This window comes from Sphingobium sp. (genome assembly GCF_048594625.1).
Lineage (GTDB): Bacteria > Pseudomonadota > Alphaproteobacteria > Sphingomonadales > Sphingomonadaceae > Sphingobium.
This window is the reverse complement of record NZ_JBMDWL010000106.1, coordinates 56070-112636: the sequence shown is the minus strand read 5'-3', so window position 1 is coordinate 112636 and position 56567 is coordinate 56070. Positions and strand designations below refer to the sequence as shown.

Genomic DNA, 56567 nt, shown 5'->3' with positions numbered 1-56567 from the left:
GTGCCGGTGGAGGCGCTGCCGCTGTTGCTGGCGGTGGAAACGGTGCCCGACATCTTCCGCACCGTCGGCAATGTCACCGCCGACGTGGCGACCGCGCGGATCGTGGATCAGGCGGGGAGCACCGAAGCCTGATCGGGGCCACCCGCCCCAAATCCGACGCCCAATCCGGCAGGTTCAGCGCGAACGGTGGCGGATTATATCAGGGCGCCCGCCGCGCCGTGACGATCTTGACCGGCTTTTCCAGCATCTGCCCCTTCATCACACCCTCCCCCGCCGTGGGGGATTTGGGCGCGGCGAGGATCGCCTTCACCACGTCCATCCCCTCCACCACATGGGCGAAGACGGCAAAACCCTGATTGTCGCCGCTCGCCTGTTGCGGCTGCGCGTCCATGCCGGGCATCTTGCCCAACACGATGAAGAAATCCCCAGTCGCGCTGCCCGGTGCATAGCGGGCCATGGACAGCGCGCCGTCATCATGGGTCAGGCCCGTCTGGGTCGTGGGTTCATGTTTGATCGGCGGCAGGATGCGCTTGGGATCATTCTGCGCCCCGCCCTGTACGAAGCCATAATCGGCCGCGCCCACGCCGCGATAGAAGGCCGTGCCGTCCAGCCGTTTCTGATCGACATATTTCAGGAAATTGGCGGCGGTGACCGGCGCCTTGTCCGGGTGGACCGCAATGATGATCAGCCCGGCGTCGGTGGTCAGCGTGACGCGGACATCCTGGGATGCCGGTGGTGGCGCGGGGGGTGGCGGCGCGGCTGGTGACGGCATTGGTGTTTGCGCCGCGACGGGCGACAATGCCAGGAAGGCGGCGGCGAGGAGAGCAAGCTGGCGAATCATGACGCCAGCCTAGCTGCTCCGCGCGTGGAAGCCAGAGCGGAAGATCAGCCTTCCAGCAGGCGCTGAAGCGCGCGGACGTCGGCGTCCATGTCCGGATTGCTTTCGCGCAGCGCCTCGATCGTGCGGACGGCGTGGATCACCGTGCTGTGATCGCGGCCGCCAAAGATGCGGCCGATTTCGGGCAGCGAACGCGGCGTCATCTTCTTGGCCAGATACATCGCCACCTGACGCGGACGGGCCACGGCGCGGGCGCGACGCTTGGACCGCATTTCCGACGGATCGATCTTGAAATGCGCGGCGCAGGCCTTCTGGATTTCATCGACGGTAATGCGACGCGCATTGGCGCGCACCGCGTCGGCCAGCATCTGCTGGGCGAAATCAAGGTCGATCGAACGGCCGGTCAGCTGGCCATAGGCAAGCAGCTTGTTGAACGCGCCTTCCAGTTCGCGCACGTTCGAACGGATCGAACGGGCCAGGAAATCGATGACCGCATCGGGCACCGGCGGATCGCCCGCTACCGCGCGCTTCGCTTCCAGAATCGCAAGGCGCAGGTCGAGGCCAGCGGGCTGAATATCGGCGACAAGGCCACCCGCCAGACGCGACAGGATGCGCGGATCGATCGATTCGAGCAGCTGCGGCGCCCGGTCGGCGGTCACGACGATGCGCGCGCCCGTATCGATCAGGTCGTTGATCGTGTGAAGAAATTCTTCCTGCGTCGACCCCTTGCCCGCGATGAACTGGATGTCGTCGATCAGCAGCAGACGCGCGGCGCGCAGGCGGCCCTTGAACGCCATGGTTTCATTGGCGCGCATGGCGTTGACGAATTCCACCATGAAGCGTTCGGCCGACATGTAGAGAACCGGGGCCGATGGCGAATGGGCGGAAAAGGCGCGCGCGATGCTGTGCAGCAGGTGCGTCTTGCCCTGTCCCGTGCCGCCATGGATGAACAGCGGGCTGAAACGGGGCGTGGCTTCGCCCGCCATCGCCTGCGCCGCGGAACAGGCGAGCCGGTTGGTGTCGCCCACCACAAATTCTTCGAACGCATGGCGCGGCTGGAAATTGGATGCGACGGCAACGGGCGTTTCGACGGCGGCGGGCGCCGCCTGTTCGACATGCACGACCTCCAGCAGGCGCGGGCCGGTCGCGTCGGGCGCCCGGCGCAGGCGAACATCGCGCACCCCGACCCCGGCGCTGCGCCACGCCATGCGCAGGCGGTCGCCAAACTGGCCGGACACGAAATTCGCGCTGAAATCGCTGGCGACCAGCAGGTCCAGCGTCTGCGATTCGGCGCAATAGTCGCCCAGACGCACGGGCTTCAGCCACTGGTCGAACATGCGTGCGCCGACATCGCGGCGAAGACCGGCCCGAATGCCGGTCCAGGCAGCTTCCAGACCAGAATCGGCCTGGCCGACCTCTCCGTCCTGCCAACCAACCACGCGCACCACATCCTTCATAGACTTAGTCGACCCCAACCAATCATGCCCCCTGAATCGGGCAGGACAAAAAGACGCAAAGATAGTTACCCCGGAAACGCCCCCGTTTCCGGCTTCTCCACGACACAATCTTTCATGACGGCCGCCGCAAGGTGATTCGACAGCAGCCGGATTTCAAAATTAGACGGGCCTGCTTCATGGGATCAAGGGCGGTCCGGTTCAAAAAAGTGAAATAAAGCCGTTGACTCAGCAAAGCCCCGGAAATCGGGGCGATTTCAAATTATACCTATATTTCAACGGATTATTTGACGCATTTCTTGGTGCAGCGCGTCGAATCGCCGGAAATTCGCGGATCGCGAAAAATGACGAAACTGTTAAGCACGACGAAAGGCCCGCCCCATTGCTGGAGCGGGCCTTGATTACCGTCAATACCCAGTCGGGTTTTACGCGAGCGCGCTGACAGCCTTGGTCAGGCGGCCGAACTTGCGCGAAGCGGTGTTCTTGTGCAGCACGCCGCGGGCAACGCCACGGGCCAGTTCGGGCTGAACGGTCTGCAGCGCCGTGGTGGCGGCGGCCTTGTCACCAGCGGTGATGGCGGCTTCCACCTTCTTCACCAGGGTGCGGATCCGGCTGATGCGGGCGCCATTGATTGCGGCGCGACGCTCGTTGCGGCGGATGCGCTTCTTGGCTTGCGGCGTATTGGCCATTCTATTCCTCGGTTCTCGTCAAATCTCGGGAAGAGGCCCGCCGAACTGCCGACATGCCTCGTGAAGGAGCGCCCCTTACAGAGTATCCGGGCACCCGTCAACGGATTCGGCCCTTTCAAATTGCGATCGGCGCTATTTCTGGCACGCCGCGCAAAAGAAGGTGGAGCGCCCGCCATCGACGCGGCGCCGCACCGTGCCGCCGCACAGGCAAGCGGCCCCTTCGCGCCCATAGACCCGCCATTGGTTGGAAAAATAGCCCAGTTCCCCGTCGGGCCGCGCATAGTCGCGCAGGGTCGATCCGCCCGCGATGATCGCGGCGGACAGCACGTCGCGAATCGCCTCCACCAGCAGGGCGAGTCGCGGGCGGCTGATCTTGCCCGCCGCCCGCGTGGGCGCGATGCCCGCCATGTTCAGCGCTTCGCACACATAGATATTGCCCAGCCCCGCGACGATCCGCTGGTCGAGCAGCGCCGCCTTGATCGACGTCCCCTTCCCCTTGAGCGCCAGCGCGAGCCGGGTCGCATCGAAATCCGGCCCCAGCGGCTCCGGACCCATGCGGGTAAAGGGGCTGTAGGCGGCCCATGCATCGGCCCGCACCAGATCGACCGATCCGAAACGGCGCGGATCGTTGAGCGAGAGAAGGTGACCGCTGCCGGTTTCCAGCAGCAGATGATCGTGCGTGCCGATTTCCGCCGGATCGATTCGCCAGCGCCCCGACATGCCAAGATGGAATATCATCATGTCGCCGCGATCGGTTTCGATCAGGCCATATTTGGCCCGGCGCGACAGGCCGGTCACTCGTGCCCCCGTCATCCGCTGGCGCAGGTCCACGGGAATGGGAAAGCGCAGGTCCGCGCGGCGCGGCTCCACCCGCGTCAGCACGCTGTCCTGAAGGATGGAGCGCAGGCCCGCAACGGTGGTTTCGACTTCTGGAAGCTCAGGCATGGAATGTCATGTAGGATCGATTGCCCCGCCATGACAGAGGGGAGGCATTAGGGGGGACGCATTTGGGAGAAGGTATCAGGGCAATATATCGGGGTGCAGCATCAAAGCGTGTCGCCCCCGCCTTCGTGCTGGCATGGCGCAGGAACAGCCGCTAGAGCGAACGCCATGAGCGAAACAGCATCCTTCGGCTATCGCGACGTCGATGCCACTGAAAAACAGGGCATGGTCCGCGAAGTCTTTTCCAATGTCGCGGCCAAATATGACCTGATGAACGACGCCATGTCGGGCGGCGCGCATCGATTGTGGAAGGATCAGTTCGTGCGCCGGGTGAAACCGCGCGCCGGCGAACAGATTCTCGACATGGCAGGCGGCACCGGCGACATCGCGTTCCGGATGCACAAACATGGCGCGCATGTGACCGTGTCGGACATCAACCCGGAAATGCTGGCCGTGGGCGTCGAACGCGCCCAGAAAAAGGGCTATGAGAGCCTGATCTGGTCGGAGCAGAATGCCGAAACGCTGACCTTTGGCGACCGGGAATTCGACGCCTACACGATCGCCTTCGGCATCCGCAACGTCACCCATATCGACAAGGCGCTGCGCGAAGCGAACCGGGTGCTGAAGTTCGGCGGCCGTTTCTTCTGCCTGGAATTTTCCACCACGACATGGCCGGGCTTTTCGGACGTCTATGACGTCTATTCGCACAAGCTGGTGCCGCAACTGGGCAAGCTGTTTGCGAACGACGCCGACAGCTATCGCTATCTGATCGAATCGATCCGCCGTTTCCCGCCCATGCCGAAATTCGAATCCATGATCCGCGAAGCGGGCTTCGTGAATACGAAGGTGGAACCGATTTTGGGCGGGCTTGTCGCGATCCATTCGGGCTGGAAGATCTGACGCCATAATGACCGCGCATATCACGCATCTCTGGCGCCTCGTGAAATGGGGCCGCACGCTGGCGCGGCATGGCGCGCTGACCGGTATCGAGCGCGATCCGCTGACGCCTGCGCCCGTCCGTCGCCTCGTCCGCATCGCCCGTTTCGGCGCGCGTGTGCCCAAACAGCCCCGCTATGCCGACGCGTTCCAGTCGATCGGCCCGGCTGCGATCAAGCTGGGCCAGACGCTGGCGACCCGGCCCGATCTGGTCGGCGATCATGCGGCGAACGACCTGCTGCGCCTTCAGGACGCACTGCCGCCCGTGCCGTTCGACACGATCCGCGCCCAGATCGAACAGAGCTTCGGCCGCCCGATAGAGGCGCTTTACAGCCGGTTCGACGAAGAGCCGGTAGGCGCGGCCTCCATCGCGCAGGTGCATCGCGCCGTGACGACCGACGGGCGCGACGTCGCGGTCAAGGTGATCCGCCCCGGCGTGATCGACAAGTTCAACCGCGACATCCAGACCTATGAATGGGCCGCCGCCCATGTGGAGATGCTGGGCGGCGAAATCGCGCGCCTGCGCCCGCGCCTCGTCATCGCGAACATGAAGCGCTGGACGGCGCGCGAACTCGACCTGCGCCGCGAAGCCGCCTCCGCATCCGAACTGGCCGAAGCGATGGAGGCTATGCCGGGATACCGCATCCCCGCCATCGACTGGGACCGCACGACCGGCAAGGTCATGACGATGGAGTGGATCGACGGGATCAAGATTTCCGATCGCGCCGCGCTGATCGCCGCCGGGCATGATGTGAAGGAACTGGCCGCCCGGCTGGTCAACGCCTTCCTGCGGCAGGCGATTGCGGAGGGCTTTTTCCACGCCGACATGCATCAGGGCAATCTGTTCGTGACGCCGTCGGGCGACATCGTCGCGATCGATTTTGGCATCATGGGGCGTATCGACCGGCGCGCGCGCATGTGGCTCGCTGAAATCCTCTATGGCCTCATCACCGGCAATTATAAGCGCGTCGCCGAAATCCATTTCGAGGCGCAATATGTGCCCGGCCATCATGATGTGGCGGAGTTTGCGACGGCCCTGCGCGCCGTGGGCGAGCCGATGCGCGGCAAGGCGGCGAGCGAATTGTCGGTCGGCGGCATGCTGGACGGCCTGTTCGCCATCACCCGCGATTTCGACATGCAGACCCAGCCGCACCTGTTGTTGCTGCAAAAGACGATGGTGATGGTGGAGGGCGTGGCACACACGCTCGATCCCGACATCAATATGTGGGAAACCAGCGGTCCCTATGTGAAGGGGTGGCTGCGCGACGAACTGGGGCCGGAGGCGAAGGCGGCGGACGCGCTCATCGAAAACTGGCGCATCCTGCAACGGCTGCCCGCGCTGGTGAAGCGGGTCGAGGATGCCTTCCCCGAAAAGGGCGGCGCCCCGCCCCCGCCCCCGCTGACGGAAGTGAAGCTGATCCGCGTGGGCGGCGGCTGGCGCTATGCCGCCGTGGCGGCGATCGCGGCGCTGGCTGGCATAGTCGGCTCGGCGGTCCTACATATCCAGATATGACGAAACGCGTTCTCCTGATCGTGTCCGGCGGGATTGCCGCCTATAAATCGCTGGAACTGGTGCGCGCGCTGCGCAGGCGCGGCGTGGCCGTGCGCGCGGTGCTGACGGGCAGCGCGCAGCAGTTCGTGACGCCGCTGTCGCTGGGCGTGCTGACGGAGGATCATGTCTATGGCGACATGTTCGACCTGAAGGAAGAACGGGAAATCGGCCATATCCAGCTGTCGCGGCAGGCCGATCTGGTCGTCGTCGCGCCCGCGACCGCCAATATCCTGGCCAAGATGGCGAACGGCATCGCCGACGATCTGGCCACCACCCTGCTGCTGGCGACCGACAAGCCGGTGCTGGCCGTGCCCGCCATGAATGTGCGCATGTGGCACCACTGCGCGACGCAGCGCAATCTGGCCCAGCTGCGCGCCGACGGCGTGCATGTGATGGAGCCGGACAGCGGCGAAATGGCCTGCGGCGAATATGGCAAGGGGCGCCTGCCCGAACCCGAAGCCATCGCGGACGAGATAGAGCGGCTGCTCCAAACGCCGTTCGCTTCGAGCGAAGTCGGGAAGCCTGTTCGCCAGCCGGTTCTCGACACGCGCGAACCCAACGGAGCGTTGGCCGGTCGCCACGTCCTCATCACCGCCGGTCCCACGCATGAGCCGATCGACCCGGTGCGCTATATCGCCAACCGCTCGTCGGGGAAGCAGGGCTTCGCCATCGCCGCCGCCGCCGCGCGGGCCGGTGCGCGGGTCACTCTGGTCGCAGGACCGGTGCACCTGCCCACCCCGCCCGGCGTCGATCGCGTGGACGTGGAAACCGCACGGCAGATGCTGGCGGCGGTCGAAGGCGCCCTGCCCGCCGACGCCGCCATCATGGTCGCCGCCGTTGCCGACTGGCGCACGGCCGACGCCGCCGACCAGAAGCTGAAGAAAGACGGATCGGGGCAGCCCGCGCCGCTGGCTCTGGTCGAAAATCCGGACATTCTCGCGACACTCGGCCATCATGCGCAGCGCCCCGCCTTATTGGTGGGCTTTGCCGCGGAAACCCAGAAGATCGCCGAACATGCGCAGGCCAAGCTGGCGCGCAAGGGCGCGGACTGGATCGTCGCCAATGACGTGTCCGGCGGCGTGATGGGCGGCGATGACAACAGCGTGCAGATCGTCAGCGCCCAAGGCATCGACGTCTGGCCCGCCATGCCCAAGGATCAGGTTGCCGACCGGCTGATCGACAGGATCGCCAGCGCCCTGTCCGGCAGGGGCTGACGCCCGGACGACCGGTATTACGGCCGTCCGGCGCATCGGTGATGGACTATTGCCCCGCCGGGGACAGTTCGCCCGCCAGCTGCGGCAGGCCGTCCGGTCCCGCCATCGCCCAGTCCACCAGCACGGTCGGGTCGAGACCGCCGTCGCGCATGGCCTTGGCGAATTCGGCCACATCCTTGCGGTTGAGGCCTGCGATATGATCCGCGATGGCGGGCGTCACCGCCTTGCCGATCGCCTGCAGGATGAAGCTGCCGCCGCTGCTTTCCTTCAGCGCCTGTTGCAGCGCGGGCAGGTCCACGCCCGCCGCCCTGGCAAGGGCAAAGGCTTCCACCACATTGCGCATGTTGGACACGGTCAGGATGTTGTTCAGCAGCTTCGTCATCTGCCCCGCCCCCGCCGCGCCCATCAGGGGCATGTTGCGGCTGTGGCAGGCGATGATCGCGCGGCACCGTTCCAGCGTCTGCGCATCTCCACCCACGAAACAGGTCATGGTCCGCGCGACCGCACCGGGGCGGCCGCCGCTGACCGGCGCGTCGAGATAGGCGATGTCCAGCTTCGCCAGCCGTGCGGCGATATGCCGCGCCGCGTCCGGATCGCCGGTGGCATGGTTGATGACCACGCTGCCCGGCTTCAGTGCCGCCGCGACATTCTGCGCGAACAGCAGATCTTCCAGTTCCGCGTCACCGGGCAGGCACAGGCACAGAAAATCAACCATGCCGGCAAGCGCGCCCGGCCCGTCCGCCCGTTCGAACGAGACATCACCCAGACCGGCATAGGACCGGTCGTTGCGCGCCCAGACGTGCAGATCATGCGCCTCCGCAATGGCGATGGCCATCGGCGCGCCCTGATCACCAAGGCCGATGAAGCCGACGCGCCCGGTCATGCCGCACCCCCGACCATGGCTTCGGCCATATCCCACAGGCGATCGGCATTGACCGGGTCCAGCGCATAGGGCGCCACGCCCGCGACGCGCCCGTCCGGCCGCGCGGTGACGACCGGCGCTTCGTTGCAATCCTCGAAATACCGGCCGCTCACGCCATCCAGCAGCGGCGATCCCGCCAGCAGCACGGACGTTGCGGCACCCTGTTCCGCCGTCTTGCGCCAGATTTCGGGCGTCTGAAGGCCGCCGGTGTGGCGTTGAAGATTGGTTGCGATCGCGCCGGGGTGCACGGCGTTGCTGGTGATGCCGCTATCCTTCCACCGCTGCGTGATCGCGACGGAAAGGAGGATGCAGGCCGTCTTCGACTGGGCATAGGCGAGCAGCGGATCGTAGCGGGCGAAGCGGAAATCGGGATCGTCCCACAGCACCGGGCCGTACAGGCTGCCCGTCGATGCAACGGACACGACCCGCCCCTTCGCCTGTTTCAGCGCGTCGTACAGTCCGCAGGTCAGCACGAAATGGCCAAGGAAATTCGTCGCGAACTGCATTTCCCGTCCTTCGGCGGTGCGTTCGATCGACGGCAGCGCCATGATCCCGGCATTGTTGACCAGCGCGTCGACAGGGCCGCTCCACTGATCGACGAAGCGACGGACCGACGCCATGTCGGAAAGGTCCATCTGCGCCACGTCGATCCGGCCAGCAGGCGCGGCGGCGCGCAGTTCATCGACCACGGGCGCAGCCGTTTCGGGATTGCGCGCGGTCAGCGTGACATGGGCGCCAGCGGCGGCCAGCGCGCGGACGACTTCCTTGCCGACGCCGCCATTGCCGCCGGTGACGATCATGGTCTTTCCGGAAAGGTCGACGCCCTCCAACACCTGGGCGGCCGTGGTCGCAAATTCGAACGGGGTCTGGATCATGACTGCAATATCTCCTTCACAACTGTTGCGGGGGAGATGGTGCGCAATCATCGTCTGGGCTAGTGGGACATAATGACACAGCCCGATGAGTTATTTCGAACAGTCTCCCGGCTTGCGCCATCCGAACTGGCGGCCTTCGAAGCGGTGGCCCGGCATGGCGGATTTCGCGCGGCGGCGCGGGCGACCGGTGCCAGCGCATCGGCGCTCAGCCATGCGGTGGCGGGGCTGGAACGGCGGGTCGGCGCGCAACTGCTGCTGCGCAGCAGCCGGAACGTGTCGCTGACGCAGGCGGGGCAGGCACTGCTGTCGGTCCTGCGCCCCGCGGTGCAGCAGATTGCGGAGGCTGTGCAACAGATCAACGCCCGCGATGCGCAGCCATCCGGCCTGATCCGCCTCAACGCCTCCACCGCGTCGATCGAACAGGTGATGGAATCGCTGCTCATCCCCTTCCTGCGGTCCGCGCCGCTGGTCAGGATCGAAATTCAGGGCGACGCGGCGCTGGTGGATATAGCGGAAGGACGGTTCGATTGTGGCATCCGCCTGCTGGATCAGGCGCCCGCCGACATGATCGCGATCCCGGTCGGCGCGCCGACGCAGCAGCATATCGTCGTGGGTGCGCCCGCCTATCTGGAAAAGGCGCCGTCGCTTTCCATGCCGTCGGATCTGGCCATGCATCAATGCATCCAGCTGCGCCTGTCGCCCGGCACCGTCTATCGCTGGGAATTTACCCATGACGACAAGAGCTTCACCGTGCGCACCCACGGGCCGCTGATCGTCGATTCATCGCGGCTGGCGTTGCAGGCGGCGGTAGGCGGGCTGGGCCTGGCCTACGTCACCCGCTGGCTGGCGGCCGATGCGCTGAACGCCGGGCATGTGGTGCAGCTGCTGGACGAATGGACGCCACCCTATCCCGGCCTTGGCCTTTATTATCCGCGCAACCGCCACATCAATCCGGCGATGCGCGCCTTCGTCGACTATCTGCGCGCCCGATATGTGGAAAAGGGTGCGGATCGGTAGGCCCCGGTCCGGTCGAATCAGTCGATCAGCCCGGCGACCTCGCCAACGGCGTCGATCAACGCGGCGCGCAACGGTTCCAGAACATCGCCGGTCACCTGATGTTCGAAGCCGATCAAAGCAATGCCGCGATGCACGCCATCGGGCGAATAGGGCAGCGCCGCCGCCGCGATGGCCAGCCCCCGCACATAATGGCCATGATCGACCGCCGTCTTTTCGATGCGGGCCTGCTGCACCTGATCATACCAGTCGTCGAATGTCGGAGCCTGATCCCAGCGCAGCGCGTCGAATTTCTTCCTGAGTGCGGCCTTGTCCAGCCCCGACTGGGCGGCAAAGCAACGCCCGGATGCGCTGAGCAGCGCGGGAAACCGGTTGCCGACATCGACATGCAGGCTGATCGCGCCACCGGGGCGGGAAATCGCCACGACGATCATCCTTTCCTTCCCGTCCACTTCCAGCGCGACCGCCGTGACCGGGAACCGGTCAACCAGCCGATCCAGCACCGGCTGCACCGCGCGCGGGAAACTGCTGTTCGCCAGCGCCGCCCGCACCAGCGTGATCAGGCCCGCCGCGGTGCGATAGGTTTTGCGATGGTCGTCGAAATTGACGAACCCTTCCTCCACCAGCGCCCGAAGGACGTGCAGACAGGTGCTGGGCACCAGTTCGGCCCGGCGCGCAATCTCGCTGACCCCCAATCCTCTGGGTTCGGCGGACAACAGGCGCAGGATGGTGGCCGCCCGTGCGACCGCAGGCGCGCGGCTGCGCGGCGCATCCAGCATGTCGGCGGCATCGGGTTCCATGTCCGTCAAACCCTGATCTTCATTCGGCATGGAGCGTGTCGCCTTATATCCTGTGTCCTGTCCCGCTGTAGTCACAGAAGGCCCGACGCGCCAGCTTTGCCATCGGATAGGCCACGCGCCGTTGCCAGCATGCAATGGCAAAGCCGGATCAGAGCCGCCCCAATATCGACACCGCAGACACGCCCAGATAGGGGACGCCGCCCAGATTATGAGTCAAACCGAAATCCAGATGGGGCAATTGCCGATCCCCTGCCCGTCCCAGCAGTTGCAGATAGATTTCATAGGCCATGCGCAACCCCGATGCCCCGATCGGATGGCCGAAACATTTCAGCCCCCCATCGATCTGGCAGGGGATGACGCCATCGGCATCATATCGGCCGTCCAGAACATCATGCACCGCCCGGCCATCGTCCGACAGGCCCAGATCCTCCATGGTGACCAGTTCGGTGACCGAAAAACAGTCATGCACCTCCACCAGGCCGATGTCGGCGCGCGGATCGCTGATCCCCGCTTCGGCATAGGCCTTTGCGGCGGCGATGCGCGTATTGCGCACGAAGCTGCCGTCCCATGCGTTCATCCCGGTTTCCCGGCCCGACGATATGGACAGTTGCACCGCCTTCACCGTGACGATGTCGGTTCGGCCCATCGATCTGGCGATTTCGGGCGTGGTGACGATCGCGCAGGCCGCGCCATCGGACACGCCGCAACAATCGAACAGGCCCAGCGGCTCGGCAATGATCGGCGCGTCCAGGATCGCATCCATCGACACCGCCTTGCGCAGGTGGGCCTTGGGCGATTTCACGCCATTTTGATGACTTTTCCAGGATATATGGGCAAGCGCGCGTTTCAGATCATCTCTCGCCATGCCATGGCGCGCCCGATATCCCGCCGCCAGTTGCGCAAAGCCCGCAGGGGCGGACACCATGGGCAGCCACAGATCGTTGAACGTGCCCTTGGTCTGTACGGGCAAGCCGCCATAGCCCGTGTCCTTGAGCTTTTCCGATCCGATCGCCATGGCGAAATCGACAGCGCCCGACGCAACGGCATAGACGGCCCCACGCAACGCTTCCGTCCCCGTCGCGCACATATTTTCCATGCGGCTGACCGGAATGCCGTCGAGCCGAAGAGCCGTTGCCGCCGGTATCGCGGAATTGCCGACGTTGATCCGGTCGAAACAGGAACCGGCCCATACCGCCTCTATCTGATCCCGTTCGATGCCAGCATCGGCCAGCGCCTCGTCAAAGGCTTCGGCCAGCAACCGATCGGTGCCCGCATCCCACCGTTCCCCGAAACGGGAACAGCCCATGCCCAATATGGCGACCTTATCCTTGATACCGGCAGCCATGGTGGCGCCTCCTTCCTGTCCGACTGGTCAAAGTGCAGGCGCCGCTTTCCAGAAATATCGGCAATAGCCCCGAACATCGTCGCGTTCCTTGATCCGGAAACACATGGTGAGCGGCGTGCCGACGTCGAAATCCTGCGGATCGACATCGACAAATTCCATCAACAGACGCGCGCCATTGTCGAACTGCGCAAAGCCCGCGTAAAGCGGGGGTGAGGGATAATACATGAGCGCGTCGGCGGTATATGTCAGCACGCGCGCCGTCAGATCGGCAAGCGGCACCTGCGTCATGGCAGAGGCGGACGCCTGACAATTGACGCAATAGCTGAGTTGCGGAAACTGCACCTGCGCGCAGGACCGGCACTGGCCTGCGACGAACCCGCCGATCTGGCGCGACGATCGATATTGTTCGGTCAGCGCCGTTTTCGTGTCGCGTTCCGCCCGCATGCCCCAGTCCGGGGCGATTTCGCCATAAAATGCCGCCATTTGCGCATAGGCATTTCTGCTTCTGCCGCTGGCGATGATGTCTGCGGTGCGGCGGGCCGGTCGGGCGGCTGTAATCGACGGCGTGGTCCGCAGGACGAGTATATCGCAGCCCTGACCAAAGCCGACCACGACGATCACTTCATGCGCGCCTGCGCCGTCCAGCACATTGGCCAGCATCATCGGCGCATGCGCCGCCCCGGCATAACCGCCATCGTCGGTCAGGGGATCGGCCACCGTTTCGGGCGCGATGCCCGCCGCCCGCGCAACGGGCGCAGCGGCATTTTTGAGCGGCGCGGCGAAGATGAAATGGCGCACCATGTCCGCCGATACGCCCGCATCGTCCAGGGCGGCCCGGACCGATTGCCCGACCAGTTTGGCATAGCCTTCTTCGCGGATCCAGCGTTCTTCCCAATAATAGTCATGCGATGCCGCGGCGGCGCGGAAATGATCGACGAACAAAGTCGTCATGCTGGCGCGGCCCATCAGTTCCACCGCAACATCATCGCCATTGCCGAGCAGAAATGCCGCAGCGCCAGCGCCATATTGCATTTCCTGCACACTGGCCGGGCGCGCCCGAAGCCGGTCCGAAGCGATGATCAGCGCGCCGTCGCGACCGGACTGCAGGCCATCACCCAGCGCCGCGATTCCGGCGCGGTGCGAACCGCCGACATCGATCGCCTGCACCCTGTCATCCAGCCGCAGAGCCACGGCTGCGACGGCGCTGGATTGCAGAATGGCGGCGGGCGATGTCGTGGATGCGACCTGTATGGCGCGCACCATGCCACGGTCGCGATCGCCCAGACAGTGTCTGGACGCCTCCACCGCCATGGTCACCGCATCTTCATCCCAGTTGCAATAGGCCCTGCGCCCCGTCGCGAGCGAGCGGAGCGATGGCGCCATCCACTGATGCGCGTCGGCGATGGCGGACCGCAGCAGTCGGGCTCTGGGCAGATAGCTGCCCCATGCGGAAATACCGGTCGCCATCACGCCGCTCCGGCCATGGCGCTTATAGCGGGGCTATGACCGGGCGCGTCGGCGATGGTTGCGGGCAATGCGATCTGCGCGCCCCCTCTATCCAGAACGACGACGCCCCGGTCCCTGGACGTCGCGCGAAAGCGGACATCCGCCCCGTCCACAAACAGCTCGACCCGCAATATATCGCCTGGATAGACGGGTTGACTGAACCGCGCCGACAGCGCGGTCATTCGTTCGGGCACACCAGCACATAATGTCTGCGTCAACGCCAGACAGGCCGCGCCGAAGGTCGACAGGCCATGCAGGATCGGCCGTTCGAACCCGGCCCGCACCGCGACCGCCGGGTCGATATGCAGCGGATTATAATCGCCGCTCAACCGGTAGATCAGCGCCTGTCCAGCAGCCGTTTCGATGTCCAGCACATGATCCGCTTCGCGTTGCGGCATTGGCTGCGCGCCCGCAGGCGCCCCCCCCCATGACCCGCAACCGCCATCGCCCCGACAGGCATAGACCGACCTGACACTGCATATCGGCGCACCATCGTCGGCATCGAACAGCCGCTTTTCGAAATGGATGAAGGCGCCACGCTGATCGCCCCTGTCGTCGATGCATAATATCTCATGTTCCGCGATCACTTCCCCCACAGGGTGGAGCGGACGATGAAAGGTCATCGCCTGTTCGCCATGGACGATGCGGGCATAGTCGATGCCAAGCCCCGGTTCCGCCAGCCATGCGCCGGGATAGCAGAGGGTCGATGCCTGAGAAGGCAATATGCGCAGTTGTTTTTCGTACAGGAACGGCAGTTCGGCTGTCGCCATCGGGTCGCGACCGGCCCCCACGCCCAACGCGTAAAGGATCGTATCCCTTGCCCCATAAGCCTGCCGCACCAGCGGAAACGGCCTGTTGACGACGGCGTCGAGGTTCATGGTCGCTCTCCCAGCATCATGCCGTGACGCTAACCAAGTCATTCTATATTGACAATGGATATTTCATATATCAAATATTTGGCCAATGGGCGATCAGCGTCGCCCTGCGCGAAAGGCCAATAAATGACGGGTGAATTGCTGGAGGGGAAAGTCGTCGTCGTGACCGGCGCGGGCAACGGCATCGGCGCGGAAATCGCCAAGCTGGCGGCCGCAAAGGGCGCCAGCGTGGTCGTCAACGACCTGGGCGTATCGCAATCGGGCAGCGGGACGGACAGCGCCCCGGCCGAACGGGTGGCGGAAGAAATCAGGGCCGCCGGTGGACGCGCCATCCCCAGCTTTCACAGCGTGGCGGGATGGGACAGCGCGCACGCGATCATCGATGATGCCGTGGCCGCCTTTGGCAGGGTCGACGCGGTCGTGAACAATGCGGGCGTGCTGCGCGACCGGATGTTCCACAAGATGTCCGAGGATGACTGGAACATCGTCATCGACGTGACCCTGTCGGGCTATTTCCACGTATCGCGCGCCGCCGCCAACCTGTTCAAGGATCAGCAGAGCGGATGCTATATCCATATGTCATCGACTTCGGGTCTGATCGGCAATTTCGGGCAGGTCAGCTATGGCGCGGCCAAAATGGGGGTCGCCGGCCTGTCCAAATGCATTGCGCTGGACCTGTCCCGCTTCAACGTGCGATCCAACTGCATCGCGCCCTTCGCCTTTACCCGCATGACCGGGTCGATCCCCGATACACCGGAAAACAAGCATCGTCTGGATGTGTTGCAGCGCATGACGGCGGCCAAGATCGCCCCCTTCACCGTTGCGCTGATGGCGGACGATGCGGCCGACATCAGCGGCCAGATATTCGCCGTGCGCAACAATGAAATCGTCCTTTTTTCGCAGCCCCGCCCCATCCGCACGGCGCAGACGTCGGACGGCTGGACCCCGGAAAGCTGCGTGGAAACCGCTCTGCCCGCTTTCCGCCCGTCGCTTTATCCGCTGGACCGGTCTTCGGATGTTTTCACCTGGGATCCCTTCTGACGGCCTTGCCGTTCAAAGGCCTGCATGCGGAGCGCCCATGACATCTGTGGGCGCTCCTTTTTTTATGGCGTGGATGAACATGAAAAGGGGGGAGCAGGACCATCGTCCCGCTCCCCCCTTTTCATTTCCTGACGGATGGCTTCAGCTTTTGGCGGGAAGCTCGACTATCGCCGATCCGATGACGGACAATTCGCCGCGATGGGTTTCGCCCCGCTGCTGAATTTCGACGAGCTTGCGTCCATTTTCCTCGAACTTGCGGATGACCGATCCGTCGATGAAGATGACGTCGCCATCGGGATTATGACGCCGGACCTGACATTTGGATTTCCGCAGGAAGCCATCGTCCCCTGCCCAGTTGGTGATATGATGGGTCAGCCAGGAACAGCGTTCGGGGCCATAGTCATAGGCGCCGGGCGCGCCGACCTCCAGCGCGAACGCCTCGTCCCAATGCACCCGTTCCGGGCAGTCGGGCACGTTGAAGCGATTGGGAATGCCCAGTCCCGGATGCTTGGCGAACATGTTCCACGCGATCTTGTTCGCCCGGATATAGAGGCCGCCCCAGCCCTGCGCGTAACAGATGAAGCCCGTGACGGTCATCGGCCCCTTGATCATGCGCGGCAACGCCTCGCCGACATTGACGTCGTCCCAGTAACGGGTCGCCGCGCCGCGCACTTCTTCCTTTGCATACATGTCGGCGAACTGCGCCAGCTGATCCTGTGTGAACGGTTCCACCCGGCCGCGCGCTTCGGTATATTTGGTGCCGCGTTCGCGCGCCTCGTCACGGTCGGTGCGAAAGACGTAGGAATCGCATTCCGCCACCAGATCGCCATGCTGGTTGAAGAAATCGACATGATAGATTTGCTGGAACGCGCGCCCGGCAAAACGGGTCTGATGTTCGACCAGATCCTTCAGATGCGCCTGCGTGCGGATGACGTCGTCGCGCAGGACGGGCTTGTGCCAGGTCCAGTCCGCCCCCGCCCACATCGCATGCACGCCCGCCAGCCCGCCGCAATAGCCGGATACGATCCGGCTGGTCGAAAACAGGAAACTGGGCAGCGCCACGATCGACCCATATCTGCTCTTTTCCGCATAGGCCGGGTCACACCAGAGCGGGTTATCGTCGCCGATGCCATGCGCGTAATGGCGGATCGCATCGCGTGATGCTTCATAATTCCACGGTTCGACCGTGTCGGTGATCGCCACGCCGATACGCTTGCGCAGATCGTCCAGACCCGCTTCGGTGATTTTCGGAAACCGGTTGCGGGTTTCTTCAGCCAGAGTAGCCATATCTTCTCCTTCTCTATTCTAGTTTGCATTCGCCAATGCGGCTTCCCGGTCGCGCAACATCTTGCGATGGACCTTGCCCGCCGGGGTTTTGGGCAGTTCTTCGACAAATTCGATCAGGCGCGGAAATTCATGCTGGCTCAGCCGTTCCCGCGTGAAATTCTGAAGCTCCTTGGCCAGAGCATCGTCACCCGCGCGGGACGTGACCAGAAACGCCTTCACCACCTGCCCGCGGGTTTCATCGGGCACGCCGATAACGGCGGCTTCCAGCACATTGTCATGTTTGAGCAGGGTATTTTCGATTTCGACGGCGCTCATCGTCCAGCCCGCCGAAATGATGACGTCGTCCGCCCGGCCGCAATGATAGAAATATCCGTCCTCGTCGGTCTTCGCCCGGTCCTTGGTCGACAGCCAGCCGCCCCCGCGCCACAGCATCAGTTCGCCAATATCGCCCGGTGCGCATGGACGCCCGTCTGGCGCCTGCACCTCCAGCCGCTGCCCCGGCACGGCCTTCCCCAACGAACCAGGCTTCACGACAAAGTCTTCGGCCCCCGGATAATTGACCAGCACGACCCCGATTTCGGTGGTGCCGTACATGGAACAGGCCGGAACGCCGAAATGACGATCGATCCATTCCAGCGTCGCGGGGTCGATCGGTTCGCCGGTGTAGGATAGTTTCCGGATCGAAAAGCTGAACTGATCGGCCTTTTCGCTATTCTTCATGATGCGATAATGGGTCGCGGCGGCGGACAAATTGGTCACGCCATAATCCTGCAGCGCCTGCATCAGGCGCACGCCGTCGAAGCGACCGGCAAAAGTGCCGGTCGTGACGCCCAGAGCCAGCGGCGCCAGCGTGCCGTGCCACAATCCATGCCCCCAGGCCGGGGACGATGGGCAGAAAAATTCGTCGCCGGGCCGAATGCCGGTGCCGTACAGCGCCGCGAACATCAGCGTCACCAATGCCTTGTGCGTATGTTTTACGGCTTCGGGCAATTCGCGGGTCGTGCCCGACGTATACTGGAACACCGCCAGATCATCCGCACGCGTCTTTGGGAAATAATGGATCGGATATTGCGCCATGTCGGCCATCAGCCCGTCATCGGCCACCAATATCCGGATCTGCCCGCATTCCGCCGCGGCGGCGCGGGCCATGTCGGCCTTTTCCGCGTTGGTGATCAATATCGTGGGATGGCAATCATTCAGCCGCAGCTTCAGCGCATCCGGCCCGAACAGGGTGAACATCGGCACGGAAATGGCGCCGGTCTGCATCGCACCGAACAGGCAGACATAAAATGCCAGCGACGGTTCGAGCATGAAAGCGATGCGATCCCCCTTGCGAACCCCGGCCGCATCCAGCCAATGCGCAAATTGCGCCGCCCCCGCCGCGATCCGATCAAAGGACAGGCATTCGTTGCGCCCATCGGCATGGGCGATCCGGACAGCCGCTCGGCCGCATCCATCCGCGTGGCGCGTAATGCATTCGTGCGCGATGTTCAGAAGGTCGGCGTCACCATCGAAAAGATCCCACAGCGCCTGCCCGCTGGCGTGCTGTTGCGCGTCTGCATAGCGGGTAAATTCGGTAAGTTTGCTCGTCATCGTCACAATCTCTGCTTGCGGAGAGGGAGCGGCTTCACGCGTGGAAGCGCCGATGAACCATGTATCATACGACTGAGTATCATTGTAAATAGGAAATGATGTTGCATATATCGAACATAAAAAAAGAGACGCGGGGCGCGGTCGACGGGGGACGGGGTTGCTGACGATCAGGAATGAACCCTTGCCCCGATCACCAGCGGGTGGGCGGAAAGTCCATCTGTCGCCGGCAATGTCGGAATGCCGATATGCCCGAACGGTGGCGATCAGCCGTAAATGGCGACGCTCTGCATCCCCTGTGCGACGGCACGACCGTTCCTGTTCCACATGGTCATCACCTGCGATCCGAACCCTGCGTCGATCCACCGGGCGGCCGATTGCAGCAGCCACCATCCGTCGGTCGTCCGGGGGTCGTCATCCAGAATGTTGATCGTCCAGTTGCAGGAACTGGCCGGACGCGGTTCGGGCAACAGGGCGAGCCCCGCAGGTGGCAGCGCATCGCCAACCGCCAGCAATTCGGCGATGCCCGGCACGCCATCGCGATCGCGCAATCGTACCCAGCGCAGAATGTCGGGCATGCCCTTCACCTTCTGTGGCGTGGCGGACCGGTAATCCATATGCGCGGTAAAGGCGGCCGCACCCGTGGGGCGGGGCCGCGAATCCAGTTCCTGCGGCGCCATCGCGGCCGGAGCGGGCATATCGTTATATGCAAGGTTCGAGGGACGAGCGCGCGCGAACAGAAGTGACGCGATCAACGCAGTCCCCAGCTCGCCCGTCAGTTCGACGCCCACGAAAATCGCGTTTCTGCCCTGTTTCAGAATGCGCGTCTGTGCATCCATCTTTCCCGCCAGAGGCGCCGTAAAAGCGAATTGCGCGCTTTTGAGCGGCAATCCCTGCGCCAGATCGGCCCCTACCGCCCATGCCATGGCCGCCGACGCCCCGCCATAGGTGGTACGCCCCTGCGTCCAGTCGTCGGGCAAAGGCTGATCGCGAAAGCTACCCATGCGGCCATGTTCGAGTAGGTCGGCAAGCATCATCACCCTCATCCAGCCTTTCGTATTTTTCCGACCGGGCCTTCTTCATCCGCCGACAGACCATTGAGGCGCCGGGATATGGTTTTCGCTGCGGTCAGCAGGCTGGCGGACAGCGCGTCCGTATCCGTGCGGTGCAGCGCGCCGCCGATCGCGATCGTGACCAGAGCATGGCGGAACGTGCCGTCCGTTTCCCATACCGGCGTCGCCATCACGCTGGCCCCGGCGATATATTGGCCGTGATCGACGGCGAAGCCGAGCCGTCTGGTCTGCTCCACCTGTTCCAGCCATTGTTCGACCGTTGGCGCATTGTCCCACTGCAACGTCGCGAATCTGGCGAGCAGGTCGGCCTCCGCGAAATCGCCAAAGGCGGCGACGCATCGGCCGCTGGCGCTGATCAACGCGGGAAAGCGGCTACCGATATGGGTGCTCAGCTGCAATGTCGGGCCGGTCTGGGACAGCGCGACCACGACCATATGATCCAGCCCGGACGTCCGGACACCCAGCGCCGTCACGTCATAGGTCTGGCCCAGATCGTCCAGCAGAGGCTGGGCCATGTCGGTGAAGCGGTTCCGGCGCAGCCAGTGCCGCGCCAGCGTCAATATGCCGGCGTCCAGCGCATAGCGTTTGGTGTCCCGGTCGAACGACACCAACCCTTCGGCCACCAGCGTGCGCAACACATGCAGGCAGGTGCTGGGCACCAGCCCCAGTTCGCGCGCGACGGTATGAACGCCGCAGGGCAAATCGGCCTTTCCCAGAAAGCGCAGCACCGCCACCGCACGCGATATGGCGGGGGCCTTGCTGGCCTCCATCGCGCTGGCAAGGTCGCGGTCGGGCCGCGACCTTTGCTGGGATCGGGGCGGGTAAGACGCGCCGCCCGTCATCGCTGGAAAGGCGGGCGAAACGCCATGGTCATGCGACGGTCCCCGCACCTGACAATCGTTCCTGCCGCCCCACCATGCGATGGATCGCCAGATAGAAGAAAACCGCCACCATCAACAAAGCCGCATTGGATAAAAGCGCGGGGCGGATCGAATCGCTGCCCCCCACCGCGTCCGAAATCGCCCCCGTCCGGAAGGAGAGCAGCCCCCCGCCCCGCAATTCGGCGCTGCGCTTCGTCGTCGCCATGGGCGCCCCCCGTTCGCGCGGCGGCGTCAGCGACAGGATCAGCGCATAACCCGGCCCCAGGCTGAACCCGGCCATCAGTCCCAGTGCGCCAAGCCCCGCAAGCGCCACCGGCAAGGAAGGCGCCATGGTGAGCACGGCCCCCGCAATGGCCCCGCCGCAGGTGCCGATGGCGGGTACGATCGCAATCCTGCGCCGGTCGCCCTTCGCAAAAGCATCGGCCAGCGGCCCGGCTAGAACGCACCCCACCGTCATGCCCACGCCAAAGATGATGCCGATCCGCAAGGCCCCGCCGCTGATGCTGAGGTCATGGATGCGCACCAGAAAGGACGTCGTCCAGGTGACGAAGGAAAAGAAGACGCCGGTCGCCAGCGTAATTGCAGGGATGGCAAGGCACAGCGGCCTGTTCGCGCCGATATTGCGCAGCACCTCGCCCATCGTCGGCGCCTTCGCCACCTCCGGCTTCGGGGCGTCATCGGCCGTTTCAGACGCGCCCCTTGCGGGTTCACGCGTGGTCAGGAACAACAATATCGCCAGAATGATGCCCGGCCCCCCTGCGACCAGAAAAACCGCGCGCCAGTGAAAATGGGCCAGCAACCAGCCGCCGATTACGAACTGCAACAGCACGCCCACGCCGGAGCCGGCCAGAAACAGGCTGATTGCGGTATTGCGTCGGCTGGCGGGAAAGGCATCCGCAACGATCGACATGCTGGCGGGCGACACCGGCGCTTCGGCGGCCCCCACCCCCATGCGCGCGGCAAACAGCGCGGCATAGCTGGAGGATGCGGCGCAGGCCGCCGTCAATATGCTCCACATGGTGACGGTCGCGCTCAGCAGATTGCGCCGGTTCACCCGGTCGACCAGCCATCCCATGGGCAGGATCGCCAACGCATAGGTCGATGAATAGGCCATGCCGCTCAACAGGCCGATCTGCTTGTCGCTCAGGCCGAAATCGGCCTTCAGCGGTTCGGCGGTGACCGAAATCACCCCGCGATCGATCGTTCCCATCAGGGAAATCAGCATCAATATGCCCAGCAGATACCATTTCCCGGCACCCGGATCGGATGGAACGTCCACCGCATCTGGCAGGCGCATCGAAGCCATATCGGCGGATTTCACTGTCACCCTGTACCTCCTGCGATGGATGTCGGTGCGATATCCCGGCGGAACGGGCGCCTGTGCGATGACGGGCGCCTGCGCCGGATCATGACTGGCGGGCCATCCATTCCCTGATGTTGGACGATGTAAAGGTGGCCCCGTCGGCGAAGAGCGCGTCGAAACAGGCGTCCTGCTGATGATCGCTCATGCCCGTCATCAATGTGACGATGTCGCCGTCACCCGCCAGATAGCGGCTGGCGGGCTGTTCCGCATCGAAGGCTTCGAACACCACATCGGTCACCGCCTGAGGTGTGTAGGCCGTCGCCTCCAGGCTGTTCTTCGAGAATTTTCCATAGCCTTCATACAGATAGCCATAGCGTTGCTTATGTTCGTCGCTGAGCGATTCAAATTCCTGCCGGATGCCGTCGACCTGTTTTTGCACCATGTTGGTGCGAATGCCGCCAGCGGGCGTGATGATGCTGACCTTCACACCCTGACGCGCCGCTTCCCGGCGCATATTGTCGCACAGGGCCTCCTGCGCGAATTTCGACGCGCTATAGGCTGGCATGAACGCCATCGGGACACGCCCGGCAATCGTGCTGATCAGGATGATCCTGCCACCATTTTTCCGCAACACCGGCAAAGTCGCCTGATAGATGGCGACGGTGCCCACCGCGTTGATCTGCATCATGCGGGAAAATACCGACAGGGGGGTGGTTTCGACCGCCCCGAACCAGGCGACCCCGGCGCACACGATCACGCCGTTCAGGTCGGGCCGGGCGGCGGCCAGCGCGATCAGCTTTTCGCGCGCATCTTCGGGTTCTGCGAGATCGACGACATCGACCGGCACGCGCCCGTCGAACCGGGTGCGTACGATGTCAGCTTCCGCTTCGTTCAGCACCGTCGTGATGACCGGACGGCCACGCGCCAGCAATATGTCGATCACGACCGATCCGATGCCCCCCGCGCCACCGACCACCAGAACCGTCGACATGTGATACCTCCACCTAAATCATCACCCCGGTACGGCCGGGCCATATATTTCTGGCCCCTCCGGCATTCAGACACCGCTCGCCATTTTTGGCGCAATCTCCCTTTTCAGGGGCGGTGTCCTGCCTGACGCACCCTTTTTCGTTGCGACGCATCCATATCATGGCTCGGCGCATTACTAACATACTACTTGGTAGGTTTTTGCATGAAGCTTGTCAACTTCGTGCCGATATACCGGAAGATTGTGCGAAATTACGCGTCAATCTGTGCATGATTGTCATGCTTGTCGCGCATAGTTTTAGCGCGTTATTCCGGTCCGCATACATCATAGCGGAGAGGAACTGGCATGCGGACCATCGATACAATCTATATAGACGGGGCGTTCGTGACGCCGCACGGGACCGAATTGTTCGATCTGCACAATCCGACGACAGGCGCTGTCATCGGCCGTGTCAGGCTGGGCGATGAGCAGGATGCGCAGCGCGCCATCGCGGCCGCGAAACGTGCCCATATATCCTATCGCCGCACCGGCAAGGCCGAACGAATCGCGCTGTTGCACCGACTGCACGACGCGGTCGCGGCGCATGCGGATGCGCTGGTCGACACGATCGTGGAGGAATATGGCGCGCCCGCACCGCGTGCCGCCGCGACGCCCCGCTATGCCGCCGCCGTCTTTCTGGACGCGGCCCGCGCGCTGGAGGAATATGATTTTCATCGCGCCATCGGCACTGCGGACATCGTGATGCAGCCACTGGGCGTCGCAGGCCTGATCAGCCCGTGGAACGCCAATGCGGGGTTCATCTGCGCCAAGCTCGCATCGGCACTGGCGGCAGGCTGCACGGCGGTCATCAAACCCAGCGAAATGAGCGCGCTGCAGACACAGGCGGTGCTTCAGGCGCTGCATGAAGCCGATCTGCCGCCGGGCCTGTTCAACGTCGTCAATGGTCGCGGACCGGTCGTCGGCCGCGAAATCACCATGAGCAACGACGTCGCCAAGATTTCCTTCACCGGCTCCACTGCCGTGGGCAAGGAAATCGTCAAGGTCGGCGCGGATTCGATGAAGCGCGTCACGCTGGAACTGGGCGGCAAATCGCCCAGCATCATTCTGGACGACGCCGATTTCGAAAAGATCATGCCTGCGCTGCTGGATGTCGGTTTCATGAACAGTGGCCAGGCCTGCATGGCCGGCACCCGCATATTGGTGCACGAAAAGCAGCTGGACGCCTTTGCCCCCGTCCTGCGCGCCGCCGTCGAAGCGACGCAGGTCGGCGACCCGCGCGATCCCGCAACCAAGGTAGGCCCCATGGTCAGCCAGAAACAGTGGGACACCGTCCAGCGCTACATACAGGCGGGACTGGACGAAGGCGCCACATTGCTGGCGGGCGGTCCGGGCAAGCCGAAGGGGCTGGAAAGCGGCTTCTTCGTGAAGCCCACCGTCTTTACCGGCGTGGACAATCACATGACCATCGCACGGGAGGAGATTTTCGGCCCGGTCCTGTCGGTCATCACCTACAAGGATGAAGATGACGCGATCGCCATCGCCAACGACACGACCTATGGTCTTCAGGCCTATATCTTTTCGTCCGACATCGCCCGTGCGCAGCGCCTGTCGCACGATGTCGAGGCCGGTCGCGTGTTCATCAACGGCAATTATTTCGAGCCGATGGCGCCATTTGGCGGTTTCAAGCAATCGGGGATCGGCCGGGAGTTCGGCGTCTATGGTCTGGAGGCCTTTCTGGAGCCGAAAACCCTGATGGGCTGCAGATGAAGAGCCTGCGCGCCGGACCATTCGTCCGGCGCGCCTTGCCAGATCAGGACAGGTCGGCGATCAGGGCATGCGACATCTTCCACAAACGCTGCGCATTGTCGGGGTCCATGGCATATGGCGCATAGCCGCCGGTTGAAAAATCGCTGGTCCGCTTGTCCACCGGCGCAGATTCGTTGCAATTTTCGAAATAGCGCCCGCCGATATTCGCCAGCAGCGGCGATCCCGCCAGCAAGGTGGATGTCGCCGCGCCCTGTTGCGCCGTCTTGCGCAGTTCCACCGGCGTTCTGGTGCCGCCCGTATGCTTCTGCAAACCGCTGGGCACGGCGCCGGGGTGCAGCGCATTGGCGAACACGCCATATTCGGACCAGTTCTGCGTAACCCCGACCGACAGCAGGGCGGCGGCCGATTTGGACTGGCCATAAGCCACGACCGGATCATAGGGGACGAAATCGAAATGGATGTCGTCGAAGATGACGGGCGAAAAATGATGCCCGGTCGAACTGACCGACACGATCCGCGCACCATCGGCCGCGAACAGCGCACGGCGCAGGCAGGTGGCGAGCGCGAAGTGGCCGAAATAGTTGATGCCGAACTGAAGCTCCAGCCCCTGCGGCGTCTTTGCCAGTTCGGGGTAGGCCATGATGCCCGCATTGTTCACCAGAATGTGCAGCGGTCCCTGCCACTGTTCGGCAAATGCCCGGACGGAATCGAGGTCACCCAGATCCAGTCCGCGCGCGTCGATGGCATCGTTGCCCGTCGATGCGCGCAGTTCCGCGGCGACCGGTTCCCCGTCGAAGGACGGCAAACCCGCCAGGGTCACCGCCGCCCCCGCCCCCGCCAGCGCGCGGGCGATTTCCACGCCGATGCCGGACGCGCCGCCAGTCACGATCGCGCGCTTTCCGCTCAAATCGACATTGTCCAGAACCTCTGCCGCGGTCGATCGGAATCCAAATCCTGTCGTCAGTCGCGTCATGACACTCTCCCACTCTTATGGCTTCTTGCAACAGTCGTAAGTCGATGCGATTGTCTTGATAATCCCTGCAAATGTGCACAGCATCATGAGTGATTTCGCATGATCTCCACACCCGGCCTGACGGAACTCAATGCTTTCATGGCGGTGGCGTCACGCAAGGGTTTTCGGGCCGCGGCGATCGACCTCGGCCTGTCGGCTTCGGCGGTGAGCCATGCGGTGGCATCGCTGGAGGCCCGCCTTGGCGTGCGGCTTCTCAACCGCACCACCAGAAGCGTGTCGCTGACATCCGATGGAGAGCAGTTTCTGGCCAGGATCGCGCCCGCGATGCAGGAAATCACCCATGCCATGTCGGAAGCCAATGAACGGCGATCGACCCCGGCTGGGCTGATCCGCATCAGCACGTCGGAACGGGCGGGCGAACAGTTGCTGTCGTCGGTCGCGATCGAATTTCTGCGCCAATATCCCGATATGCAGATGGAAATCGTCGCCGAAGGGCGATTGGTCGACATCGTGGCCGAAGGGTTCGATGCCGGTGTCCGGTTGCGCGACATGGTGCCGCTCGACATGATCGCGGTCCCTTTCGGAAAGGCGCAACGGCATATCGTGGTGGCTGCGCCATCCTATCTGGTGGGGCGGCAAAAGCCCAAGATGCCGACCGACCTGAAAGATCATGTGTGCATCCGGTACCGGCTGCCGGGCGGGTCCACCTATGCATGGGAATTCCACCGACGCGGCGAAGCCATGCAGATCGACGTCCATGGTCCCCTGACCCTCAACAGCGATCGTCTGGTCCTGCGCGCCGCACTGGATGGTGCGGGGCTGGCCTATGTCAACGAATGGAGCGTCCGCAATGCGATAGCGGACGGGCGGCTGGTCCAGCTGCTGTCAGACTGGACCCTGCCCTATCCGGGCCTGTGCCTCTATTATCCCCGACACAGGCATATGGCGGCCGGGATGCGCGCCTTCGTCGCACTGGTGCGCGCCATCAATGCCGCCGATCCGGGCGCGGCGCCGTCCGCCGCGTCATCGGATGGCGAAACGGGCATGGCGCTATCCGACACCGTCCGCTGACGGGCAGCCGTCACGAAAAAGGGCGGCGCCGAAAAAGGGCCGCCCTCTTGGGAGTCTTCTGCGCAGCGATGCGATCAGTCGCCGGGCCGCATGAAGGCGACCAGACGCTTGATCTTGCCGCTGGCCCCGATGGTCACATGATCCACCACGGTCAGCGCAAAGCGGCGCTCCCCGCCCACCATTCGTTCGACCGCGATCGATACCAGGCAATCGTCCCCCGAACCGCCAAAGGCGACGGGAACGACCTTCACATCCATGGGAACGATCTTGTCGACGAAGAAGGCGGTGATTTCATCCGGCCCGCGCAGCCGCGTGGCGAGGCCGCCCAGATGCACCGCATCATCTTCGAACAGAGCGGGGATTTCGGACAGATCCTTGCTGTTGATCATGTCGAGATAGCGTTTCGCCATCCGGCATGCATGATGATCCGGCACGGTGGCCTCGACAGGCGCATCCACATAGATGTCGGCGCTGATGACGCCGCCATCGATTTCACCACCCGACACCGGGTAGTGAAGGATCGCGTCATCGACATGAAGCTGTTGCCCAACCTGTTCCAGCATTGATCCCATCCTTCCTTCGCCTTGTCATGATTGTTGTCATGGTCGTTCAGCGCAAGGCCGGGCAATGGCCCCGCCCGCATCATCGTCAGCCGCCCCAGTTCATGCCGATCGTTATGCCATAGGTCCGGGGCGCACCGGGCGAACCGGCGGCGCGGCGGGTGCCGATGGCGATATGATTATAATATTTTTCGTTCGCGAGATTCTTGCCCCAGAATTTCACGTTCCAGCGGCCGTTGGAACTCGTCCACCCGGCAGACGCGTTGATCAGGTCGTAACCCGACTGACGGAAACTGTCGAAATAGCCAAGAAAGCTGCTTTGCTTATAATAATTCACGGACAGGTTGAAATCGCCGACCTGCGTGGGAATGTCATAAAGGGCGCTGGCATTGAACGTCCATTTCGGCGCATAGACGAAATCGCTGCCCGATGCGTCCACCCGGTTGATGATGACGCCACCGTTTGGATTGACGACGCCCACCGGCGCATTTTTGAAATCCTTATATTCGGTGTCGAGATATTCCCCGCCCAATCGCAGCGTCAGGTTCTGGAGCGGCACCGCCTCAATATCGACATCCACGCCCTTCACCTGCCCCGCCGCCGCGTTCAGCAGGACGAGCGAGGCGCCACCACCCGGATTGAGGATGGTCAGCTGAATATCCTTGATGTCGTAATAAAAGGCGGATGCGTTGAACCGCACCTGATTGTCGAACAGCTGGCTTTTGAAACCCAGTTCATAGGCGTCCAGCGTCGTCGGGCTGACCGCCGGATCGGTCGGCGCGGTAGAGCTGTAGACGCCGCTCTTGAAACCGCGATTATAGGAAGCATAGGCCATCAGCGTCGGCGTGAATTCATGGTCGATCGACAGCCGCCATGTCGGCTTGCTGAACGATTGCGACTTGTCCACCTGAGACCGCGGCACCGGCCCGGCATTGTTCAGCGTCTGCCCGTCGATATGCTGTTTGTCATAGGTATAGCGCGCGCCTGCCGTAACCCGCGTGCTATCGCCCAGCGGGATCGTCAATTCACCGAAACCTGCCAGTGACTTGGTGGTCGGATGCACGTCGACGATCTGGAAGGAATCATATCGATTGGGACCGAACAGCGACCCGATATACTGAAATTCGGCATCATAATCGGCGTTGAGATAATAGAGGCCCAATATCCACTTCACCTTGCTGCTGTCGGATGACAGCAGTTGCAGTTCCTGGCTGAACTGGCGCAGCTTCGTCGGCGTGAAGGCGTTGAACAGGGGCGCTTCGACCGAATCCTGATCGCCCGAAGAGTTCACGTCCGGCCGACGATAGGCGGTGATGCTTTTGACGTTGGCCCAACCGAAATCATGGTCGATCGTGCCGCTGATCCCCCACGCCTTATATTTCGCGGTCTGCGGATAATAGTCGCTTCTGACGTCCCAGAAGCCGCCGACCGGGCCGACGTCATTGGGGATGACATTCGCCGCAGCGCGCGTGCCGGGCAGCAACCGCCTGGCCGTGCCGAGCGCATTTTCACCATCGCTATAATCCATGGCGATCGTAATGTCCGTGCTGTCGCCCGGCGTTACCAGCAGCTTGCTTCGGATCGCGAATTCCTTGCTCAGGAACGTGGGTTTCCCCGCCGCCGGATTGACCTGGCCGGGCGCCGCGACGACCCGGCCATAGCCGTCATATTGGTGCCGCCAGAAAACGGAGACGTCGGCCGCGATGGCATCGGTCAGGCCGGTCGTGGCATATAGGCCGGCTTCGGCCGTATCATAATTGCCATATCCGGCCGTCGCCTTGATTTCGGGCGTATGGCTGGGCTGTTTGGTGATGATGTTGATGACACCGCCCACGGCATTGCGGCCGAACAGCGTGCCCTGCGGCCCTTTCAGCACCTCCACCCGCTCGATATTGCTGAGCGAGAAAATGGAGCTGCTGGCCGACACCAGATAGACCCCGTCGACATAGGTGGCGATCGGCGATTCCTGCCCGGCGGAGCCTGCTTCGGTGCCGATGCCGCGCAGGGTCGGCGTCATGGAATAACCACCATGATGCATGACCAGCCCCGGCGTGGCGAATTGCAGGTCGGTCGTATCCTTGATGCCCAGCGCATCCGCCGTCACCGCCGATATGGCGGACACGGTGATCGGCACCTTTTGAAGACTTTCGGACCGCTTCTGCGCGGTGACGATGATGTCTTCGATGCCGCGCTGGTCTGCCGTCGCCTGTGCATGGGCGAACGACGCACCGAACATGCCCGTCGCTAGGGCAAGCGTGGAAACCGCGATTCTGGACGCTACTGACATATCCCCTCCCTCATTTATCTTTACGATGCGATGTGTCGCTCGTGGCGCTTCGGCCAAGACTATCGGGTAGGCCAATTTACATACTACTGCGTAGGTTTGACTGTCAAGCGGTGCGCGCAATCGAAAAATTGCAAAGGATTGGGATGGTCGACAAGGCCCGATTTCACGGCCTTTCACGCTGCGCGTGGAGGGGGATAATGATGTGCGGGGTCAGATAAATTTTGATCGTGACGCACAAATGCAGGCGCGATGATTCGCGCCGCGTGCCTCAGGCGGGACCACCGGTCCCCGTTTCACGTCGACGAAGCAGGCAGAGCCAGCCGATCAGCGCCGTCAGAAATCCTGCCGCCGCCCCCATGGCGACGGCATATCGCGGCCCCACTTCATTGGCGATCCACCCGGCCATCGGCGCACCCAGCGGCTGCCCGCCCAGCGCAACGGTGATCAGGACCGACATCACCCGCCCCCGCATGCGCGGTTCGGTAGCCAGTTGGACACGGCTGGTCACCGATGTGGTCACCGTCTGCGACGCAATGCCCACGAACATGAGCGCCAGCCCGAACAGCAGATGATCGGGCATGATCGCAGCGACCGCATAGCTGCCCCCGAACAGCAGGGCGCCACCGATGATCCGGCGAATTTCCGGCTGCGCCTGGCGCGCCGCCACGATCGCCCCGGTGAAAGAACCGACCGCCATCGCTGAGGTCAGCAGGCCGAAACCGCTGGCGTCCAGATGATATACGGACGCGGCCATGGTCGATATGAAGATGGGGAAATTCAGGCCAAACGTGCCAAAGACGAAGAGCATCCCCAGCAATATCATGATTTCCCGCCGTTCGCGGATATAGGCTATCCCTTCCGCGAAACCGCCCGACGCGCCCGCAGGGTGCAGTGGCGCGCGCAGGTCCGCCGTCCGCATCAGCAGCAGCGACAACAGCACCGCACCATAGGACGCGGCGTTGATCGCAAAGACCCAGCCGGACCCGACGGCCGCGATCAGTACGCCCGCCAGCGCCGGGCCGATCAGGCGTGAACCGTTCATCACCGTTGCGTTCAATGCTATGGCATTGGCGACGTCGGCTTCACCCACCATGTCGGATACGAAGGCCTGCCGCACCGGCGCATCGAATGCCGTCGCGCATCCCAGCCCCAGCGCGAAAGCATAGACATGCCATACCCTGACCCATCCGCCGATCGTCAGCAGCGCCAGCCCGACAGCAAGCAGGCCGATGACAGCCTGCGTCAGGAACAGCAGTTTCTTGCGGTCGGCCCGATCCGCAGCAGCCCCGGTCCAGGGCAGGAGCAGAACCTGCGGCCCGAACTGGCAGGCGGTCACTATCCCCACCGCCGTCGCATCGTGCCGGGTCAGTTCGACGAGGATCAGCCAGTCCTGCGCGACTCGCTGCATCCATGCGCCCAGATTGGAAATCAGCGAACCGATGGACCAGAGGCGATAGTTGCGATTGGCCAGCGCCCGAAACGCACCCCCGGCGTCAGCACCCATGGTCGCCACCATGGGCGCACCGGCCCGACGCCATCATCCACGGTCGATCGCTTGTGTCGGGGCGGCGGTTCATGACGGCGACGCCCTCAGGATTCCGCCAGTCGCCGCAGCAGCGGGATGGCTTTCGCCAGATCCGCCTGCTCGTCGCGCGACAATTTCCGTTGCATCACGCCCATCAGCCAGTCCTGCCGGGCCAGCCGCCCCGCCATCACCAATTCGCGGCTCTTGTCCGTCACGCTGATGCGTGATTGCCGCCCATCCCGCGGATCGGATGTCCGCGTGACGAACCCCGCCGTTTCCAGCGCCGTGACGATCGCGCCCATCGATTGGGGACGCATCCCTTCGACACGGGCCAGCGCGCTGATCGTCAGGGGGCCGTCGCGTTCCAGCCGCATCCACGCGGCCGCCTGCGACGGGGTCAGGTCGCCCAGTTGCGCCTCTTCGCGCATGCGACGACGCAATCGGCTGACCAGCGCCCGCACCTCCCCTGCCATCGTGCGGCAATCGGCGTCGGCCAACATGTCTGTCGATTCGGTCATGGCGCTTCATGCCATAATGAAGTTTATCTACAAAGTTAAACTTCATATCTTCCCGTTTCGGTCTCGCATCGATCGCTCACCCCTGTTGACGAATAAAAAATACTCAGTAGTATTTTATCCGACAAGATATTGCGCATGGAGAGAAGATATGAGCGACCTGATGCGCCCTGAAACCGGCATCGCCGTCGCACGGCGACCGCTGATCCCACCCCTGCCCGCGCACCGCATTGCAGCCGAGCGCGGCGATCATCCCCAGAACAGAGAAGAACGCGTCATGAGCGACACTGGCCTATCGTCGATCGATGATATTATCGAAGATGCCAAGAACGGCCTGCCCTATATCCTGGTCGATGCCGACGATCGCGAAAACGAAGGGGACATCATCATCCCCGCCCAGTTTGCGACGCCGCGCCAGATCAATTTCATGGCGAAGCATGCGCGTGGCCTCATCTGTCTGGCGATGACGCAGGCGCGCGCGGAACAGCTGAACCTGCCGCCGATGACCGTCAATAATCAGTCCGGCCATGGCACCGCCTTCACCATTTCGATCGAAGCGAAGGAAGGCGTCACGACCGGCATTTCGGCGCATGATCGCGCCCACACCATTGCGGTCGCCATCGATTCGGAAAAGGCGGCAGGCGACATCGTGTCGCCCGGCCATGTGTTCCCGCTGACCGCGCGCGATGGCGGGGTGCTGGTGCGCGCCGGCCATACGGAGGCCGCAGTCGATATTTCGCGCCTGGCGGGGCTGACGCCCGCGGGCGTGATATGCGAAGTGATGAACGATGACGGCACGATGGCGCGCCTGCCGGAACTGCTGATCTTCGCAAGGGAGCATGGCATCAGGGTCGGCACCATCGCGGACCTCATCGCCTATCGCCGCCGATCGGAAAAGCTGATCCGCCGCGTGGCAAGCGCGCCTTTCCAGAACCACTATGGCAAGGATCTGACCATCCATGTCTATCGCAATCTGGTGGATGGCGGCGAACATGTGGCGCTGTGCAAGGGTGATATAGAAGGCCATGTGAACACCCTCGTGCGGGTGCATCAGGTCGACATCACCGCCGATCTTCTGGGCTGGTCGCAGGCGCACCCTGATTATGTGCCGCGCGCGCTGGAAAAGATTTCCGCGCATGACGGCCCCGCCGTTGCGGTATTCGTCCGCGACCCCAGCCCGGATTCTATTTCCCGGCGCGTCCATGGCGGCCGCAAGGAATATGCCCACACCCATGCGACGCGGGATTATGGCATCGGCGCGCAGATCCTGCTGGATCTGGGCGTGCGGACCATGACGCTGCTGACGTCGAGCACGGCGAAACTCGCCGCACTCGAAGGGTTCGGCCTGTCCGTCGTCGGACGCATTCCGATGCGGGACTAAATGGTCCCGCCTTCCTTTCCTATAATGGCGACACCCTGCCATAGGCGCCCTTGTAGAAGAGCAGCGGCGCGCCGGGATGATGCACGTCGATCCCTTCGACCTGCCCGACCGCGATATAATGATCGCCCGCCTCATAGACGGCATAAAGGGCGCAATCGATCCAGGCCAGCGCACCGTCCAGCACCGGCATGCCCCGCGCCGACAGATGATAGGCGACATGGTCGAACTTGTCGGGCGATCTGGACGCCAGCGTGCGGCACAATTCTTCCTGATGATCGGCCAGCACATTGACGCAAAAACCGCCTGCGCTTTCGATCTTGGGCCAGCTGGTCGATCCCTTGTCGGGCAGGAACGCGACCAGTAGCGGATCGAGCGAAACCGATGTGAAAGACCCCACGATCATCGCCGCAGGCGTCCCGTCGGGCTGCATCGTGGTGATGGCGCATACGCCCGTTGGGTAATGGCCCAATATCTGCCGGAACCGGGCGCTCTCGGTGATCGCGTTCATCATGTCTCTCCATCCGGCGATGCACCCATGCGCATCGCCGCCTGCCTATCGTTCCGCAAGGATCATCGGCCTTTTGGCCGTCAGGCGGCCCTGACCGCGTCGGCTGCCTTGATCGCCTTGCTCTGCTGGCCATCGATGCCGACGACGGATGTGCCGCCTATCACGGCGCGCTTCATGACGCGCAGCTGCGTACCGAAATCGGTGATCGCCCGATGTTGCGTCGCGCGATTGTCCCATATCACGATGTCGCCCGGCTCCCACCGCCACCGCACCGTATTTTCAGGCACCGTGATATGATCCTGAATGATCGACATCAGGTGGCGCGAATCCGATCCGTTCATCCCGTAAAAGCGCTGCATGTAAAATCCGGCGACCAGCGTCCGTTCGCCCGATTCCGGGTGAATGCGCACCACCGGATGCTGCGATTCCACCACATTGGGCCGATGGGATTTCTGCCATTTTTCGTCGGCAGCATCGACTTCCTTGCCGAACACCTGCGCATAATCGAAACTGTTATTGTGGATGCCCCACAAGCCGTCGACCAGCGCCTTCAGCGGGGCGGGCAGGTTGGCATAGGCAGCCGCCGTATTGGCCCATAAAGTATCGCCACCCGCGACCGGACTGACCACCGACCGCAGCATCGTCATGTCCGGCGGCGCGACGGCATAGGTCTGATCGGTGTGCCAGATATTGGCGGCATAGCCGTCGGACGAATTGAGTTCGATCAACCCGCGCGATTTGGACGCCGTGTCGGACCGGCCCAGCCGCTTGGCAAAGGCTTCATGCCCCTGATCATCCATCTGCTGCTTGCGAAAGAAGACGACCTTGTGGCGCACAATCGCCGCGCGGATATGATCCAGCGTGGCGTCATCGGCATCCTGCACGGCCACGCCGCGAATTTCCGCGCCCAATGTGCCGCCCACGGGCGCGACGTCCAGCGGGTTCGCCGGGTCGGGCATGTTGAGGTAGGTTGCGACTGTGTCCGACATGCGTCTCTCCTGCATGAATGTTGAGGGCGCCTGTGCGCCCGCCTGTCACAGATGCGGGGCCTTCTTGCTGCCCGCGAACATGGTGGCGGGCAGCAACTCCCGCAATTTCTCGACCGTCCAGGGGCCGTCCTTTTCATAATCGCGCAGCAGGATGACGGATTCGTCGGGATGGGCGAAGCGGGATACTTTCCCACCCCCGCTGCGCACCACGCATCCGTTGATTTCATCCGCCTCCGGGCTGAGCAGGAACAGCAGCATCCCCGTGGAATAGCTGGCGTCGGGATAGACCGGCGTCTTGTTATAGCGTTCGGGGCTTATCTGCCCCTTTTCATAACGCTTCTTCTTACGCTCCAGTCCGGGTTCGACCCCGCGTGTATAGCCAAAGGGCGCGATCGCATTGACGTTGATGCCATCGGGCCGCAGGTCGAACGCCAGCGCCCATGTCATGGTGGTCACCCCGCCCTTTGCCGCGGCATAGCCGATCAGCCCGCATGGCAGGTTCCACGCATTGGACGTCGTATTGATGATCCGCCCATATTTCTGCGCGCGCATGTGCGGCACGACATGCTTGCACATGTAAAAGGAGCCGGACAGGTGGACGGCGATCACCTTGTCCCATTCTTCGGCGGTATATTCGTCCAGCGTATCATAGCTGAGGATGCCGGCATTATTCACCAATATATCGACGCGACCATAGGTGTCGACCGCCTGCTGCACGATCCGCCCCGCCGCGTCATATTGTGCGACGCTGTCATAATTGGCGATGGCCTGCCCGCCACGGTCCAATATTTCCTGCACGACCTCATCCGCCGGGACCGTGGATGTCCCCAGCCCTTCCAGATCGGTGCCCAGATCATTGACGACGACGCGCGCGCCCGCATCCGCCAGCGCAATGGCTTCGGCCCGCCCAAGGCCGCGTCCCGCCCCCGTCACAATCGCGACCTTGCCTTCCAGGAATTTTTCCATGCGGACACCTCTCAAAAAAATACCGATCGCCTTTTTCCGGGCGGTCCGGCACGCTGTTCTTCTTTGCCGCGATGGGCGGACCAGTCGTTTGGGGGACGGGCACGATCATCCCTGAACCCCGGATCATAAATAATACTACTGCGTAGGTTTTTTCAAGACCTAGATCGCCCGATCACGACATGCCCTTAGCCGTAAGTTCGCCCAGCGCGCATTCGGGATGGGCGCCCGCGTCGCGATAGGGCTTTGCCAATATCTGTCCGCAGGCCCGGCATGTCGGCAGGGGACCAAGAAGGTCGTTTTCGATCAGATATTTATCTCGCGCCTTCAACTGTTCACCCATGGTCGCGCCGATGGTGGCGGCGATCGGCAGCACGACCCCGCGCAGCCCGGCGGCGAGCGCGGCGGTCTTCACATCCTTGGAAAATATCTCGTAAATCGCATCGGTGCCTCCCAGATGATGATGCTGGCGCGACCGGTCATGACGACCCCAGGTGCGGATATTACGAGAATCGCCCGCACTGACCGTGACGAATTCCGTCACCGAATCCTCTGTAATTCCATAGGCCCGCGCCAGCTGCATCGCCTCCAGGATCAGCATGTTGCCACCCAGACTGAGCAGATTGTTGACCAGCTTGCCCGCGCTGCCCGCGCCGACCGGACCAAGGTGGAACAATTCGCTGCCAAAGGCTTCGAACAAAGGCCAGCATCGTTCCACCGCCGCCGTGTCGCCGCCGATCATGATCGACAGCAGGCCCCGCACAGCCTTTTCATCCCCGCCCGATACCGGCGCGTCGATCAGGGCTATGCCCGCATCCTGCACTTTCCGAGTCAGCGCCATGACCGTCGTCGGCAGGATGGTGCTGCTCACGATGATGCTGTGCAGGCGTCCGGGATGCCGCAGCAGTTCCTCCACGACGGTCGTCACCTGCCGGTCGTCCACCACGACGATGATGGCGACATCGCAACTGTCGGTCAGCTCGACCAGCGACGCGGCGCCCCTTGCACCCTGCGCGACCAGCGCGTCCACCGCGTCCTTGCGCAGGTCGGCGACCATTACCGGGACGCTGCGCAACAGGCATTGGGCAATCGCCCCGCCCATATCGCCGACCCCGATCATGCCGACCATGCCGTCGGAAGACGACGGAGGGGCATTCATGATCTGGTCGATCCGTTCATCAGCCATCGTCTCACCCTTTCAGAAAATGCACGGCCTTCGCTGGCATCATGCGTCACGCGCAACGGACGCCGCAGCGTTGAAAAAGCCGAGGTCGAACCGGTCCAGCGGCGTTGGCGCGGGTTTGAAATGCCGGGCATTGCGGGAATCGCCGCGTCCCCATTCCATATTCGCGTAACGGCTGGCGATCAGCCATCGCGCGCCCGATTTTTCGAAATGGTCGATATAGACGCCCGACGCGTCGACGCCGTCCTCGCTCAACACCAGAATATAAGTTACGGCGCGCGCATGACTGTCATCGACAACCCGGATGATCGGATCGCCCAGCAGATGTCGCTGGAACTTCGCGTCGGAATCGAACGCCCCGCGCTTCTTTGCCCCTTCCGTCATGCCCGCGATGATGGCGTCGCGTCCTTCATAACGCACCCTGTCGCCGAACATGATGATGCCGTCGGGCATGAAGACATCGGCCAGTTCGCCATAACGCCCCCGGTCGGTCGCCGACACATAGCGGCCGATGGTGTCGCGCACGGCTTCGCGCGCCAGCAATTCCTCGATCGTCATTCCCCATCCTTCCGCATGGATCGCCCCGCCATCGGCTTTAGGTCAGCGCCCGTTCGCTCAGGCCCAGTCCGCGCCCGATGATTTCCCGCATGATTTCGGATGTACCGGCAAAGATGCGACTGATCCGCGCATCGGTATACATGCGGCATATCCGATATTCCTCCATGTACCCGGCACCGCCATGCAACTGGACGCATTCATCGATCACCCGCCCCTCCAACTCGCTCGCCAGCAATTTGGCGGCGGACGCATCCTCGGCGGTCAGTTCGCCGCTATTGTGCAGCAGGACGCACTGATCGACATAAGTCTGGATCGCATCGATTTCGGCCCGCATCTGCGCCATCTTGAACCGGCTGGCCTGAAAAGCGCCGATGGGTTTGCCGAATGCCTTGCGTTCCTTCACATAATCCAGCGTGATGTCGAACGCGGCCTGCGCCGTCGCCATGAAGCTGACCGCGCCGACCAGCCGTTCCTGCGCCAGGAACAGGGACAGATAGGAAAAACCCTTCCCCACTTCCCCCAGCAGATTATGTTTGGGCACCCGCACGTCGTTGAAGAAAAGCTCGGCGGTGTCCTGCGCCTTCAGACCCATCTTCGCCAGCTTTCGGCCGCGTTCGAACCCTTCCATGCCCCGTTCGACCAGAAACAGGCTCAACCCATCCTTGCTGGCGTCGGTGCGCGCGACGACCACCAGCAGATCCGACAATATGCCGTTCGAAATATAGGTTTTCGATCCGTTCAGCAGCCAATGGTCGCCTTTATCTTCCGCCGTGGTGCGGATGCTGCGCAGGTCGCTGCCGGTCGATGGTTCGGTCATGGCCACGGCCAATATCGTTTCGCCGCTCACCACGCCGGGCAGGAAACGATCCTTCTGCTCGTCCGTGCACAGCGCGACCAGATAGGGACCGACCAGATTGCTGTGCAGGTTGACGTAGAATCCGATTTCCCCGTGCCGGATATTTTCTTCGATGATGATCTGATCGAAACGGAAATCATGGATGCCCGCGCCGCCATATTTCTCTTCGGCGTAGACGCATAACAGCCCCTGCGCACCTGCCTTGCGATATATGTCGCGGTCGACCATCCCCTGTTCGCGCCATCGTTCGGCATGGGGGGCCACCTCCGCCTGCATGAAGCGGGCGACGCTTTCGCGAAACTGGTCATGTTCGGCATCGAAAATCAGTCGGCGCATATCGTCCTCCCGCTATTGTCCGTTGATCCGCCGATGTTCACGCGCGCGACCATGGCCACAGCTGATCGTCAGGGATGACGATGGTCGTCACATGCATCACGCCCGATGCGAAATTGCGATGCCCCTCGCCGGTAATATCTTCGGTCAGACAGACGTCGCCGGGGCGGAAGGCTTCGCGCCGCCCATCGCCGCCGACCTCCAGATCCAGCTGGCCCGCCAGAATGATCCCCATCTGGTTCACCACATTGGGATGGAAATCGACGAAGCCGTCCACCCATGTCAGCATGCGGAAACCGGTTACGCGGCGCGGCGCGCTCCATTGTCCGACCGGATGACCGAAAATCTCCGGAAATTCGGTGAAGAACGCCTTTTCCCGATCCCCGGTATAGATGCGCTTGAAATTAGGCGCATGGTCGCCGCGCGGATTGATCGTCCCTGAATCCAGCACCTTGGCATCGTCCCCCGGCCAGTCGGACGGCACGCCCAGCTGCACGATCCGCCCTTCGTTGCGCGCGTCGATGACGATCTGCGGCGCGGCATTCCCGTCCACCAGCATCACGTCCCCCGGCTCCAGCGTCAGCGCCAGCGGCGTGTCCGGCATCAGGATCAGGTCGCCGCCGATGATGAAGTGCAGCAGCGATCCGGGCTGGGTCGCCAGTTCCGTAAAGCGCCCGTCGGCCAGCGTGATCGAACGCAGATGGTCGGCCGGGTTGGGACCATAATTGTTGCTGATCGGCTCCTCGCCCCGCGCCTGACGACGATATCCTTCGACGTCGCCGACACCGGTCCGCCGCTCGCAGGGCAGGGGCAGCTCCGCAATGGCGATCCGACCATCGGACTGCGCGGTGACATGTATCGCCTTCATATCCGTTCCTCTCCATATCCGCGCGTCCCGTCGGGGACGTCGCCTTCATGATCGGGCGGTCGCGTATCGCGCCCCGCCGGACCCGTCGTTCGTCAGGCCTTGAAGGGCCAGAGATGTTCGTCCGCCACTACGATCTGGACGGAATGGGACAGCCCATGCTTGATATTGCGGTGACCTATGCCGGTCTTGTCCTGCGACAGGCACATTTCGCCGGGGTGAAAGATTTCCTTGCGCCCATCCCCGCTCACTTCCAGCTCCAGCGCGCCCGACAGCACCAGGCCGATCTGATTGACGACGCCGGGGTGGAAATCGAGTTTCCCGTCGGCGGGGAAGCAGGACATCCGAAATCCCTCGATCGGCCGGGGCGCCGTCCAGCGGTCCAGATCGGACGGCAGGATTTCGGGGAACTCCGCGAAATAGGCCCTGCCGTCGTCCGCGCCATACATGCGCATGCATTTATAATCGCCACCGTCCGCGCGGGGGATGACCGACCCGGCCTCCTGCAACTCTGCCAGCGGGCCGGGCCAGCCCGGTTCGACATCGATCTGGAGCAGCCTTACGCCGCCCTGCGCATATATGATGATGCCGCCGACGCTATCGTCCTGCGTCAGGAAGATGTCGCCCGGTTCCAGCGCGACCGGCTCGATCCCGCCGCCAGCCAGCGTCGCCCGTCCCGACAGGATGAAATGCAATAACGGTCCGGCCTGCGTGGCCAGCCCGCCGAACGGGCCGTCGGACAGGGATATGGTGCGCAACAGGGTCGATGGCTGGGGGCCGAAATTGGCGATCGGTTCCTCCCCGCTCGCCTGCCGTCGATAATGATCGACACTTTCATGCTTCTGTCGACGGCGCACGGGCAAAGGCAGCGGCGCATGCCGCATCTGGCCATCCGGTCCGATCATAAACTGTATCGCCTTCATGACCGCCCCCTACCAGGCATGCTGCAACAGGGTCCGCACGCCGGCAATGCCGTCGATGGGCCGTGGATTATGCTTCACCCCGACGTCATGGATCGCCGCCTGCGCGATCCTGTCGATGTCTGCGCGATCGATCCCGGCGTCACGCAACCGCGTCGGCAGGTTGAGATAGGCCACCAGTTCGCCGACGATGTCGCCCAACGCTTCGCCCGAACGGCCAAGGCTTGCCGCGATCACCGCCTGCCGGTCCGCATTGACGGGCGCGTTGTAACGCAGGACATGGGGCAACATGATGCAACTGGTATCGCCGTGCAGCATGCCGCCCGTCCCGCCCAGCGCATGGCCCAGACCATGGCTGGCCCCGGTCTTGACGCCCATGGCGCTGCCCATCAAGATCGATAGCCAGGCGCCTTCCTGACAATCCAGCCGTGCCTGCATATCCTGGGGATTATCGAACACCGCCCGCATCCCCATCATCAGCAGCCGCGCGGCATGCAGCGAACAGGCTTCGGACAGCGGCGTCGGGTTGATCGAACACCATGACTCGATCGCATGGTCCACCGCCCGCATCCCGCTGGAAAAAAACAGCCGACCGGGCGTCCGGCTGGTCATCGCCGGATCAAGGATCACGATGTCCGGCGACAATTGGGGATAGACATAAACTTTCTTGATCGGGCCGCGCTCGTCCGTCACGCCCACGCCAGACGTAAATTCACCGGCCGACAATGTGGTCGGAATGGCAATGAACGGCAGGGTCGGCGCCACGGTCGGGTCCGGCCCTTCATCGACGGCAACTCCATCGGCCTTTCGCACGCGGGCGCGAAAACGGTCCATGCCATCGGCATCCCTGACGCCGTTGGCCAGGCATAGGCGCGCCGCCTTCACCGTATCATGAACCGAACTGCCCCCGATGGTGACGACGCCATCGACCGTCGCCAGCTGTTCCGCGACGCGGATGACGCTGCGCCGTGGGGTATGGGCATCGACGCCGGAAATCATCATGTCGAACCGGTCGCCCAGCCTTTGGGCTACGGCGTGGGCCAGCCCCCCCTCGCCTGCCAAACTCCGGGTCGTGACCACCGCGATGCGCTTCATCGACAGGCGCGCCACCGCTTCGGGCAGGGCATCCGTCATGGGAAGCCCGAAAGCCACGCTCTGTCGGCCCTGCGGCGTAACCCAGCCGGAACGCAATGCGACCTCTTCAACCATCCTCACCCTATTCTGGCCTCATTCTGTCGGCGCGGGGTATGCCCGTGCCGCGATGGCCATATTTTTGCGCCGATCCGGCGAAAAACAAGCCGATCTTCATGTTGAAATAAACATACTACGTGGTAGGATTATTGCTGGAAAAGGCCGCTGTCAATCGGTTCTTCGCATGAGCGGTCGGGTCCGTTTCACTGCGCGGCGCTTGACATTCGATGAAGCAATGATAACTACCTACTGAGTAGTATGTTTCCAGAAAAGCAGGTGGGAGGTCGATCAAGATGCATACCGGGCTCGGTTTTTTCTTTCAGGGGCTGGACGATGCCGTATCCGACACTGACGTCTGGACCACGCAGCTCAAGATCGCCGACCGGGCGGAGGCGGCAGGGTTCGAATCGCTCTGGACTCCCGAACATCATTTCACCCGTTATCATATGATGCCCAACCCGCTTCAGTTCCTGACATGGGCGGCGGGGCGGACACAGCGGGCGCTGCTCGGCACGATGGTCATGATCCTGCCCTGGCACGACCCCATTCGCGTGGCGGAAGAGGTTGCCGTGCTCGACATCATTTCCGGTGGCCGGGCGATATTGGGTCTGGGGCGCGGCCTGGGGAAGGTGGAGTTTGACGGTTTCAACCTCAACATGGGTGAATCCCGTCAACGCTTCGTCGAATATGCGACGGCCCTGTCCGACAGTCTGGAAACCGGCATCATCAAAAGCGATGGCGGCCTTTACAAGCAACAGCCGGTCGCGGTCCGCCCGCTACAAAAAATGTCTTTCCGGGGGCGCACCTATGCGTCGGCCGTGTCGCCCGAATCCGCGCGGATCATGGCCAAGTTCGGTTACGGCCTGCTGCTGATCGCGCAAAAGCCGTGGGACACGGTCATTGCCGAAACGAAAACCTACAGCGCGCTGTTTGAGGAAATCAACGGCTACCCCGCGCCGCGCCCCCTGCTCGTCAACCTGTCGACGGTCGATACCGACGCCGGTTACGCGCAGTCGCTGCATGACGAATATACCATGGCCTATGCGCGATCGACGGTGGACCATTATGAATTCGTCAATCCGCAGATGGAAAGCATCGAAGGCTATGAATATTATGGGGGCCTGCGCCGCAACATCGTCAAACATGGCGTCCCGGCCTTCAACGGCTTCCTTGCGGGTCTCCAGATCGGCGGCACGCCCGATCGCTTTGTCGAGGATCTGACCGAACGGGTGCGGGCGCTCGATTGCGGCGGCGTCATCCACATGCTCAATATGGGCGGCATGCCGCCAGCGGTTGCGGAACGCAATTTCAATATGTTCTCCGAACATGTGATGCCGAAACTCAAGGCCATCGACACGTTCCGGCAAATTCCATCGCCAGCGCTCGACGCCGCGTTCAACCGCAATTTTTCGATGGTGGTCTGACCCGATGGTCGTCGCAGAGGCGTCGTTCGACACCGACCGGATCGCCATCCGCCGGGATGGGTCCATCGCGATCATCGAATGGCGATCGCCACCGGTCAACGCGCTGTCGGCATCATTCTGCGCATCCCTGCTCGGCGTGCTGTACGATCTGCGATCGGATCGGCCCGGCGCCCTCATCCTCGCATCCGGCATCGGCCATTTCAGCGCGGGCAAGGATCTGACGGAGGGTGACGATGCCCCGCCATCCACCTCTCTTGTGGATGTGCAGGCCGCCATCGAACGCAGCCCCTTTCCGGTCATCGCCGCTATCGACGGCGCAGCGATGGGCGCCGGGCTGGATCTGGCCCTGACCGCCCATTATCGTATCGCCGCCCCCGCCGCCCGCATGGCGCTGCCCGAAATCAGGCTGGGGCTGGCCGGTGGAGCCCAGCGGTTAATGCGCGCCGTCGGGCTGGAAAAGGCCATGGACATGGCCCTTACCGGCCGCACGGTGGAACCGACAGAAGCGCTGTCAATCGGTCTGATCGACCGGCTGAGCGACGCCGATCTGATCACCGGCGCCATCGCCTTTGCCCGCGACATATTGGCCGAAGCCATGCCGCTGCGCCGCCTGCGCGACGAAAGCGATCTGCTGCCCGTCCCGGCAGAGGCGCGGGAGATGCTGGCAGCCTATCGCCATAAAAATGCCGCGCGCTTCCGGGGTCAGATCGCACCGGACCATATCCTTCGCGCGCTGGAGGCTGGCATCACCCTTCCCTTCGACGAAGCGGTTCGGGAGGAATATCGCCTCTGTCAGCAATTGTTGAACAGCCCACAGGCAAAGGCGCAAATCTACGGCTTCATGGCGGAACGCAAAGCCGCGTCCGTCCCCGACGTCCCCGCCGGCACGATCGGCAGGCAGATCGACCGCGTCGGCATCATCGGGGCAGGCACGATGGGCGGCGGCATCGCCATGGCCTTTGCCAATGCGGGCTATCGGGTCGTCATGATCGACCGGGCGCAGGATGCGCTCGATCGGGGGCTTGCGGTCATCCGGCGCAACTATGACCGCACGGTGTCGCGCGGCGGCTTGGATGCGGCGACGGCCGACGAACGATTTGGGCGCATTACCCCCCTCACCGATCTGAACGCCGTTGCCGACTGCGACCTCGTCATAGAGGCCGTCTTCGAACAGATGGACGTCAAGCAGACGATCTTCCGTCAGCTGGACGGCATCTGCAAAGCGGGGGCAATACTGGCCACCAATACGTCCTGCCTCGACGTGAATGCCATCGCCGCCGTTACCGGTCGGCCTCAGGATGTGATCGGCCTGCATTTTTTTTCGCCCGCCAATGTCATGAAATTGCTGGAAGTCGTACGTGGTCGGGCCACCGCGACGGATGTCGTTGCGACGGCGATGCAATTGTCGCGCAGGATCGGCAAGATCGCGGTGCTGGTGGGCGTGTGCTCCGGCTTCGTGGGCAACCGCATATTGCTGGAACGGCAATATGAGGCGGAACGACTGATCCTGGAAGGGGTGCCGCCATGGCAGGTCGATCGCCTGCTATATGATTTCGGTTTCCCCATGGGGCCTTTCGCCATGGCCGATCTGGTTGGCCTCGACGTCGGTTGGGACGAGGCGGCGTCCTGCGGCGTGACGGTACAGGACAGGCTGTGCGAAATGGGGCGTCTGGGTCAGAAAAGCGGCGCGGGCTATTATGATTATGACGCCAGCCGCGTCGCTACGCCCAGCCCGGTGACCATGCAGGTCATCGACGACCTGCGCGCCGCGCGCGGCCAGACCGCAGGCCGCCCCGTCCCCGACGAAGACATTGTGGACCGCTGCCTTGGCCTGATGATCAACGAAGGCGCCCGGATACTGGCCGAAGGCATCGCGATCCGGGCATCCGACATCGATGTCATCTGGACCAGCGGCTATGGCTGGCCGACCTATCGGGGCGGCCCCATGTATCATGCCGACCGTATCGGGCTGCCTGCCCTGTGCGCGCGCCTCGACATGTTGCGCGACAGATATGGCGACCGCTTCGAACCCGCGCCGCTGCTGCGCCAGCTCGCCGAACGGGGTCTTGGATTCGCCGACTTTGCCCCTTCCTGACCGGGCGCTTCACGCATGGCACGCACCGAACTTGTCGGGATTAAAGGGACACCTTATTCAGCACCTCTGCGACACAGAAGGAAGGTTGGATGAGAATGGCGAAAGACATGGCCGACAGCCGCAATCGCGATCAGCGCGACAATCGGCTCGAAATCGTGGAGGCCGCTGCGCAGGCTTTCATGCGCGAAGGCTTCGCCTCGACGTCGGTGGATCATATCGCCCATCTGCTCGGCAGCACGAAAGGCCGGGTCTATTATTATTTCAAGAACAAGACCGAACTCTTCTTCGCCGTGCACGAAGAAACCATCAACACCAACCTTGCCCATATGCTTCCGCTGGTCGAAGCGCAGGACGGGCCGGTCGAAAAGATGGAAAAGATGGTCGGTCGGCATATCGACGCAATCCTTCAGCGATTGCCGTTTCAGCGCGTCAGCCTGATGGGGCTGGAAATGCAGATCATCGGTCGGACGACGCCGGAAGAACGGGAGATACTGGACGGCCTGATCCAGCGTTATCGCGAATATGAAGGGCTGTTTCTGGGTGTGGTCGAACAGGGGATGCAGGATGGCCTGTTCGAAAAGGGCGACGCCAGCATCATCGTCAAATCGATCCTCGGCGCGATGAACTGGATGATCATGTGGTATCGCCCGCGTGGCGAAGGCGATGACAAACATGGCCAGCGCATCCGCAAGAGCATGACCGAATATGTGATGAACGGCCTTGTGAAAAAGGGCTGACGCCGGGCGGGCGGACCTTCCTACCCCCCTCGCCGGGCCATCGCGCCACCAACCATCTGCGGGTCGGACGCCGTCATTCTGCCGGCCCGCATCATGGATGAAAGATGAGGGGATGAAGATGCAGGATGTCGTAATCGTTTCCACCGCCCGAACGCCGATCGGCAGGGCCTATGGCGGCGCGTTCAACCATACGCCCGCCACCGCGCTGTCGGGCCATGCCATCGCCCATGCGCTGCAACGGTCCGGCGTTGCCGCCGCCGATGTGCAGGAAGTGCTATGGGGCTGCGCGCGGCCGGAAGGAACCCAGGGCAATAATATCGGCCGGATAGCTGCCATCAGGGCGGGCCTTCCCACCTCCACCGCGGGCGTCACCGTCAGCCGCCAGTGCGCTTCCGGCCTGGAAGCCATCGCCACCGCGGCCCATCGCATCGCGTGCGGCGATCTGGACATCGCAATCGCAGGCGGGTGCGAGTCCATCAGCCTGACGCAGAATGACCACACCAACATGCATGAAAGTTTCGATCCATGGATCCAAGCGCATGCGCCCGATCAATATATGGCGATGATCGACACGGCGGAGGTCGTCGCCCGCCGCTATGCCATCAGCCGCGAACGGCAGGACGGCTATGCCGTGGAAAGCCAGCGTCGCACCGCCGCTGCGCAGGACGCAGGCCTGTTCGACGCCGAAATCGTGCCGCTTCCTTCGACCAAGGCCATCGTCGACAAGGCGACCGGCACCGTGTCCATGGCGGACGTCCTGCTCGACCGGGACGAAGGCAACCGGCCCGGAACCGATCTCGAGGCTCTGGCCCGGCTGAAACCGGTGCGGGGGCCGGATGCCAGCGTGACGGCCGGCAACGCCTCGCAACTGTCGGACGGGGCCAGCGCATGCCTGCTCATGTCACGCAAGGCGGCGCAGGATCGCGGCCTCGCTCCACTGGGCCTGTTCCGGGGCTATGCCACGGCCGGATGCGAACCCGACGAAATGGGCATCGGGCCGATCTTTGCCGTGCCACGCCTGTTGCAGCGCGCCGGGCTGACCGTGGCCGACATCGACCTGTGGGAACTGAACGAAGCCTTCGCCTGCCAGCTGCTATATTGTCAGGACCAGCTTGGCATTCCATCGGATCGGCTGAATGTGAATGGCGGCGCCATCTCCATCGGTCATCCCTATGGCATGTCGGGCGCGCGAATGGTCGGCCATGCCCTGCTGGAGGGGCGCCGTCGCGGCATTCGCCATGCCGTCGTCACCATGTGCGTGGGTGGTGGTCAGGGCGCGGCAGGACTGTTCGAAATCCTGTAATCGGCGGGCGGGCGCATCATCCGACGACAGGCAGTCGGATGATGCGCCTATCGCCCTTTGTCCCCCATATGCCCAAAATTCTGTAGTCAGACCAACAGAGCAGCCGAGCCGATGCCATCGGATCGCAATCGATCCGGCGCCTGATGACCCTGCCCCGGTCCATCCGCATCAGGCGAAGACTGCCCGATGCATCTGATGCCGTCGGATGTTATCGGCCCTGCCAGACGGGTGGGCGTTTCTCCAGAAAGGCGCGCGCCCCTTCCTGCGCATCCGCGCTGGCGAACACCCGTTCCCGTGCGCGTTCCGACAGCGGGAATATCTGCGCATCCAGCATGTCGCTCGCCGCGCGGGCGACCGCGAAACTTTCCTGCACCGCGATCGGGCCATTGGCGGTGATCGCCCGCGCCAGTTCGACCGCCGTATCGACCACGGCGTCCATCGCCGACAGACGATTGACCATGCCCAGCGCGAAAGCCCGCCCGCCGTCGATCGCACCGCCGGTCAACAGCAATTCCATCGCCACATTGCGCGGCAGGCGCGCAGGCAGGCGATAGGCCCCGCCAGCCCCGGCATAGACGCCCAGCTTCACCTCCGGCAGCGAAAACAGCGCCGCATCATGCGCGACGATCATGTCGCAGGCGAGCGCCAGTTCACACCCTCCTGCAAAGGCGGCGCCGCGCACCGCCGCGATCCAGGGCTTTGTCCGCCGCGCCTGCACGAACCCGGCAAAGCCGCCATCCGCCGTCATCAGCCGGTCGCCCCGCCCCGCCGCGATTTCGGCCAGGTCGGCGCCCGCGCAAAAGACCCTGTCCTGCGAAGACGACAGCACCACGGCGCGAATGTCGCCGTCCGCCTCCACCTGCTTTACGACCCCGTCGATCGCTTCCGCCAACGCCGCATCGATCGCGTTTCGCACTTGCGGGCGATGCAGCGTGACGATGGCGACATGTCGGTGGACGACCTCCACCTGCAATTGGGCTATCGGGCTTGAAACGGCCATGGTTCCTACCGCTCCCGTTTCATCGATCGCCCCAATGGCTGCGCCGCTTGATCAGCGCGCGGCGATCCACCTGCGCCACCAGTTCGTCGCGCTGGTTGACGCCATAATGCCGGAACTCGACGATCCCAGCATCGTCCCGGTCCGCCGCTTCCTTGCCCAGCACTTCGGAATAGGCATAGAGCGTGTCGCCATGGAAAACCGGGCCGGACAAGCGGACATTGTTCAAACCCAGCTCGGCAATCGCATTTTCGATGCAATCCTGCGACGACAGGCCCAGAACCAGCGAGAAATTGACCCCGCCATAACATAATATCTGCCCATATCGGGTGGATTGCATGACATGGTCGTTGAAATGCCCGTCGGCGGTATTGAGGACGAGGTTCGTCGTCATGACATTTTCCAGCGGCGTCACGGTCTTGCCGCGCGCATGCCGCACCACCGATCCGACCTCGAAATCCTCGAAATAATTATGCCGTCCGGTCAGCTGGGATATTTTCGCGATCATGTCGGCTCTCCGGGCTGGCGCAGGATGGACAGGTTCGACCGGCGGAAGCCGATCAGCCGGTTGCCATCGCTATCGAACCCCTCCGTTCGCCATGTCACGATGCCATTGCCGGGATTGCTTGAAGACACACGCTTTTCCAGCGTCTCGCTCTTCGCGACGACCGCCGTGCCGGGGTAAATGGGCCGGTCATAGACCAGATCATATACGCCCAGGAACGGCCCGCCATTTTCGCTGCAATCCTCGACCGACAGGCCCAGCACGACGTTGAACAGGAATTGCGGGTTCACCACGATGTCGGGGTGGCCATGTGCCATGGCATAGTCGCGATTGAAGTAGATGGGATTATAGCAGAGGTAGAGCAGCGAGAAATTGACGGTGTCGCTTTCGGTGATCGTCCGCCCCCAATGGTGGACGAATGTCTGCCCGACCTCGAAATCCTCATAATATGGCCCCTTGCGCAAAATTGTCGCTCTGGCCCGGAAATCATCCTGCACATGCCTCTCCCTGAATGTCATCCCGGCAAAGAACCTGTCTCGCGATGCGCCCTGCTGCGGCACCGTCTGCCAGCATAGCATGACCGGCCGCTCAGGCGACGGGCGGACCGGTGCCGCATGCCCGCATTGTTCCGGATATGGAAACAGGCTTTTGCGGGCGCGCAACCACCGCCCCATGACAGGCGCGCGCCCTTGTGCGGGTCGCCGCGCCCGTCCCGACCGCTTATTCGGCGGCGACGGCCGACATCTGGAATTCCGCCGCCTCGGCAAATGGGCCCTTGTCCCAGGCCTTGAGTTCGGGGAGCACTTCCCTGGCGAACAGGCGCATATTTTCTTCCGCCAGATCATAGGGCATGCCGGCAAAGGCGAAATGGCATACCAGCGCGCCGACATCGATGATCTCGTCGATCTTGTGCATCTTTTCGATGAACTGTTCGGGCGTACCCCATGGCATCAGGTTGACATAATCTTCCACCTTCTGCTCCAGCGCCGCACCGCGGAACGCCTCGGCATTCTTGGCGTAAAATTCATATCCCTTCGTATTGGCGAATTTTTCGCCGCCCATGTCATAATGTTTGACCACGGTGCGCAGGTAACCGCCGACATATTTATAGGCCAGATCCTTCGCCTTGCCCGCATCCTTGTGCACCAGACAGTGACAGGCGAGCAGCGATTTGGGCGGCGTGGTGCCCGGCCGTATATCCACCCAGGTATCACGATAACCGCCCAGCGTATCGCGCACCTCTTCCCAGTTCTTCAGCGGGAAAATCATGCTGCCCGCGCCCAGCCGCGCCAGTATCGGCATGGTTTCGGGTGACAGGCCCGCGCCGATCGTACGCCCTTCGAACGTCTTGAACGGACCGGGGCGGATCTGGCGGCGCGGCTGCTTGATATGCTTGCCGTCATATTCGATATAGCCGGTCTTGAGCGCGCTCACGATCGCTTCCGCGCTTTCGACGAAAATCTCGCGCGTGTTGTTCATGTCGATGCGGAAGCCGCCAAATTCTTCGGCCCCCAACCCGCGCCCCATGCCCAGAACGGCCCGGCCGCCCGAAAAATGGTCCAGAAGGACGATCTGTTCGACCACCCGCACCGGGTCGTGCCACGGCAGCACGACGACCATCGCGCCCAGTTTCACATGCTTCGTGCGCCCGGCCATATAGGTTAGGAACTGAAGCACGTCGGGCGTCATCTCATAATCGGTGAAATGATGTTCGGGCTGCCAGATCGAATCGAAGCCCAGCGGTTCGGCCAGATCGCACAATGCCAGTTCGCGCTGGCACACCTCATGATCGGGCAACACATTGTCGGGGTTCTGAAAAATCGGGCTGAAACCGACGTGCATCCTGACCTCTCCTATCATTTTATATTCGCAACACATCTTCATTATGTCGAATGAAGCGCCGCGAGTCAAACATAGTCGGGTTTCAATATCAGAAAAAGACGATTCAAATCCATTTTCTGCAATCTAATTGCATAATAAGAATGGCGTGGTACATTTCGTCGATGTTGGGAGAATGACGATGGACGACAGGGATGAGGATTCGCCGATCAAATCGGTGAGGAAGGCGGTCGATGTGCTGGACGCACTCGCCTCCGCGCGCCGTCCCTTGCGGGTGATGGAACTGGCGACGAAATTGCGCATGTCGCAAAGCGCCGTGTCCCGCATCATCGCCACATTAGCAAAAACCGAACTCGTCTATCAGGATGACGAAACGGGCCGCTGCCATCTGGGCCTCGGCCTGGCCGTACTGGGCGCCAAATCGCTCGGCCGGCGCAATCTGGATCGCATCGCCCTGCCGGTGATGGATGAAATCGCGGCGCGCACCGGCTTTTATGTCGGGCTGGGCCGGTTGAGCCGTGGACAGGTGGTCGTGATGCGCGCCCTGCCCGCCCCGCTTGCGCAGAGCGACGTCACGTTGACGGTGGTCGCCCCGCTCCACGCCTGCGCGCCGGGTAAGATATTGGCGAGCGGGATGCACCGGGATGCGATTGTCGACCTTCTGTCCGCCCACGGCATGGACCCGATCACCCCCAACACGATTACCGATCCGGACCGCTTTCTGGAAAGCGTAGAGGCGACCCGTCGGAACGGCTTTGCGCTCGACGATCAGGAAGCCGGGCATGACTATGTCCATTTCGCCGTGCCGATACTCGATCATCATGGCGCGGTGATCGCGTCCATGTCCGCGGGCGGCACCCTGTCGCAAATCGGCGACAGCGACCTTCCTACCCTGCTCCAGACGCTGAACCATGGCGCGCTGCGCGTATCGCGCCAGCTGGATTATGACGGCGAAATCCCGCTCGACACCGGCGCCCTGCCCGCATTCGCTGCGGCGCCGGGCTGACAGCGTCAGCCGCACACCCGCGCGCGGCAAGGCAATGACCGCACGCGCAGCACCATCGCTCAAAGAAGCGCGCTGCACATGGAAGATGACGACCAGACCGACAGGAGAGAATGACCATGGCGTCACCCGAATATGACCGGCTGCTCGGCCAGTTGCGCGCCAGCAACCTGACGCAGTTGCTGCCTGTCGAACAAAGTCGGGCGAACTGGGAAAAATATGCCGCGACATTCAGCATCGCGCCCGACGCCCGTTTCGAATCCCTGGCCGCGCGCGGCGTCGACGTCGAATGGGTGCGCCTGCCCGAAAGCGATGAGGACCGCACCCTCGTCTATTTCCATGGCGGCGGCTATAATATGGGCACGATCGCATCCTATCGCAGCCTGGGATGCCGCCTTGCCCGCGCCAGCCGGGCACGGCTGCTGCTGGTCGGCTATCGCCTCGCCCCCGAACATCCCTGTCCGGCCGCCATTGACGACGCCATCACCACCTATCGCTGGCTGCTGGAGGATTTGGGCGTCGATCCGGCGCGCATCGTGTGGGGCGGCGATTCGGCGGGCGGCGGACTGGCCCTGTCGGCCGCCGCCGTCAGCCGCGACGCCGGCTTGCCGAATCCCGCCGCCCTCTTCGCCATCACGCCATCCACCGACCTTGCGAAGGAAGGCGCGTCCGTCACCGAACGCGCGCATCTCGATCCCATCATCAGCAGGGAAGGCAGCATGGCGATGGCCCGCCGTTATGTCGGGCCGGACGGCGATCTGAAGAACCCGGTCGCCTCCCCGCTTTACGCCGATCTGCATGGCCTGCCCCCGCTGCTGCTGCTGGCGGGCACCTATGATACCATGTTCGACGATGCGACGCGCGTCGCCGCAAAAGCGCAGGCGGCGGGCGTGGATGTGACACTCGATATCTGGGAAGAGATGGTCCATTCCTGGACGCTGTTTTCCGACCTCATTCCCGAAGGACGCGACGCCATCGCCAGCATCGGCGCCTTCGTCCAGCGCGCCGTCCCCTGACCGCGGAACTGGAAGGACACCGCCCCATGACAGACATCCAGCCGCGCCGCAGCGCACTTTACCTCCCCGCCATCAACGAACGCGCCATCGCCAAAGCGCGCACCATGACATGCGACGCCGTGATACTGGATCTGGAAGATTCGGTCGCGCCCGACCAGAAAGCCCAGGCAAGGGACAATGCCGTGTGCGCTCTGGCGGAAGGCGGCTTTGCCGCGCGGGAGGTCGTGATCCGCGTCAACGGCCATGACACGCCATGGCATCAGGCGGATGTGACAGCCGTCCGATCGGCCCGCCCCGACGCCCTGCTGTTGCCAAAGGTCAGCGCGCCCGATGACGTCCTGCGGTGCGCAGCCATGCTGGACGGCGACATGCCGATCTGGGCGATGATCGAAACCGCGCGCAGCCTGTTTCACCTGGACGCCATCGCGGCGACGGCCCGGACCGGTCGCCTCGCCTGCCTCGTCATCGGCACGAACGATCTGGTGAAGGAACTGCGCGCCACCCCCGCGCCTGATCGCGCCATCATCATTCCCTTTCTGATGTCGGCCCTTGCGGCGGCGCGCGCGCACGACCTTTCCATCCTCGATGGCGTTTTCAACACGCTGGACGACGAAGCGGATTTCATCGCCGAATGCCGTCAGGGCGCGGCAATGGGCTTTGACGGCAAGACTCTGATACACCCGCGCCAGATCGACGCCTGCCATGATGCCTATTCGCCCGGTCCGGACGACATCGCATGGGCGCGCACGGTCATCGCTGCGTTCGATCAGGATGATAACCGGCAGAAGGGCGTGATCCGCATCGACGGCAAGATGGTGGAGCGGCTTCATCTGGCGCAGGCGCGTCAGGTCATGGCGCTGGCGGACGCGACCTTCCCGCCCTGAAAATAGCGGGAGTGACCGCTTGACATTTTACATGGGATAATAAAACCTACTGAGTAGTATGTTAAACTGGGAAGAGGGTGGATCGGCAGATGTCAAAAGACATTCCGGTTGCGATGATGGCGCGGCGTCCGGCCGATGGCGCGGATCGGCGGCGTGAACCGACAGACGCGAAAGGCCTGACGCCATGAGCTTCGGGGCGCTTCAGGACATACGGATCATCGACCTGACCCAGATGCTGGCCGGTCCCTATGCCACCATGATGCTGGCCGATCACGGCGCGGATGTAATCAAGGTCGAACCGCCCGAAGGCGACATGACCCGTCCACTCGGACCCTTCCGCGCCGACAATGCAGGTGACGATCTGGGCGGCTATTTTCAGAGCATCAACCGCAACAAACGCAGCATATGCCTCAACCTCAAGACACCCGAAGGCAGGGACGCGCTGTTGCGCCTCGTCGCGGATGCCGATGCGGTGGTGGAAAACTACCGGGTCGGCGTGATGGAACGGCTCGGCCTTGGCTATGACGTCCTGCGCGCCGTCAACCCTCGGCTGGTCTATGCCGCCCTGCGCGGATTTGGGGACGACCGCACGGGCGCATCCCCCTATCGCCACTGGCCGGCCTATGACGTCATATCGCAGGCGATGGGCGGCATCATGGCGATTACCGGACCGGACGCCGCATCGCCGATGAAGGTCGGCCCCGGTGTTGGCGACATCATCCCCGGCGCGATGTTCGCATTCGGCATATTGGCCGCGATCCACAATGCCCGCCGCACCGGCAATGGACAATTTGTCGACATCGCCATGGTCGATGCCGTGCTCGCCCTGTGCGAACGCACCATATATCAGCATTCGGTGCAGGGCATCGTCCCGCGTCCGGAGGGCAATCATCATCCCTTCATGGTGCCGTTCGGCATCTATCCCGCGGCGGACGGCCATGTCGCGCTGGCCTCGCACCAGCAATCCTTCTTCGAAACCATGTGTCATCGACTGGATGCGCAGGGGCTGCTGGACGACCCCCTATACGCGACGGTCGATCTGCGGGTCGCGAACCGCGCCGCCCTGCAACGGGATCTCGCCCTCATCACGCAGCGTTATACCAAAGCGCAACTGACCGAACGGCTGGGCGGCCTGCTGCCCTATGGTCCGGTCATGGACGTCGGCGATATTGTCGGCGATCCGCATTATGCCGCGCGCGACATGATCGTCCCGGTGGCGCAGCCCGGCGATCGGCCGCCGATCAACATCGCAGGCGTCCCGATCAAGATGACGGACACGCCCGGCGGCATCCATCGCCGCGCCCCGCTTCTGGGTGAAGACACGGTGCAGGAACTGCGCCGCATCGGCCTCAGCCAGACCGAAATCGACCATCTGATCGCCAATCGCGCGGCGGTGGCCGCCCAGCAGATATAGGAAGACTGTCGTGACCAATCGGATCAAACGTGCGCGCCGGGTTCAGCTGTCCGTACCGGGCAGCAGCGAAAAAATGCTGCAAAAAGGGGCCGCATCGGCCGCCGACCATGTCTTTTGCGATCTGGAAGATGCCGTCGCCCCCGCCGCGAAGGTGGAGGCGCGCGGCAAGATCGCATGGGCGCTCAACAATCTGGACTGGGGGCGCAAGACGCGCTGCGTGCGGATCAACGACGTCACCACCGAATATTGCCATGGCGACATCATCGAACTGGTCGAACATGCCGGGTCGAACATCGACACCATCATGCTGACCAAGCCCATGAGCGCGGCGGACGTGATCTTCCTCGACCGCATGCTGGGCCAGCTCGAAAAGAAGCTGAAGCTCGACCGGCGCATCGGCATAGAGGTTCTGATCGAGGAAGTGCAGGCGCTCCAGCAGGTGGAAGATATTGCCCGCTGCTCCGACCGGCTCGAATGCCTGATCTTTGGCATGGGCGATTATAGCGGATCGCAGGGCATCGTCCTTGAAAATATCGGGGTGACGGATGGCTATCCCGGCGATCTGTTCCACTATGCCCGTTTCCGCATCACCATGGCCGCGCGCGCTGCGGGACTGGACGCGGTCGATGGCCCCTATGGCGATTTCACCGACGAAGCGGGCTATCGACGTGAAGCGGGCTATGCGCGCACGCTGGGCATGGTCGGCAAATGGGCCATCCACCCCGCCCAGATCGCGCCCGCGCTCGACGTCTTCTCGCCCTCGGTCGATCAGGTCGCCCGCGCCCGCCGGATGGAGGCCGCCTATCGCGAAGCGGAGGCCAAGGGGCTGGGCGCGGTACAGGTCGATGGCGCGATGATCGACGTCGCGGTCCTGCGCTTCGTGCGCAACACGCTCGATCTGGCCGATCTCTACGGCATGTGATGCCCGTTTGCCGCCTATAGCTGAGGAAATTCTGATGGACTGTGAATCGCTGTCGCCCGGCACCGGTTATCTGACGCCCGAACGGATCATGATCCGCGACATGGCGCGCCAATTTGTCGATGAAGAAGTCACGCCGATCGCCAACCAGCTGGACCCGGAACAGGGGATCATGCCGCAAAGCCTGATCGAACGGATGGGGGAACTCGGCTTTTTCGGCATATTGGTGCCCGAAGAACTGGGCGGCCTTGGCCTTGGCGCGTTCGAATATTGCCTCGTCGCCGAAGAACTGGCGCGCGGCTGGATGAGCGTCGCCAGCGTGCTGGCCCGCGCCAACAGCTTCTACAAATCGATCCCCGGCACGCAGTCCGAACGCAGGGACAAGATTCAGGCGATGATCCGCGGCGATTATCTGGGCGCTGGCGCGCTGTCGGAACCGCAGACCGGCTCGGACCTGTCCAACGTCGCGACGAAGGCCCGGCGGGACGGGGACGAATGGGTCATCACCGGCAATAAATATTGGTGCACCTTCGCCGATGGGGCCGATTGCATCCTGGTGCTGTGCAAGGTGGACGATCCGACCCCTGATGCGAAGCCACGCACGGTCATGATCGCGGTGGAAAAGCCGCGCGGCGAATTGCCCAACAACTGTTCGGGCGCGCCCATTCCCAAAATCGGCTATTTCGGCTGGAAGACATGGGAATTGCGGTTCGAAGGCACCCGCGCCCCGGTCCAGCCCGACGATGCCGCCAATGACGGGCGCGGTTTTCAGGCGGCGGCCGCCATGCTGGGCATCGCGCGCGCGCACACCGCCGCCCGGTCGATCGGTCAGGCGCAGGCCGCGCTGGACCACGCCATCGC

General features: G+C 63.1%; 53 protein-coding genes (2 of these 53 cut by a window edge). 19 read left to right on the top strand and 34 right to left on the bottom strand.

Annotation, left to right across the window (positions count from 1 at the left end):
* A protein-coding gene (locus ACOJSJ_RS14005) for a dicarboxylate/amino acid:cation symporter (RefSeq protein WP_420145585.1) crosses the window boundary here: on the top strand, positions 1-132 show its end. It extends 1101 nt beyond the left edge of the window; only the last 132 of its 1233 coding nucleotides appear in the window; the start codon falls outside the window, past its left edge; it ends in the stop codon at positions 130-132.
* A gap of 67 nt (positions 133-199) precedes the next feature.
* Here the strand turns inward: ACOJSJ_RS14005 and ACOJSJ_RS14000 are convergent, their stop codons facing one another.
* The 4 genes from ACOJSJ_RS14000 to mutM all read right to left on the bottom strand — a co-directional run bounded on the left by ACOJSJ_RS14000 (position 200) and on the right by mutM (position 3926).
* Positions 200-841 carry a peptidylprolyl isomerase gene (locus ACOJSJ_RS14000; protein ID WP_420145584.1) on the bottom strand — a complete coding sequence of 214 codons (642 nt, stop codon included), beginning with the start codon at positions 839-841 and terminating at the stop codon, positions 200-202.
* Between the two features lie 44 nt (positions 842-885).
* Positions 886-2295 carry a chromosomal replication initiator protein DnaA gene (dnaA, locus tag ACOJSJ_RS13995; RefSeq protein ID WP_420145583.1) on the bottom strand — a complete coding sequence of 470 codons (1410 nt, stop codon included), beginning with the start codon at positions 2293-2295 and terminating at the stop codon, positions 886-888.
* 422 nt (positions 2296-2717) lie between these two features.
* Positions 2718-2981 carry a 30S ribosomal protein S20 gene (rpsT, locus tag ACOJSJ_RS13990; RefSeq protein WP_420145582.1) on the bottom strand — a complete coding sequence of 88 codons (264 nt, stop codon included), beginning with the start codon at positions 2979-2981 and terminating at the stop codon, positions 2718-2720.
* A gap of 132 nt (positions 2982-3113) precedes the next feature.
* Entirely contained in the window at positions 3114-3926 is an 813-nt protein-coding gene (gene mutM, locus ACOJSJ_RS13985; protein ID WP_420145581.1) for a bifunctional DNA-formamidopyrimidine glycosylase/DNA-(apurinic or apyrimidinic site) lyase, read from the bottom strand.
* Positions 3927-4091: 165 nt separating this feature from the next.
* Between mutM and ACOJSJ_RS13980 the strand changes: the two genes are divergently transcribed.
* Genes ACOJSJ_RS13980 through coaBC form a run of 3 tightly spaced genes read left to right on the top strand, consistent with a single transcriptional unit; the run spans position 4092 to position 7625 of the window.
* Entirely contained in the window at positions 4092-4823 is a 732-nt protein-coding gene (locus tag ACOJSJ_RS13980; protein ID WP_420145580.1) for a class I SAM-dependent methyltransferase, read from the top strand.
* 7 nt (positions 4824-4830) lie between these two features.
* Positions 4831-6372, top strand: coding sequence for a 2-polyprenylphenol 6-hydroxylase (ubiB, locus tag ACOJSJ_RS13975; protein WP_420145579.1), 1542 nt, complete (start codon positions 4831-4833; stop codon positions 6370-6372).
* Entirely contained in the window at positions 6369-7625 is a 1257-nt protein-coding gene (gene coaBC, locus ACOJSJ_RS13970; protein WP_420145578.1) for a bifunctional phosphopantothenoylcysteine decarboxylase/phosphopantothenate--cysteine ligase CoaBC, read from the top strand. The genes ubiB and coaBC overlap by 4 nt, the downstream gene beginning before the upstream one ends.
* 46 nt (positions 7626-7671) lie before the next feature.
* Here the strand turns inward: coaBC and ACOJSJ_RS13965 are convergent, their stop codons facing one another.
* Both ACOJSJ_RS13965 and ACOJSJ_RS13960 read right to left on the bottom strand, forming a co-directional pair.
* Entirely contained in the window at positions 7672-8508 is an 837-nt protein-coding gene (locus ACOJSJ_RS13965; protein WP_420145577.1) for an NAD(P)-dependent oxidoreductase, read from the bottom strand.
* Positions 8505-9422 (bottom strand): SDR family NAD(P)-dependent oxidoreductase, encoded by a 918-nt coding sequence (locus ACOJSJ_RS13960; RefSeq protein ID WP_420145576.1) that lies wholly within the window; start codon positions 9420-9422, stop codon positions 8505-8507. Before ACOJSJ_RS13960 ends, ACOJSJ_RS13965 begins: the two co-directional genes overlap by 4 nt.
* A 72-nt stretch (positions 9423-9494) precedes the next feature.
* On the opposite strand from ACOJSJ_RS13960, the gene ACOJSJ_RS13955 reads away from it, so the two are divergent.
* The gene (locus ACOJSJ_RS13955) at positions 9495-10439 is read left to right on the top strand and encodes a LysR family transcriptional regulator (RefSeq protein ID WP_420145575.1); all 945 of its coding nucleotides are present in this window, start codon (positions 9495-9497) and stop codon (positions 10437-10439) included.
* 17 nt (positions 10440-10456) lie between these two features.
* Here the strand turns inward: ACOJSJ_RS13955 and ACOJSJ_RS13950 are convergent, their stop codons facing one another.
* The 4 genes from ACOJSJ_RS13950 to ACOJSJ_RS13935 form a co-directional block, all read right to left on the bottom strand.
* Positions 10457-11266, bottom strand: coding sequence for an IclR family transcriptional regulator (locus tag ACOJSJ_RS13950; RefSeq protein WP_420145574.1), 810 nt, complete (start codon positions 11264-11266; stop codon positions 10457-10459).
* Positions 11267-11384: 118 nt separating this feature from the next.
* The gene (locus tag ACOJSJ_RS13945) at positions 11385-12581 is read right to left on the bottom strand and encodes an acetyl-CoA acetyltransferase (protein ID WP_420145573.1); all 1197 of its coding nucleotides are present in this window, start codon (positions 12579-12581) and stop codon (positions 11385-11387) included.
* 27 nt (positions 12582-12608) lie between these two features.
* A complete protein-coding gene (locus ACOJSJ_RS13940) occupies positions 12609-14048 on the bottom strand; it encodes a zinc ribbon domain-containing protein (protein WP_420145572.1) in 1440 nt (479 codons plus the stop codon).
* Positions 14048-14965: a MaoC/PaaZ C-terminal domain-containing protein gene (locus ACOJSJ_RS13935; protein ID WP_420145571.1), complete on the bottom strand. Its 918-nt coding sequence runs from the start codon at positions 14963-14965 to the stop codon at positions 14048-14050. Before ACOJSJ_RS13935 ends, ACOJSJ_RS13940 begins: the two co-directional genes overlap by 1 nt.
* A gap of 123 nt (positions 14966-15088) precedes the next feature.
* On the opposite strand from ACOJSJ_RS13935, the gene ACOJSJ_RS13930 reads away from it, so the two are divergent.
* Complete coding sequence (locus tag ACOJSJ_RS13930) at positions 15089-16003, top strand: SDR family NAD(P)-dependent oxidoreductase (protein WP_420145570.1); 915 nt, start codon at positions 15089-15091, stop codon at positions 16001-16003.
* A 141-nt stretch (positions 16004-16144) separates the two neighbouring features.
* On the opposite strand, the gene ACOJSJ_RS13925 is transcribed toward ACOJSJ_RS13930, so the two are convergent.
* The 6 genes from ACOJSJ_RS13925 to ACOJSJ_RS13900 all read right to left on the bottom strand — a co-directional run bounded on the left by ACOJSJ_RS13925 (position 16145) and on the right by ACOJSJ_RS13900 (position 23128).
* Entirely contained in the window at positions 16145-17290 is a 1146-nt protein-coding gene (locus tag ACOJSJ_RS13925; protein WP_420145569.1) for an FAS1-like dehydratase domain-containing protein, read from the bottom strand.
* A gap of 18 nt (positions 17291-17308) precedes the next feature.
* The gene (locus ACOJSJ_RS13920; RefSeq protein WP_420145568.1) at positions 17309-18883 is read right to left on the bottom strand and encodes an acyl-CoA synthetase; all 1575 of its coding nucleotides are present in this window, start codon (positions 18881-18883) and stop codon (positions 17309-17311) included.
* A 263-nt stretch (positions 18884-19146) separates the two neighbouring features.
* A complete protein-coding gene (locus ACOJSJ_RS13915) occupies positions 19147-19917 on the bottom strand; it encodes a thioesterase family protein (RefSeq protein ID WP_420145567.1) in 771 nt (256 codons plus the stop codon).
* A 5-nt stretch (positions 19918-19922) separates the two neighbouring features.
* Entirely contained in the window at positions 19923-20843 is a 921-nt protein-coding gene (locus ACOJSJ_RS13910) for an IclR family transcriptional regulator (RefSeq protein WP_420145566.1), read from the bottom strand.
* A complete protein-coding gene (locus ACOJSJ_RS13905) occupies positions 20824-22161 on the bottom strand; it encodes an MFS transporter (protein ID WP_420145565.1) in 1338 nt (445 codons plus the stop codon). The genes ACOJSJ_RS13910 and ACOJSJ_RS13905 overlap by 20 nt, the downstream gene beginning before the upstream one ends.
* Positions 22162-22240: 79 nt before the next feature.
* Positions 22241-23128 (bottom strand): SDR family NAD(P)-dependent oxidoreductase, encoded by an 888-nt coding sequence (locus ACOJSJ_RS13900; RefSeq protein WP_420145564.1) that lies wholly within the window; start codon positions 23126-23128, stop codon positions 22241-22243.
* 342 nt (positions 23129-23470) lie between these two features.
* Between ACOJSJ_RS13900 and ACOJSJ_RS13895 the strand changes: the two genes are divergently transcribed.
* Complete coding sequence (locus ACOJSJ_RS13895) at positions 23471-24892, top strand: aldehyde dehydrogenase family protein (RefSeq protein WP_420145563.1); 1422 nt, start codon at positions 23471-23473, stop codon at positions 24890-24892.
* A 43-nt stretch (positions 24893-24935) separates the two neighbouring features.
* Here ACOJSJ_RS13895 and ACOJSJ_RS13890 read toward each other — a convergent pair whose 3' ends face one another.
* On the bottom strand, positions 24936-25865 hold the full coding sequence (locus tag ACOJSJ_RS13890) for an SDR family NAD(P)-dependent oxidoreductase (RefSeq protein WP_420145562.1): 930 nt from the start codon (positions 25863-25865) through the stop codon (positions 24936-24938).
* Positions 25866-25964: 99 nt separating this feature from the next.
* Here ACOJSJ_RS13890 and ACOJSJ_RS13885 point away from each other — a divergent pair, with 99 nt between their 5' ends.
* The gene (locus ACOJSJ_RS13885; protein WP_420145561.1) at positions 25965-26936 is read left to right on the top strand and encodes a LysR family transcriptional regulator; all 972 of its coding nucleotides are present in this window, start codon (positions 25965-25967) and stop codon (positions 26934-26936) included.
* Positions 26937-27010: 74 nt separating this feature from the next.
* Here the strand turns inward: ACOJSJ_RS13885 and ACOJSJ_RS13880 are convergent, their stop codons facing one another.
* The 4 genes from ACOJSJ_RS13880 to ACOJSJ_RS13865 form a co-directional block, all read right to left on the bottom strand.
* On the bottom strand, positions 27011-27499 hold the full coding sequence (locus ACOJSJ_RS13880) for a nuclear transport factor 2 family protein (protein WP_420145560.1): 489 nt from the start codon (positions 27497-27499) through the stop codon (positions 27011-27013).
* Positions 27500-27584: 85 nt separating this feature from the next.
* Complete coding sequence (locus ACOJSJ_RS13875) at positions 27585-29783, bottom strand: TonB-dependent receptor (protein WP_420145559.1); 2199 nt, start codon at positions 29781-29783, stop codon at positions 27585-27587.
* A gap of 268 nt (positions 29784-30051) precedes the next feature.
* Positions 30052-31287 carry an MFS transporter gene (locus ACOJSJ_RS13870; RefSeq protein ID WP_420145558.1) on the bottom strand — a complete coding sequence of 412 codons (1236 nt, stop codon included), beginning with the start codon at positions 31285-31287 and terminating at the stop codon, positions 30052-30054.
* A gap of 86 nt (positions 31288-31373) precedes the next feature.
* A complete protein-coding gene (locus ACOJSJ_RS13865) occupies positions 31374-31826 on the bottom strand; it encodes a MarR family winged helix-turn-helix transcriptional regulator (protein ID WP_420145557.1) in 453 nt (150 codons plus the stop codon).
* A 274-nt stretch (positions 31827-32100) separates the two neighbouring features.
* Between ACOJSJ_RS13865 and ribB the strand changes: the two genes are divergently transcribed.
* Positions 32101-33204 (top strand): 3,4-dihydroxy-2-butanone-4-phosphate synthase, encoded by a 1104-nt coding sequence (gene ribB, locus ACOJSJ_RS13860; RefSeq protein ID WP_420145608.1) that lies wholly within the window; start codon positions 32101-32103, stop codon positions 33202-33204.
* A 19-nt stretch (positions 33205-33223) separates the two neighbouring features.
* Here the strand turns inward: ribB and ACOJSJ_RS13855 are convergent, their stop codons facing one another.
* From ACOJSJ_RS13855 to ACOJSJ_RS13815, 9 genes are all read right to left on the bottom strand, one after another.
* Entirely contained in the window at positions 33224-33712 is a 489-nt protein-coding gene (locus tag ACOJSJ_RS13855; RefSeq protein ID WP_420145607.1) for a flavin reductase family protein, read from the bottom strand.
* 80 nt (positions 33713-33792) lie between these two features.
* Entirely contained in the window at positions 33793-34701 is a 909-nt protein-coding gene (locus ACOJSJ_RS13850) for a TauD/TfdA dioxygenase family protein (RefSeq protein WP_420145556.1), read from the bottom strand.
* 45 nt (positions 34702-34746) lie between these two features.
* Positions 34747-35667 carry an SDR family NAD(P)-dependent oxidoreductase gene (locus tag ACOJSJ_RS13845; protein WP_420145555.1) on the bottom strand — a complete coding sequence of 307 codons (921 nt, stop codon included), beginning with the start codon at positions 35665-35667 and terminating at the stop codon, positions 34747-34749.
* Positions 35668-35839: 172 nt separating this feature from the next.
* Entirely contained in the window at positions 35840-36850 is a 1011-nt protein-coding gene (locus ACOJSJ_RS13840) for an NAD(P)-dependent oxidoreductase (RefSeq protein WP_420145554.1), read from the bottom strand.
* A 39-nt stretch (positions 36851-36889) separates the two neighbouring features.
* Positions 36890-37405, bottom strand: a complete 516-nt coding sequence (locus ACOJSJ_RS13835; RefSeq protein ID WP_420145553.1) for a nuclear transport factor 2 family protein — start codon at positions 37403-37405, stop codon at positions 36890-36892.
* Between the two features lie 37 nt (positions 37406-37442).
* A complete protein-coding gene (locus ACOJSJ_RS13830; protein WP_420145552.1) occupies positions 37443-38597 on the bottom strand; it encodes an acyl-CoA dehydrogenase family protein in 1155 nt (384 codons plus the stop codon).
* 37 nt (positions 38598-38634) lie between these two features.
* Positions 38635-39462 (bottom strand): hypothetical protein, encoded by an 828-nt coding sequence (locus ACOJSJ_RS13825; protein ID WP_420145551.1) that lies wholly within the window; start codon positions 39460-39462, stop codon positions 38635-38637.
* Positions 39463-39554: 92 nt separating this feature from the next.
* On the bottom strand, positions 39555-40382 hold the full coding sequence (locus ACOJSJ_RS13820; protein ID WP_420145550.1) for a hypothetical protein: 828 nt from the start codon (positions 40380-40382) through the stop codon (positions 39555-39557).
* A 9-nt stretch (positions 40383-40391) separates the two neighbouring features.
* Complete coding sequence (locus ACOJSJ_RS13815; protein WP_420145549.1) at positions 40392-41588, bottom strand: iron-containing alcohol dehydrogenase; 1197 nt, start codon at positions 41586-41588, stop codon at positions 40392-40394.
* A 275-nt stretch (positions 41589-41863) separates the two neighbouring features.
* On the opposite strand from ACOJSJ_RS13815, the gene ACOJSJ_RS13810 reads away from it, so the two are divergent.
* The 4 genes from ACOJSJ_RS13810 to ACOJSJ_RS13795 all read left to right on the top strand — a co-directional run bounded on the left by ACOJSJ_RS13810 (position 41864) and on the right by ACOJSJ_RS13795 (position 47129).
* Positions 41864-42994, top strand: a complete 1131-nt coding sequence (locus ACOJSJ_RS13810; protein WP_420145548.1) for an LLM class flavin-dependent oxidoreductase — start codon at positions 41864-41866, stop codon at positions 42992-42994.
* A 4-nt stretch (positions 42995-42998) separates the two neighbouring features.
* Positions 42999-45089, top strand: coding sequence for a 3-hydroxyacyl-CoA dehydrogenase NAD-binding domain-containing protein (locus ACOJSJ_RS13805; protein ID WP_420145547.1), 2091 nt, complete (start codon positions 42999-43001; stop codon positions 45087-45089).
* Positions 45090-45196: 107 nt separating this feature from the next.
* On the top strand, positions 45197-45826 hold the full coding sequence (locus tag ACOJSJ_RS13800; RefSeq protein ID WP_420145546.1) for a TetR family transcriptional regulator: 630 nt from the start codon (positions 45197-45199) through the stop codon (positions 45824-45826).
* Between the two features lie 118 nt (positions 45827-45944).
* Positions 45945-47129, top strand: a complete 1185-nt coding sequence (locus ACOJSJ_RS13795) for an acetyl-CoA C-acyltransferase (protein ID WP_420145545.1) — start codon at positions 45945-45947, stop codon at positions 47127-47129.
* Between the two features lie 208 nt (positions 47130-47337).
* On the opposite strand, the gene ACOJSJ_RS13790 is transcribed toward ACOJSJ_RS13795, so the two are convergent.
* From ACOJSJ_RS13790 to ACOJSJ_RS13775, 4 genes are all read right to left on the bottom strand, one after another.
* Complete coding sequence (locus tag ACOJSJ_RS13790; RefSeq protein WP_420145544.1) at positions 47338-48129, bottom strand: enoyl-CoA hydratase-related protein; 792 nt, start codon at positions 48127-48129, stop codon at positions 47338-47340.
* Positions 48130-48148: 19 nt separating this feature from the next.
* Positions 48149-48634 (bottom strand): MaoC family dehydratase, encoded by a 486-nt coding sequence (locus ACOJSJ_RS13785; RefSeq protein ID WP_420145543.1) that lies wholly within the window; start codon positions 48632-48634, stop codon positions 48149-48151.
* Positions 48631-49149, bottom strand: a complete 519-nt coding sequence (locus ACOJSJ_RS13780) for a MaoC family dehydratase (RefSeq protein ID WP_420145542.1) — start codon at positions 49147-49149, stop codon at positions 48631-48633. Before ACOJSJ_RS13780 ends, ACOJSJ_RS13785 begins: the two co-directional genes overlap by 4 nt.
* 202 nt (positions 49150-49351) lie before the next feature.
* Complete coding sequence (locus ACOJSJ_RS13775) at positions 49352-50473, bottom strand: LLM class flavin-dependent oxidoreductase (RefSeq protein WP_420145541.1); 1122 nt, start codon at positions 50471-50473, stop codon at positions 49352-49354.
* A gap of 178 nt (positions 50474-50651) precedes the next feature.
* Between ACOJSJ_RS13775 and ACOJSJ_RS13770 the strand changes: the two genes are divergently transcribed.
* The 6 genes from ACOJSJ_RS13770 to ACOJSJ_RS13745 form a co-directional block, all read left to right on the top strand.
* Positions 50652-51476, top strand: a complete 825-nt coding sequence (locus ACOJSJ_RS13770; protein WP_420145540.1) for an IclR family transcriptional regulator — start codon at positions 50652-50654, stop codon at positions 51474-51476.
* 116 nt (positions 51477-51592) lie between these two features.
* On the top strand, positions 51593-52489 hold the full coding sequence (locus tag ACOJSJ_RS13765) for an alpha/beta hydrolase (protein WP_420145539.1): 897 nt from the start codon (positions 51593-51595) through the stop codon (positions 52487-52489).
* Positions 52490-52515: 26 nt separating this feature from the next.
* Complete coding sequence (locus tag ACOJSJ_RS13760; RefSeq protein WP_420145538.1) at positions 52516-53373, top strand: HpcH/HpaI aldolase/citrate lyase family protein; 858 nt, start codon at positions 52516-52518, stop codon at positions 53371-53373.
* 184 nt (positions 53374-53557) lie between these two features.
* Positions 53558-54787 (top strand): CaiB/BaiF CoA transferase family protein, encoded by a 1230-nt coding sequence (locus tag ACOJSJ_RS13755; protein ID WP_420145537.1) that lies wholly within the window; start codon positions 53558-53560, stop codon positions 54785-54787.
* 10 nt (positions 54788-54797) lie between these two features.
* Positions 54798-55709: an HpcH/HpaI aldolase/citrate lyase family protein gene (locus tag ACOJSJ_RS13750; RefSeq protein ID WP_420145536.1), complete on the top strand. Its 912-nt coding sequence runs from the start codon at positions 54798-54800 to the stop codon at positions 55707-55709.
* Between the two features lie 34 nt (positions 55710-55743).
* On the top strand, positions 55744-56567 hold the 5' portion of the coding sequence (locus ACOJSJ_RS13745) for an acyl-CoA dehydrogenase family protein (protein ID WP_420145535.1). Its footprint extends 370 nt past the window's final position; the window shows 824 of its 1194 coding nt (coding positions 1-824); the start codon lies at positions 55744-55746; its stop codon lies beyond the right edge, outside the window.

What these genes read in the sequence shown, in the direction of transcription:
- ACOJSJ_RS14000 (WP_420145584.1), bottom strand. Translation starts at nt 841, where the DNA reads ATGATTCGCCAGCTTGCTCTCCTCGCCGCCGCCTTCCTGGCATTGTCG.
- dnaA (WP_420145583.1), bottom strand. Translation starts at nt 2,295, where the DNA reads ATGAAGGATGTGGTGCGCGTGGTTGGTTGGCAGGACGGAGAGGTCGGC.
- rpsT (WP_420145582.1), bottom strand. Translation starts at nt 2,981, where the DNA reads ATGGCCAATACGCCGCAAGCCAAGAAGCGCATCCGCCGCAACGAGCGT.
- mutM (WP_420145581.1), bottom strand. Translation starts at nt 3,926, where the DNA reads ATGCCTGAGCTTCCAGAAGTCGAAACCACCGTTGCGGGCCTGCGCTCC.
- ACOJSJ_RS13980 (WP_420145580.1), top strand. Translation starts at nt 4,092, where the DNA reads ATGAGCGAAACAGCATCCTTCGGCTATCGCGACGTCGATGCCACTGAA.
- ubiB (WP_420145579.1), top strand. Translation starts at nt 4,831, where the DNA reads ATGACCGCGCATATCACGCATCTCTGGCGCCTCGTGAAATGGGGCCGC.
- coaBC (WP_420145578.1), top strand. Translation starts at nt 6,369, where the DNA reads ATGACGAAACGCGTTCTCCTGATCGTGTCCGGCGGGATTGCCGCCTAT.
- ACOJSJ_RS13965 (WP_420145577.1), bottom strand. Translation starts at nt 8,508, where the DNA reads ATGACCGGGCGCGTCGGCTTCATCGGCCTTGGTGATCAGGGCGCGCCG.
- ACOJSJ_RS13960 (WP_420145576.1), bottom strand. Translation starts at nt 9,422, where the DNA reads ATGATCCAGACCCCGTTCGAATTTGCGACCACGGCCGCCCAGGTGTTG.
- ACOJSJ_RS13955 (WP_420145575.1), top strand. Translation starts at nt 9,495, where the DNA reads ATGACACAGCCCGATGAGTTATTTCGAACAGTCTCCCGGCTTGCGCCA.
- ACOJSJ_RS13950 (WP_420145574.1), bottom strand. Translation starts at nt 11,266, where the DNA reads ATGCCGAATGAAGATCAGGGTTTGACGGACATGGAACCCGATGCCGCC.
- ACOJSJ_RS13945 (WP_420145573.1), bottom strand. Translation starts at nt 12,581, where the DNA reads ATGGCTGCCGGTATCAAGGATAAGGTCGCCATATTGGGCATGGGCTGT.
- ACOJSJ_RS13940 (WP_420145572.1), bottom strand. Translation starts at nt 14,048, where the DNA reads ATGGCGACCGGTATTTCCGCATGGGGCAGCTATCTGCCCAGAGCCCGA.
- ACOJSJ_RS13935 (WP_420145571.1), bottom strand. Translation starts at nt 14,965, where the DNA reads ATGAACCTCGACGCCGTCGTCAACAGGCCGTTTCCGCTGGTGCGGCAG.
- ACOJSJ_RS13930 (WP_420145570.1), top strand. Translation starts at nt 15,089, where the DNA reads ATGACGGGTGAATTGCTGGAGGGGAAAGTCGTCGTCGTGACCGGCGCG.
- ACOJSJ_RS13925 (WP_420145569.1), bottom strand. Translation starts at nt 17,290, where the DNA reads ATGGCTACTCTGGCTGAAGAAACCCGCAACCGGTTTCCGAAAATCACC.
- ACOJSJ_RS13920 (WP_420145568.1), bottom strand. Translation starts at nt 18,883, where the DNA reads ATGACGAGCAAACTTACCGAATTTACCCGCTATGCAGACGCGCAACAG.
- ACOJSJ_RS13915 (WP_420145567.1), bottom strand. Translation starts at nt 19,917, where the DNA reads ATGATGCTTGCCGACCTACTCGAACATGGCCGCATGGGTAGCTTTCGC.
- ACOJSJ_RS13900 (WP_420145564.1), bottom strand. Translation starts at nt 23,128, where the DNA reads ATGTCGACGGTTCTGGTGGTCGGTGGCGCGGGGGGCATCGGATCGGTC.
- ACOJSJ_RS13895 (WP_420145563.1), top strand. Translation starts at nt 23,471, where the DNA reads ATGCGGACCATCGATACAATCTATATAGACGGGGCGTTCGTGACGCCG.
- ACOJSJ_RS13890 (WP_420145562.1), bottom strand. Translation starts at nt 25,865, where the DNA reads ATGACGCGACTGACGACAGGATTTGGATTCCGATCGACCGCGGCAGAG.
- ACOJSJ_RS13885 (WP_420145561.1), top strand. Translation starts at nt 25,965, where the DNA reads ATGATCTCCACACCCGGCCTGACGGAACTCAATGCTTTCATGGCGGTG.
- ACOJSJ_RS13880 (WP_420145560.1), bottom strand. Translation starts at nt 27,499, where the DNA reads ATGCTGGAACAGGTTGGGCAACAGCTTCATGTCGATGACGCGATCCTT.
- ACOJSJ_RS13875 (WP_420145559.1), bottom strand. Translation starts at nt 29,783, where the DNA reads ATGTCAGTAGCGTCCAGAATCGCGGTTTCCACGCTTGCCCTAGCGACG.
- ACOJSJ_RS13870 (WP_420145558.1), bottom strand. Translation starts at nt 31,287, where the DNA reads ATGGGTGCTGACGCCGGGGGTGCGTTTCGGGCGCTGGCCAATCGCAAC.
- ACOJSJ_RS13865 (WP_420145557.1), bottom strand. Translation starts at nt 31,826, where the DNA reads ATGACCGAATCGACAGACATGTTGGCCGACGCCGATTGCCGCACGATG.
- ribB (WP_420145608.1), top strand. Translation starts at nt 32,101, where the DNA reads ATGAGCGACACTGGCCTATCGTCGATCGATGATATTATCGAAGATGCC.
- ACOJSJ_RS13855 (WP_420145607.1), bottom strand. Translation starts at nt 33,712, where the DNA reads ATGAACGCGATCACCGAGAGCGCCCGGTTCCGGCAGATATTGGGCCAT.
- ACOJSJ_RS13850 (WP_420145556.1), bottom strand. Translation starts at nt 34,701, where the DNA reads ATGTCGGACACAGTCGCAACCTACCTCAACATGCCCGACCCGGCGAAC.
- ACOJSJ_RS13845 (WP_420145555.1), bottom strand. Translation starts at nt 35,667, where the DNA reads ATGGAAAAATTCCTGGAAGGCAAGGTCGCGATTGTGACGGGGGCGGGA.
- ACOJSJ_RS13840 (WP_420145554.1), bottom strand. Translation starts at nt 36,850, where the DNA reads ATGGCTGATGAACGGATCGACCAGATCATGAATGCCCCTCCGTCGTCT.
- ACOJSJ_RS13835 (WP_420145553.1), bottom strand. Translation starts at nt 37,405, where the DNA reads ATGACGATCGAGGAATTGCTGGCGCGCGAAGCCGTGCGCGACACCATC.
- ACOJSJ_RS13830 (WP_420145552.1), bottom strand. Translation starts at nt 38,597, where the DNA reads ATGCGCCGACTGATTTTCGATGCCGAACATGACCAGTTTCGCGAAAGC.
- ACOJSJ_RS13825 (WP_420145551.1), bottom strand. Translation starts at nt 39,462, where the DNA reads ATGAAGGCGATACATGTCACCGCGCAGTCCGATGGTCGGATCGCCATT.
- ACOJSJ_RS13820 (WP_420145550.1), bottom strand. Translation starts at nt 40,382, where the DNA reads ATGAAGGCGATACAGTTTATGATCGGACCGGATGGCCAGATGCGGCAT.
- ACOJSJ_RS13815 (WP_420145549.1), bottom strand. Translation starts at nt 41,588, where the DNA reads ATGGTTGAAGAGGTCGCATTGCGTTCCGGCTGGGTTACGCCGCAGGGC.
- ACOJSJ_RS13810 (WP_420145548.1), top strand. Translation starts at nt 41,864, where the DNA reads ATGCATACCGGGCTCGGTTTTTTCTTTCAGGGGCTGGACGATGCCGTA.
- ACOJSJ_RS13805 (WP_420145547.1), top strand. Translation starts at nt 42,999, where the DNA reads ATGGTCGTCGCAGAGGCGTCGTTCGACACCGACCGGATCGCCATCCGC.
- ACOJSJ_RS13800 (WP_420145546.1), top strand. Translation starts at nt 45,197, where the DNA reads ATGGCCGACAGCCGCAATCGCGATCAGCGCGACAATCGGCTCGAAATC.
- ACOJSJ_RS13795 (WP_420145545.1), top strand. Translation starts at nt 45,945, where the DNA reads ATGCAGGATGTCGTAATCGTTTCCACCGCCCGAACGCCGATCGGCAGG.
- ACOJSJ_RS13790 (WP_420145544.1), bottom strand. Translation starts at nt 48,129, where the DNA reads ATGGCCGTTTCAAGCCCGATAGCCCAATTGCAGGTGGAGGTCGTCCAC.
- ACOJSJ_RS13785 (WP_420145543.1), bottom strand. Translation starts at nt 48,634, where the DNA reads ATGATCGCGAAAATATCCCAGCTGACCGGACGGCATAATTATTTCGAG.
- ACOJSJ_RS13780 (WP_420145542.1), bottom strand. Translation starts at nt 49,149, where the DNA reads ATGACATTCAGGGAGAGGCATGTGCAGGATGATTTCCGGGCCAGAGCG.
- ACOJSJ_RS13775 (WP_420145541.1), bottom strand. Translation starts at nt 50,473, where the DNA reads ATGCACGTCGGTTTCAGCCCGATTTTTCAGAACCCCGACAATGTGTTG.
- ACOJSJ_RS13770 (WP_420145540.1), top strand. Translation starts at nt 50,652, where the DNA reads ATGGACGACAGGGATGAGGATTCGCCGATCAAATCGGTGAGGAAGGCG.
- ACOJSJ_RS13765 (WP_420145539.1), top strand. Translation starts at nt 51,593, where the DNA reads ATGGCGTCACCCGAATATGACCGGCTGCTCGGCCAGTTGCGCGCCAGC.
- ACOJSJ_RS13760 (WP_420145538.1), top strand. Translation starts at nt 52,516, where the DNA reads ATGACAGACATCCAGCCGCGCCGCAGCGCACTTTACCTCCCCGCCATC.
- ACOJSJ_RS13755 (WP_420145537.1), top strand. Translation starts at nt 53,558, where the DNA reads ATGAGCTTCGGGGCGCTTCAGGACATACGGATCATCGACCTGACCCAG.